The following is a 55,144-nucleotide window of genomic DNA, read 5'->3' as shown; positions in this document are numbered from 1 at the left end:
CATAATTCTCTTGATGTGCAGTCAATGTATCAAAATTACTTCTATAATTTAAATACCTATCAGTCATTTCAGTGGTGGCATGCCCCATTCTTGCTTTCACGTACTCTCTAACTTCATGCAAACTTAGTTTTCCTTCTTCCACCAATCGCATCTGTGATTCTGACAAGTTCATACCAAACGTAGCGCGTAAATCATGAAACCTGAAAATATATCTATCATTAGATAGTTTAACCTTCATTGTAGGAATAACTCTCTTAGATATAAATTGTCTTACAGCCTCTCCATTGTGCATTGTTCTTTCATTAGACTTAGTATTTGAAGATTTTAACGATTCTTTGCTAATATAATATGGAGCTCCTCTATTACTTAAAAACAAGTAATCATTAAACACATCATTTTTTATTTTATTTACTCTATTAAGATAGCGCTCACTTAAAATATAAATCCTGATTTTATTATATAGTAATTTCGGGAAGATAAGTATCAAGTTCTTATCCTTCTTGGTATCGATATTGGTACCATGACCGGTTGCTAATGTGAAACTACTATCATTAATATCTATTGATTTAGAAAAATGTGACTTTCTTAAAGTCAACACAGTTTGTATCCTTGCACCTGTAAGTAATGCAATTAGATGGATTAATAACATTTCAGTGTTTCCAGTGTTATTTATTGTATCAATTAATGCTAATTGCTCTTGTTTAGGTAAAGGTCTTAGTCTGCCTTCATCGATTATCTCGTTAGAAAAAGGATCATCATTAGGGATGTTTTTTATTTTTAAATCAGTGGAGATTTTTTTTAGATGGAATACAGAACCCTTGGAATCATGGGTTTTTATATATAAGTCACTTTCATTCCAGAGCGGGTATGATGGCTTAAAGTGATTTTCCTCAGTTAGGTAGCGATAAAATTTAATCATTGAAGATACTCTTCTTTTTGCTGTGTGAGAACTAAGTTCATCATTTTGAACAAGAAGGAGTAAATAATTCCTGTACCGATATGTCGGCCGTAATAATTTCATTTTAGGAAAGCTAAACATATCTATATTATTATCATCAATATAATTTTTGAAGTGAGTTAAATCTGACATGATGCTGTGATAAGTTGATATTTTATAGTTAAAATCGCTATTTGCTTTTGAAATTATGTATAAAACACCCTCTCGCCATGGCGAACCATCTTTGTTTAAGATTATTGGGAAGTAGTTATAGTTATAACTTTTGATTATCTTCCCATTTACTTTAATGGGCGGCTCAGCCTTTTTTGAGTATGAGTTCTTTGAATCAAGCTCAACGAGCTCCCCCTCGGGGTCGTTTACATGTGTGACCCTTGTCATGGTAACTTGTCTTAAGGTTTTCTTCCGGTTTAGACTCATTGCAACTCCTACTGATTGATTGTCATTTTTTTTAAATCTACAAAGTATGGTGCTTATGCTTGAATCTACAAGTAATAAAGACGGCGCGGAAATTCTGATCGACAGAGGCTGGAACAAGGCGCTGGGCGAGCAGAATTTTGACGACCCTGAAAATCAGCGCCATCGCCCGCGCCGCCTAACCCCGCGCGAGTGCGCGCGGCTGATGGGGTTTGAATCGCTACAGGGTTACAGCTTCCGCATTCCGGTGTCGGACACCCAGGCCTACCGCCAGTTTGGTAACTCGGTGGTGGTGCCAGCGTTTGCGGCGGTGGCGAAACTGCTGTCCTCGCGCATCAGGCAGGCCGTGGCGCTGCGCGAAAGTGAGGCCGTCGATGGCGGACGTACACGATAAGGCCACCCGCAGTAAAAACATGCGGGCGATTGGCACGCGTGACACCGCCATAGAAAAGCGCCTGGCAGGGCTGCTCGGCCAGGCCGGGTTTGACTTTCGGGTGCAGGATGCCGCGCTTGCCGGGCGTCCTGATTTCGTTATCGATCAGTATCAGTGCATTCTCTTTACCCACGGCTGCTTCTGGCATCATCACGACTGCTACCTTTTTAAAGTCCCGGCGACCCGCACCGAGTTCTGGCTGGAGAAAATCGGCAAAAACGTAGAGCGGGATAAGCGGGACATTGACGCGCTGCTTTCGCAGGGCTGGCGGGTGATGGTGGTCTGGGAATGCGCCCTGCGCGGCAGGCTGAAGCTGAGTGACGTCGAGTTGACCGAGCGGCTGGAGGAGTGGATCTGCGGCGGCGGTCAGACCGCGCAGATCGATACGCAGGGGATTACGGTTTCTCTGCCCCACAGGGCGCCACCACAGGCTTAGCGGGCAGCAAATACTTGCCAAGCGTCACCAGCACCACCGCCAGAATAATCACCCCGAGCGCCAGCCATTCCACCGACGAGAGCGTTTCGCCCGCAAATCCGGTTCCCAGTAGGACGGCAACCACCGGGTTAACGTAGGCATAGCTGGTTGCCACCGCAGGCGAAACGTTGCGGATCAGGAACATATAGGCGTTGATGGCGATAACAGAGCCGAAAATTGCCAGATACCCCACCGCCAGGAAGCCCGATACGTCCGGCATCGCCGTCAGGGTTTCACCCGTCAGCGCCGAGCCGATCAGCAGCACAATACCTGCCGCGAGCATCTCGATCGCGCCCGCCATCATGCCCGTTGGCAGTTCAATGCGTGACCCGAGCACGGAACCGAACGCCCAGCTCATCGAGCCGATCATGATGATCAGCGCACCCCACGGGTTGCCGCTCAGGTTGCCGCCGCTGTTGAGCAGGATAATGCCCGCCAGCCCGATGCCGATCCCCATCCACTCAAGCTTGCGGGTGCGGATGCCGAACAGACGGCTAAAGCAGAGGGTAAACAGCGGCACGGTAGCCACCACCACCGCGGCAATGCCGGAGGGAACGTTCTGGTGCTCGGCGATGGTGACCGCGCCGTTACCCACCGCCAGCAGCAGCAGGCCAATCAGGGCCGCGTTCAGCATCGGGCGCAGCGGAGGCAGCTTATGGCCGCGCAGCAGTAAAAACGCGGTAAGCAGAACGCCCGCAGAAAGAAAACGGATCCCCGCCATCATCAGCGGCGGCCAGCTCTCCACGCCGATACGGATAACGAAATAGGTTGAACCCCAGATGATATACAGCGCAAAAAGCGCTCCAGTGAGCGGTAATAATTGCCGGAAACGCATAGTCCCTCGCGACGGAATAAAAAGTTCGCTCATAGTAAACGTGAAAACTATCCCGCTGGCGAGTGCTTTAATTGTGTGGGGGATGTGAATTTTTTGTTGACTTGATGTGCCTGTTTCCGGGTTTCACCTTTTGTTCCATACTATTCACTTAATTACCAAAAAAAGAAGGATAGAGATTTTGGCAGGAAGTAGCTTATTAACATTGCTTGATGATATTGCCACCTTACTGGATGACATTTCAGTCATGGGAAAACTGGCGGCGAAAAAGACCGCCGGGGTGCTGGGGGATGATTTATCGCTCAATGCTCAGCAGGTGACCGGAGTGCGGGCAAACCGCGAACTGCCGGTCGTCTGGGGCGTGGCAAAGGGATCGTTTCTTAACAAGGTCATACTGGTTCCGCTGGCGCTGCTGATCAGCGCCTTTATCCCCTGGGCGATTACGCCGCTGCTGATGGTCGGCGGGGCATTCCTCTGTTTCGAAGGGGTGGAGAAGGTGCTGGATACCTTTGCCGCCCGCAAGGAGAAGGAAACGCCGCAGGCGCGCCAGCAGCGTCTTGAGGCGGTTGCCGCGCAAGATCCTAAAGCGTTTGAGCGCGATAAAATCAAAGGCGCGATTCGCACCGACTTTATCCTGTCGGCGGAAATCGTCGCCATCACCCTGGGGATCGTATCGGAATCACCGCTGCTCAATCAGGTGCTGATCCTCTCCGGCATCGCCATTCTGGTGACCGTTGGGGTGTATGGCCTGGTGGGGATCATCGTGAAGCTGGACGATATGGGGTACTGGCTGGCGGATAAATCCAGCGCCATCGCGCAGGCGGTGGGCAAGGCGTTACTGGTGCTTGCTCCCTGGCTGATGAAGATTTTGTCCGTGGTCGGCACGCTGGCAATGTTCCTCGTCGGCGGCGGTATCGTGGTGCATGGGATCGCGCCGCTGCATCACGCGATTGAACATTTCGCCACGGCTCAGGGCGCGGTGGTAGCGGCCATTCTGCCTGTGCTGGTTAATCTTGTCATCGGTTTTATCATTGGCGCAATTGTCGTCGCGGTTGTGAAAGGCATTGAAAAAGTGCGCGGAAAGTCGCATTAATTGTCTGGGATTTCATGATGCAAAAAGGCCATTCCTCGACTAAATTGAAACAGTTTCACCCTGATAGAGGAAGCAGGTATGGTCTTTTTGGTCAGTGATGAAGTTAAGCCCAAGAATGGCGGTCCACGCATGATCGTCACCGGGTACTCCAGCGGTATGGTGGAGTGTCGGTGGCACGATGGTTTTGGCATCAAGCGGGAGGCTTTTCGTGAGGACGAGCTGTTGCCAGGAGAAGGGCGGCAACAGCGCGACAAGGCTTAATCACGTAACGCCCGGCCTGTCCGGGCGTTTTTACTGGTGAATCGGTTTATCGTACTGCATGTTTTCGCGCACGGAAGAGGGCGCGAGGGATGTGGGGTAGCCATCAGGGAGTGTGTGTGCAGCGCGATACCTATGTTGTGAAACGAACTTTTCTGCAATGGCTGCAAAAGCGCAGCAATCCCGGCCTGATTGTTAACCTCTGTTTTCTGGTGGTGCTTATCTTCTCCACGCTGCTGACCTGGCGCGAAGTGGTGGTGCTGGAAGGGGCGTATATCGCCAGCCAGCGTAACCATCTCGAAACCGTCGCCAGCTCCCTCGACAGGCAGCTCCAGTTCAGCGTCGATAAGCTGCTGTTTTTCCGCCACGGTATGAACGATGCGCTGCACATGCCGCTCTCCTTCAACGTGCTGCACGATGCGGTGTCACATTTTCAGAAATTGCGCACTATCCCTGCCTGGCAGCTGGCGGTCGACAAAGATCGCACCTTGCCGATAAACGGTGTCTCCGACGAGTTTGTCGAAAAAACCACGCTGCTTAACCGCGACGATACGCTCACCAATAACGAGCTGTCTGCCGCGCTGGAGCTGGGCTATTTACTGCGTCTGGGCTCCAATACCCGGCGGGAGGAGCGGATCGTGTACGTGTCACGCGCCGGGTTTTATGTCGCCACCGATACCGCTTCCGAGGCGAACGACATCGTGCCTCGCTACTATCAGCTGGTTACCCAGCAGTGGTTCACCCAGCAGTCTGAGCGTGAAAACCGCTCCCGCGCCGTGCGCTGGTTTATCTCGCCTCCGTCCACCTGGACCGGCAACGAGCAGGCGATCACCGCCAGCGTGCCTATCTACTACGACCATCACTGGTATGGCGTGGTGGCGATGGATTTCTCCCTCAGGACCATGCAGCGTCTGCTGCGCGATGCCACCTCTGACCGCTCGGAGGGTGAGTATCAGCTGTACGACACCCGGCTGAACCTGATTGCCTCATCGGCGAACGGCGCGACCGAACTCAACCGTTTCGATCAGCCCGAACTGGCGCAGATAGCCAGCGCCATTGCAGGCGACACCCACGGCAGCCTGCGTCTGGGCAGCCGCTTCGTGAGCTGGGAGCGGCTCGACCATTTCGATGGCGTGATGCTGCGCGTTCATACGCTGCACGACGGCGTGCGCGGTGATTTTGGCAGCATCAGTATCGTCCTCGCGCTGCTGTGGGCGCTGTTTAGCGCCATGCTGCTGATCTCCTGGCTGGTGATCCGCCGTATGGTCAGCAACATGTACGCGCTTCAGAGCACGCTGCAATGGCAGGCGTGGCACGATCCGCTGACCCGGCTCAACAATCGCGGGGCGCTGTTTGAGCGCGCGAAAATCCTGGCGAAGAAGTGCGAGCAGCAGCTACTGCCCTATTCGGTCATCCAGATAGACCTCGACCATTTTAAGAGCATCAACGACCGCTTCGGTCATCAGGCGGGGGATAAGGTGCTGTCGCACGCGGCGGGGCTGATTGCCAGCGGGCTGCGCGGTAACGACGTGGCCGGGCGCGTGGGGGGCGAAGAGTTTTGCGTGGTGCTGCCCGGCATCGCGCTGCCGCAGGCGACGGAAATTGCCGAGCGGATCCGCCAGCACATTAACAGCAAAGAGATCCTGGTGAAAAAGAGCACCACCCTCCGCGTGAGCGCCTCGCTCGGGGTAAGCTGCGCGCATGAGAAAGGCAACTACGATTTCGAGCAGCTCCAGTCGATCGCCGACGCAAGGCTTTATCAGGCCAAACGGCGCGGACGCAATCAGGTGGTGCGCGACGATGAGGTCAGGAAGTGATCCAGCCCTTCATGCCAGCCTGCCGGGCCGGGAAGGGCGGTGTGGTACACCCGATGCGGGTTATCATCTTTTAGCGGCACGCCGTGCCGGTTTATGCCTTTTACGACTACAGCGAAATCTACGCTATCCAGAAGCGGCGCATCGTTAGGCCCATCCCCCAGCCCCAGCGTGGTGGGCGTTAACCCCTCCAGCGTGCGGTACTGCTCGATTAACCACTTAACCGCACGGTCTTTACCCTGGCCGGCGTCGAGGACGTGCCAGAAGCGGGCGCCCTGAACCATTTTCAGGCCGTGTCGGGCTAATGTCTCTTCAAAGCGCGCCATCTGCTCGTCGCTGTCGCGCCAGATGAGAGTCACCGACGCTTCATGCCTGCGCGCCAGCAGGGCGCGGGTGCGGTTCAGTCCGGTCCACTCCTCAATGACGCGCTCGTCAACGTCATCAAAGGTGGTGAATTTGTAGCCTGCCTCCAGCCGCGCCGGGTCAATTATTGCCCGAATGTCATCGTGAGATTTTCCGGCAATGATGCGGGGCGATGAGGGATGGGTGTTCCAGCGCGAGTCCAGCTGAATCACCGCGCCGTTTTCGGCAATAAAGGGCAAGCCGGTCAGGCCCAGGTCCTCCTGGATGGCCATTATTTCCGCCGCCGTTTTGCTGCTACAGAGAATGACCGGGATTTGACCGTTCTGAAGTCTCTCCAGCCACGGCCGCGCTTCCTGCCAGTCATAGGTGTGGATATCCAGCAGCGTACCGTCAAGGTCGGTAAAAATCAGCAGAGGGTCCTGTAGTGAAAGCATAACGACTCCGGTTAAGATAAAACGCACAACCTAAGAATATTCCTAAAAGAAATGCCGGGAAAAACGGCCATACTGCGGTAACGATCCCGCACAACCCGCTAACGGCCTGCGATGATTCTCATTTCAAATACGAATATCTACAAAAGATGATATGCATATCAAGAATATATCCTTGTTTTGCAAAATTGATGGCGATAATGTGGAACGCACATCAGATTTCCTGGTGTAACGAATTTTCAAGTGCTTCTTGCATAAGCAAGCTTGATCCCGGTCATCCCCATGACCGGGATTTTTTTCGCCTAGCGGTTGGCTTCAGACACGCTGAAGTCATGGATGTCCAGCTCGAAGGCTTCGGCCAGCTCGCGGTAGGTGTGGTAGTCCCTGCCGTTGACCATGACTTTATCGGAACCATCCTCGGCGCGGCGCACCTCGGACTCGCTAACCTCATTGATAGCGGCAAGCAGGGCATCGACGTCCACCTCAACGTCCCGTTTAATGGTGTCGCTGTACTCTTTGTCGGTCTTCATTACGGATACCTCATTCTTTCGTGTCCATTGATAAGTATAGACCGCACAGAAAAACGCCATTCGCGCCGGGCGGCGATGTGAGTTGTTGCGAATTGTTCTACACTGGCTCAAAACCACAGGAGGAAGCTATGAAGGTCAACGATCGGGTAACCGTCAAAACGGACGGTGGGCCGCGCCGCCCTGGCGTGGTGCTGGCAATTGAAGAGTTTAGTGAGGGCGTAATGTACCTGGTATCGCTGGAGGACTACCCGCTTGGGATCTGGTTCTTCAACGAGGTGGGGCATCCGGATGGGATCTTTGTGGAATCCGCAGAATAACGACGTGTCGGGCGGCGATTCGCGTGCCCGGCATCTGCGTTTTTAGGCAAAATTCAATGCAAAAATCTCTGGCGAGGCCAGAGATCAAAGGTAGAGTACGAAGGTAAGAATCTGATTAGCGCATATTGACGAAAATGCCGTTGGTGACATTATCGGTCAGACGAACCACATGATAGATCACTTGCTTATTATGCGTTTTAATTTTCCGCTTAATATTTCCTTTATGCGACGACACGGTTTTCGCTTTAATATTCATCTGGTCAGAAATCTGAATTGTCCCTTGTCCAGCCATCCACATCCGTAACATACTCGATTCAGTTCTGCTTAATGATAGCGTGGGCAAGTTAACCACCCCTACATTCTTAACTTCTTTATTCAAATAATCACCCAAAATGTCATCCAGCGACTCGGGCTTAATTGACTTAGAACTGATCAATAAATTTTTACGGACCAACAAATATTCGTCGAAATGGATATTTGCGATCGCCATAAAAACAATAAACAGGGTATCAGGATGCTGATTAATGATTTGCTTAATGTGCTGACTGTTGGCTGGATCGTGAATAAAACAGTCCTCATTAATAAACACCACGCCTGGCTTAAGTGCTTCACAAGCGGTTGCAAGTTCATCAACGGTGTGGATATCGTTGATGTCTCTTTTTCGTACCCCTCTGCTTGCCAGGTACCCGGTTAACCCTAGCCGGGTGTAGCTGCATAAATCCATAATGATCGTTGACATGGCATACCCTCACTCAATGCGTAACGATAATTCACCATCTGCCTGAGAGCTCATAAACAGCCATACGGGATGGAAAAACGTAATAAACCTGTGAGCATGACAAAGTCTTTCAGGCGGACTCACTATCCCGTAAAGTTACGTATAATTTGCCAGGAATCATCTTAAAGTAAAGTAAATATTAAGTATTGTGAGGTGCTTAGAAACAATTAAACCGCGTCAGATATATCCTGGTAGATGTTTTTAAGGTTTTATTTTAAGAATATCCTTAGGAAAACAATAAAAAGAGTACGGGTTATTATTTACGAGGTAATTCGCTGACAATATCCGCTAACAGGTTGAATATCTCGCTGAATAAATGTTCACAGAACGGGGCGATAAGGGGCATCAGTAATGACATTAATAACAGACCGACCGTCAGCGTTACCGGAAAACCGATCACAAATACCGACAGCTGCGGGGCCATTCTGTTCAATAATCCTAAAGCGAGGTTGACCGTAAGCAGCAGCGTAATGATGGGGAGCGCCAGCATCAGGCCGTTGAGGAAAATCAGCCCGGCGGCACGCACCAGCGCCAGGAAGGCGTTGCTGTTCACCGGGGACTCGCCAATCGGCAGGGTGTGGAAGGTATCCACCAGCATGGAAATCAGCCACAGGTGGCCGTTGAACGTTAAAAACAGCAGCATCGCCAGCAGATCGATAATACGCGCCAGCACCGGCATGTTCAGGTGGCTGCCCGGATCGACGAAGGTGGCGAAGGATAAGCCCATTTGCAGGCCGATAAGCTCCCCGGCGGTACGCACGGCGGCAAACGCCAGCTGCATGGTAAAGCCCACGGCCACGCCAATCATCACCTGCTGCATCGCCACCCAGATGGCGTTTGCCGAGACAATCGGAATATCCACCGGAGGCAGCGACGGGGCGACGATTATAGTGATGACGATGCCCAGCCCGACCTTGACCCGCTTCGGAATCGACTTTTCGCTCAGCAGCGGGGCGGTTGAGATCAGCGCCATAATGCGCAGCAGCGGCCAGAAGTAAACCCCCACCCACTGAACCCACTGGTCGCTGGTAATGTGCAGCATCGTCGTATCAGCCGATGATGTACGGCAGATTGGTGAACAGGTTACGCATGTAGTCGAGCAGCAAATTGAGCATCCACGGCCCGGCCACGATAATCGCCACGAACACGGCGATGATTTTCGGGATAAACGACAGCGTCATTTCGTTAATCTGCGTGGCGGCCTGCAAAATGCTGATCACCAGACCGGTGACCAGCGCAACCAGCAGCAGCGGGGCGGCAACGGCAATCGCGACCTTCATCGCCTCCGTGCCCATCATCATGACCGATTCAGGCGTCATTGCGCGCTCCTCAACTGTAGAAACTCTGCGCCAGCGAGCTGACCAGCAGCTGCCAGCCGTCCACCAGCACAAAGAGCATGATCTTAAAGGGCAGGGCGATAGTGGCCGGTGGCACCATCATCATCCCGAGCGCCATCAGCACGCTGGCGATCACCAGGTCGATGATCAGGAACGGAATAAAAATGGTAAAGCCAATCTGGAACGCGGTTTTTAGCTCGCTGGTGACGTAAGCCGGAAGCAGAATTCGCATCGGCACCGCTTCCGGCCCCTGAAGCTCCCCGGTATTCGCCAGACGGGCGAACAGGGCTAAGTCGGCCTCGCGGGTCTGGCGCAGCATAAACTCGCGCAGCGGCTGCGCGCCTTTCTCCAGCGCCACCTGCATGGAGATTTTGTCTTCACTGAAGGGCTGATAGGCGTCGGTATAAATTTTATCGATAACCGGCGACATAATAAAAAAGGTCAAAAACAGCGCCAGGCCGAGCAGCACCTGGTTAGGCGGCGCGGACGGCGTGCCGAGCGCGTTTCGCAGCAGGCCGAAGACGATGATGATGCGCGTAAAGCTGGTCATCATCAGCAAAATGGCCGGAATAAAGGTCAGCGAGGTGATAAAGACCAGCGTTTGCACCGGGAGCGACCAGCTCTGGCCGCCGCCCGCCGTTGGGGTGGATATCAGACCCGGCAACTGGGCGTAGACGGCGGGAGCAAACAGGAACAGGCCGGTAAGCGAGAGGGATAACAGGCGGCGCATCAGGATCTCCCGGAACGCTTAAGCAAACTCTTCATGACGGACTGAAAATCCGCAGGGGCTTGTGCAGCCTCGTCGACCGTGACCGGCGCGGGGGGCAGCGTGTGTAATACGTTGATGCTGGAGGCGGTCACGCCCAGCACCAGCCGGGCATCGTCCACGTCCACGATGACCACGCGCTCGCGCGGCCCAAGCGAGGTGCTGGCGCTGACCTTAAGGCCGCGCGCGGCGGCGGTTTTCCCCGCCAGCCCGAAGCGCTTTGCCAGCCACGCGGCAATCAAAATGAAGGCAATGATTCCGAACAGCGCGCCGCTCACCTGGAGCAGGGGCGAACCGGGAACGTCAGAGGGCTGTGATACGGTTGCCTCGGTTTTCATGCTTAACGGCTCAGGCGACGCATACGTTCGGACGGGGTGATGATGTCCGTGATACGCACGCCGTATTTATCGGCAACAACGACCACTTCACCCTGAGCAATCAGATAGCCGTTGATCAGGATATCCAGCGGCTCACCGGCCAGACCGTCCAGCGCCACCACGGAACCCTGCGTCAGGCGCAGCAGCTCTTTGATGGTCATGCGGGTACGGCCCAGCTCCACGGTCAGCTTGACCGGGATGTCCATGATCAGGTCGATATCCTGCAAGGTGCCGCTGACGTCACCGCCGCCCAACTGCTGGAAGACCGCATCCGCCGCGCTTTTGCTCGGGGTGGATTGTTGCTCGTTTAACGCGTCAGCCCACAGATCGTCCAGTGCTCCGCTGTTTTCATCGGACGGATTGTTCATGTCACTCATTTGGGCTGTTCCTCATTCAGCGAATTCAATATCGGGTTGATCAAGTGCTCAACGCGTAACGCATACTGGCCGTTGATGGTGCCGTACTGGCTTGTCAGCACGGGTACGCCATCGACGTGGGCGATTATGCGGTCGGGTTTTTCTATCGGCAGAACGTCGCCGGGCTGTAATTTCAGGATCTGGGATAACCGCAGCGGGATATCGGCGAAGCTCGCCACCAGCTCAAGCTGGGAGTGCTGCACCTGGCGCACCAGGTTTTCACGCCAGTTCTGGTCTTCGTTGCGGGAGTTCTCCAGCGGCGGGTTCACCAGCAGCTCGCGCAGCGGCTCGATCATGCTGAACGGCAGGCAGATATTAAACTCACCGGTCAGGTTGCCGATCTCCACGTGGAACGGCGTGTTCACCACGATGTCGTTCGGCGAGGTGGTGATGTTGGTGAACTTCACCTGCATTTCGGAACGGACGTACTCCACGTCGAGCGGGTTAATCGCTTTCCAGGCGTCGCTGTAGGACTCCAGCGCCAGCTTCAGCATGCGGTTGATGACGCGCTGTTCGGTGTGGGTAAACTCGCGGCCTTCCACTTTTGTCGGGAAACGACCGTCGCCGCCGAACAGGTTATCCACCGCGATGAAGACCAGGCTTGGGGAGAACACCACCAGCCCGGTGCCGCGCAGCGGTTTCAGATGGATCAGGTTAAGGTTGGTTGGCACCGGCAGGTTGCGGGCAAACTCGTGATACGGCTGAATGCGGATCGCCCCAACGGTGATATCCGGGCTACGGCGCAGCAGGTTGAACAGCCCCATACGGAACTGTCGCGCAAAACGTTCGTTGATGATCTCCAGCGCCTGAAGACGCTCGCGCACCACGCGACGCTGGGTGTTCGGGTCATAGGGACGAATATTGTCATCGCCCGTCACACCCGGCTTGGGATCGTCGTTTTTATCGCTGTCGCCGTTGAGCAGCGCATCGATTTCTGCCTGAGAAAGAATACTGTCGCCCATGTCGTTACCGCAGAATGAAGGCTGTATACAGAACGTCAGTGACTTCCTGCTTAGGTTGGCCGTTTACCAGCGGCGTGGCCAGCGTCTGCTTAATGGCCTCGACCAGCTTTTGCTTGCCGTCGTCGGTGGCAAGGGTAGAAGCATCCTGACGAGAGAACAGCAGCAGCAGACGGCTGCGCACTTCAGGAAGGTAATCGTTCAGACGAGAACGGGTCGCTTCGTCTTTCAGGCGCAGCGTGATGCCGACGTAAAGCACACGATCCGCATCGCCCAGGTTTACGGTAAAGGTATCCAGCGGGAAGAAGACCGGGATCGGCGGCGGTGTCGGTTCAGCTTTGGCAGCGGCGGTGTTCGGTTCCTGCTGCATACGCCAGTAACTATAGCCAGCGGTGGCGCAGGCGGCGAGCGTGATCAACACCAGCAGCGGGATCCAGATGGAGCGCTTGCTTTTTTTGGTGATTGCGGAGTCAGTCATCTGATACGAGCTTCCTGTTTGGGTACTGCTTAATAGAGTGATTATCCCGTGTCCGCCTTATCTCAAAGCGTGGAAAAGACGGGGATAATCACGCTACCTCTGGCGTTTAGGCAAAGATATCTACGGCCCCGTTACCCCGCGCGGCGGATTGCAGGGAGGCCGGGACGGCCAGCAGTTCATCGCTTTCGTCGTTAAACCCCTGCTGGCCGGAGCGTGAAGACTGGTGCTGCTGCTGGGAAGCAGACTGCTGCTGGCCGGAGAAACTCTCGCTGCTGACGCTGCTTTGCGACAGCTGAATACCGCTTTCCGCCAGCGACGTGCGCAGCATCGGTATCGCCGCTTCCAGCGCCGCGCGCACGTGGCTGTGCGGTGACACCATCTGGAGCTGGGCCTGGTTGTCATCAAGCTTGAGGGAAATCTGCACCTGACCCAGATCTTCCGGATGCAGGCGAAGCTCCGCCGTCTGCTGGCCCTGACGGGTGAACAGGGTGATGTGCTGGCTCAGATTTTGCTGCCACTCGGGCGTCCCCAGCGGCTGGCTCAGCACCGGGGCCGTTGCCACGGTCGCGGCAGGCTGAGAGGCGGGCTGTGCGCCCACGACAGGGGCCAGCGTGGCCGTTGGGCTGGTGGCGGTAGACTGCGCGGTGAGATCGGTTTTTTCCACCGCAGCGGCGACCGCCGGGGTCAGCGGCGCGTTATTCGCATCAGCTGCCACAGGCTGGAATTGCGCCAGGGTCTTTTCATGGCCCGCGTTGGTGGCGTTGTTCAGCAGGGGCTGTTGTCCACTGCCGCTCTGGGTCATAGCCGAGGCGGTCAATGCCTGAGTAGCGACACCTTCTGCTTTTGGCGCTGTGGTTACGGGCATAGCGGCCTGCTGGTGCGGCAGCATCGCCATCAGCGCGCTTAAGCCCGCCAGCTCTTCGTCATTCAGGTCGGTTTTCGCGTCCTCTTTTGCCGCCGTCTGGGTCAGGCTTTTCAGCGCATCGCCGTGGGTGGCAGGCACCAGCCCGGAGACCAGGCTTTGCAGGGAGGTCGCCTGCGCCGTGTCATCGGCGGCAAGCGGTGCCTGGCGCGCCAGCAGATCGGCGATTTTCGCCGCCAGAGGGCTGTCGGCATTTTTATCCTGCGCCACCTTTGCGAGCTTGCTTCCGGCGGCTTTCAGATCGGCTAACGTGAGCGGCGCATCCTTGCCCTGGCCGGTGGACTCGGTCAGCGCGCCCGCCAGCAGAGAGAGAAAGTCTTGCGCACCCTCGGTGCCTTTCCCGGTCTGCGTGCCGCCAGACGGGTCGCTGTCGGTCATCAGCAGTTGTTGCAGTGTGATCATTCAGGTTTCCTCATTGATGCGCGCTGGGCAAACTCATCCATTTTTTTCTGATCGAGGCGGTTTTCCGCCAGGGTCGTTGCCGCTACCTGCCGGTCCTGCAAGGTTTGCCAGGCCTGTAGCCGCTGCTTTTTCTCGCGCCAGAAGTTGAGCGCGGTATCGACTTTTTGCGTCCACTGGTTCAGTTGCAGGCGATGCTGTTCAATCGCCTTTTCGAGCGTCTGGATAAACTGCTGATAGTTGATCCAGCGCTGGCTGCCAATGCCCTGCGTCATGTCGGTATTGAGGTTGGTGCGATACTCATGCTGATAGTCGATTAACATCTTCAACTGCTCTTCAGCCTGCTGGCACCCACGGCGCATTGCGCCAAGCTGCAATGCGGCATCGTCCACCTCTTTTTCAGCCAGATCTTTTAGCGTTGATAACGCGCTGTTTTGCGCCATGACCTTCGCCCTCCACCTGTGTTACACCTGCGGGAAAATCAGCTCCAGAGCCTGGATCGAATCTTCCCAGTCGGCACGTTCGAAAATACCCTGTTGCAGAAACGCCTCCAGCTGCGGCCAGAGCGTAATCGCCTTGTCGAGCATCGGGTCGCTGCCTTTGGCATACGCGCCCACGCTTACCAGATCGCGGTTACGCTGGAAGCTGGAAAGCAGCTGTTTGAAGTTACGCACGCGGGCGTAATGCGGCTCGCTAATCAGCGCCGTCATCGCACGGCTGATCGAGGCTTCAATATCGATGGCCGGATAGTGCCCGGCTTCCGCCAGCCGCCGCGACAGCACGATGTGACCGTCGAGGATCGCACGCGCGGAGTCGGCAATCGGATCCTGCTGGTCATCGCCTTCGGTCAGTACCGTATAAAACGCGGTGACCGAGCCGCCGCCGCTGATGCCGTTCCCCGCACGCTCAACCAGCGCGGGCAGCTTGGCAAACACCGACGGTGGATAGCCTTTGGTTGCGGGCGGTTCGCCGATCGCCAGAGCGATTTCACGCTGCGCCATCGCGTAGCGGGTGAGCGAGTCCATGATCAGCAGGACGTGCTGCCCACGGTCGCGAAAATCTTCGGCAATACGGGTGGCGTAGGCGGCACCCTGCATTCGCAGCAGCGGGGACACGTCCGCAGGGGCGGCAATCACCACCGAGCGGGCGCGACCTTCGGCACCGAGAATGTTTTCGATAAAGTCTTTTACTTCACGACCACGCTCGCCGATCAGCCCCACGACGATCACGTCCGCCTGGGTGTAGCGCGCCATCATGCCGAGCAGCACCGATTTACCGACGCCGGAACCGGCAAACAGCCCCATACGCTGCCCGCGACCGACGGTCAGCAGGGCGTTGATCGGGCGCACGCCGGTATCCAGCACGTGTTCGATAGGGGTTCGTTGCAGCGGGTTGAACGGCTGGGTGATCAGCGCCCCGGTTTCGGTGGTGTCGGGGGAGGGGAGCCCATCGAGCGGCTTGCCGCTGCCGTCGAGCACGCGGCCCAGCAGCGCCGGGCCGAGCGGCAGCTGTTTGCCGCTTTGCAGACCGTCGCCCGCGATGTTTTTCGCATACACGCGCGCGCCGGGCAGAATGCCCTCGACCTCTTCAAGCGGCATCAGAAACAGGCGCTGGCCGTTAAAGCCCACCACTTCGCTTTCTACTTCGCGGGTTTCGCTCCCGTCCTGGCGTTCAATGACGCAGGTCGCGCCGAGGGGCAGTTGCAGGCCGGTGGCTTCCAGCACCAGACCCGTTGCACGGGTCAACCGCCCGTAACGACGCACGGACGGCAGCTGAGCCATCTTCGTTTCGAAGTTATCGAGCGTGGTGAGCCAGCGCGTGAGGCGTGCGGTCATCAGACGACTCCCGGTGCCGCCAGGCGGCACAGTTCCTGCCAGCGGGTGGCGACGCTGGCGTCCAGATCGCCCTCGTCGGCAGAGACTTTGCATCCGCCGTGGTGTAACGACGGATCCCCGCGCAGGCGCCAGCCGTGCAGGCTGAGGGTCGCGCCGAGGCTTTCTTCAACGCGCTGCAAATCGTCCGGATGAACGCGCAGCTGGGGTTTACCGCTAAACAGCGGCTCCTGCTGGAGCAGGCCCTGAATCTGTTTGATTAACGCCGAGTTATCGACCGTCGGGGTCTGACCGATCACCTGACGCGCGGCCTCCAGCGCCATCTGCATCAGGCGCGAGGCGATCACGCTGTCCAGCGCGTCCAGGGTATTCTGGAACTCGCTGACCAGCTGCTGCATCCGGGCGTGAAGTGGTGCCTGCTGCTGGCGCGCCTGCTCGATCCCTTGCTCAAGACCCTGGGCCAGCCCTTCCTGATAACCCTGCTGGTGGCCCTGCTGCCGTCCTTCGTTCATTCCCGCGTTGAACCCCTGCTCGTGCGCCTGCATTTGCATCTGTGCAAGCATCTGCGCGCGCTGCTCTTCTTCGCTGAGCACGGGGGGCTCCTCGCCGACTTCGCCCTCGTCGGGCGAGGTCATGGCAGGGACGAACTCGGTGAGAGGAGGGGCCAGATCGTCAGGCGTCCAGCGCTTCCACGGCAGCTCATTAGACATAGGTATCGTCCCCGCTGCCGATCACCATCTCGCCGGTTTCTGCCAGACGACGAACGATAAGCAGGATCGCTTTCTGTTCGTTTTCCACCTGGGACAGACGCACCGGGCCGCGGTTGGCCAGGTCGTCGCGCAGGATATCGGCGGCACGCTGGGACATGTTGCGCAGGAACTTCTCGCGCAGCGGCTGTTCGGCACCCTTGAGGGCGATAAGCAGCGATTCGGAGTCCACTTCCTGAAGCAGGCGCTGGATGCTGCGATCGTCCACTTCGACCAGGTTTTCGAACAGGAACATCTCGTCGATAATTTTCTGTGCCAGCTCGCCGTCGAACTCGCGAACCGCGGTAATGACCGCCTCTTCCTGCTGGGTTTTCATCAGGTTGATGATCTCCGCCGCCGTTCTCACGCCGCCCATTTTGCTGCGCTTGAGGTTCTGGCCGTCGAGCAGGTTGTTCAGCACTTCGGTCAGCTCCGCCAGCGCCGCTGGCTGGACACCGCCGAAGGTGGCGATACGCAGCATCACGTCGTGACGCAGGCGCTCTTCGAACAGCGCCAGAATATCCGCCGCCTGGCCGCGCTTGAGGTGAACCAGGATAGTCGCGATGATCTGCGGATGCTCGTCGCGAATAAGGTCGGCGGCGCTCTGCGGCTCCATAAAGTTGAGCGTTTCGATGCCGCTGGCGGTATCGCGGGTTTCCAGAATATCTTCCAGCAGGCTGGCCGCACGCTCTTCGCCGAGCGCCTTGACCAGCACCGAGCGCAGGTATTCGTTGGCGTTGACGTTGAGCGCCGCAAACTGTTCGGCTTCCTGCTCAAACTCGGCCAGCACCTCGGTCAGCTGTTTATTGGAAATCTGACGCACGTTAGCCATCGCCGCGCTGAGGATCTGGACCTCCCGCTGGGAGAGGTGTTTGAACACCTCTGCCGCGCGGTCTTCGCCAATGGTCATCAGCAGGATGACGCTTTTATCGGTGCCCGTAAGCGTATTACTCATGTTCGTTACCCATCCACCCGCGGATGACCAGCGCCACAACGCGCGGATCGTTATCTGACATTTCGCGAATACGTTGACTCATCACTTCAGCCCCCATACGCTGGTTAGCGCGGCGCTGCTGCATTTGTTCGTCTGTGCTCAGGCGAACCTCAACGGCTTCTTCCACTTCCTGACGCGTATTCATCTGCTCAAGCGCGGCTTTCTCTGCGGCAGCACGACGCTGAAGCTGAGGACGCACACCCTTGCGCCACAGCAGCCATGCCACAATCAGCACCAGCAGCCAGCGACCGGCAGACATCAGCTGATCGATAAACGCCTGCTGTTGCCAGAACGGCAGTTCCCCACCGGTTTCATCAACCGAGTTGAACGGTGAGTTCACCACGTTGAGGGTGTCGCCACGTTTTTCCGAGTAGCCCATCGCCTCGCGGGTCAGGTCTTCGATCTGTTTCATCTGCTCGGCGGTCAGCGGCAGAGGCTTACCGTCCGGCAGGGTTTTGTAGTTCACCACTACCGCAACGGACAGGCGCTGGATGTCGCCCACGTTCAGCTTGGTGTGACGAATCGTACGGTCGACTTCGTAGTTTGTGGTCTCGTTACGGCTGGTGGTACGCGGACCCGCGCTGTTCGCCGTTGAGGTGGTCTGCTGGGTATTCTGCTGACCATTTTGTTGACCGTTCTGCTGATTCGCCGGCGGCGTAGAGATTGGCGCCGCGTTCGCCGGGGCAGGCTGGTTAGAGAGCGCACCCGGCACGCCGCCAGGATACTGACCGCCAATCTGCTCGTTAGAATTGATCTGGCGCGAGCGCATCACCGCCTGCGAGGCGTCGCCGTTCGGGCTGTACTGCTCTTCGGTCTGCTCTTTATTGGCGAAGTCGATCTGTGCGGTCACCTGCGCGTGAACGTTGCTGTTCCCGACCACCGGGCCAAGAATCGCTTCGATACGGCGCTGCAAACGGCCTTCAACGTCGGCGGCGTATTTAAGCTGCGCGTCGTTCAGGTCACGACCTGCCGAGTTGTTTTGCGTCAGCAGATGGCCGCTCTGATCGACCAGGGTCACGTTGCCCGGCGGTAGACCGGCGACGGCGCTGGAGACAAGGTGAGTGACCGCGCTGATTTGCCCTTCGTCCAGCGCACGGCCAGGTTCAAGGTTGACGGTAACGGACGCAGACGGAGACTTTTGTTCACGGACAAACAGGGAGGGTTTCGGCATCGCCAGATGCACGCGGGCGCTTTTGACCGGGCCTAAGGTTTCAATGGTGCGGGCAAGCTCGCCTTCCAGCGCGCGCTGGTAGTTAACCTGCTCGCTGAACTGGCTGATACCGAATTTTTCCTGATCCAGCAGTTCAAAACCGACTGCGCCGCCTTTTGGCAGCCCCTGCTGGGCCAGACGCAGACGTAATTCATGGACCTTATCCGCCGGAACCTCAAGCGCACCGCCGTTATCGGCAAAGCGATACGGGATGTTCATCTGGGTCAGCTGGGTAACGATGGCACCGCCATCCTGGTCGGAAAGGTTGCTGTAAAGCGTGCGGTAGTCAGGGCTTTTTGCCCACAGGACCATCGCGACAATAATCGCAATTGCGGCAGCGCCTGCCACGATCAACGGGATTTTAGGGTTCGCGCGAAGGCGGTTCATCCACTCAAGTGATTTATTCTGCGGTGCTGTCGATGCTGTCGCACTCATTGCACACCTCTTAAATCCTGGTGGTTTACGTTATTCGTGTAGAGAAACAAAACTGACTCCCGGGTCGGCAAACACGACAAAAGTTCCATACTTATGGCCCTGCCATTATTTGACGATTCGGGATTTTCTATGCGTCAAATAACCTGGTTTTTTCACGCTATTTACCGCCTTTATCTTATTGACAAGCTGTTAGTCTTGACCGCGTAAAAAACCATCCAGGGGAGAGTCATGGCTATACAGGGCATTGAAGGGGTCATTAGTCAGTTGCAGGCAACGGCGATGACGGCCCGTAATCAGAACGTGGCGCAAGAGCAGCCAACCATCAGCTTTGCCGGACAACTGCACGCTGCGCTTGACCGTATCAGCGATACGCAGACGGCGGCACGCACCCAGGCGGAAAAATTCACCCTCGGCGAGCCGGGCGTGGCCCTTAACGATGTGATGACCGATTTGCAAAAAGCGTCGGTGTCGTTGCAGATGGGTATCCAGGTAAGGAATAAGCTAGTGTCGGCTTATCAGGAAATGATGGGCATGCAGGTTTAGGTTGTCTAACTAAATGATAATTCTAGTTAATACCCCTCCTATCCCACAGCGTGGGGCATGGATGGGGCAAACTCACTGAATTTCTGGTTAAGGATGAGTACCTGGTCCTGATTATTTTTGGCTATAAAGGGTCTGTACACCGGATGCAAAATTCGAATTTGTTGGCACCGGTATCTAAAACCAGTAAGAGTGCATTGATAGGCACGGCGAAAGCGAAAACTTCATTTTGCATAGCAGTTTCACATGTATGGTAGACAGTGCTAATAGCGTAAAACCTCACCTTGAAAATATGCACTTTGGACCGTGAACTGTGAGGGAGTATTTATAAAATGGTGTGGTTATAATGATTATTATTGTACATGATTAATAAAACCCGCCTCTCGGCGGGTTTTATATTTAAGCAGTAACGGTTTTTAACAAACGCGATTTATTTAGATGGTTCTCTAGCATCTTACCAAAACGAATGCATGGCTTCTCAATATAAAAATGCAACAGCGTGCCTGCAATCATAGTTATTGATAACATCATAAGGAATCGCCCCATTCCAGAAGAGTGCATATAAAAATCCGGATTATAGAAATTCATTAGATTAATGAAAAAATAATGGGAAATATAGATTGAGAATGAAACGTCACCTAAAAATGAAAGTGTTCTGTTTTCATTGAAGCCGATTGTCTTTTCGTAAAATAGAAAACCAAACAGCAATACTGCAGATATAATACCAGCACGATCTAAGCCAAAACCATTCAAACTACCAACAAAATAATAGGTTATAAAAAATCCAATTGTGGAATAAAGTATGAATAATGAGGTTCCATTACTTACAGAAAATTTCACTCGATGATAAACTTCATAGTATAACATCCCAACAATAAACTCTAATAGGAGAGGTGATGAGATAAAACGTAAAAATCCAAAAGCAGGATTATCAATAGGCACATTCGCAGCTGAAGGGCCACTCAATGATATTTCACCGTTATAATATATCTGTAATAAAAAAACTGTTACTACTAAAAAGCAAGATGTTAATGTTGTTCTGTATTTATGACTAATTGCCATAGCTAAAGCAAAAACTGCATAGAAGTATATCTCGTAGGTCAAAGTCCATGCAGGTCCTAAAACATTATACCCGAATCCAGGTGAGTCCTGTGCATAATCCCTATGCATAAAAAGGAATGCTCTTACTAAATTTTCTGATGGATTATACTGATAAACAGTAATTACACCAATTGTAAAAACAACAAAAAAAGCTGGATATATTCTAAAGAATCGACGCAGAGCAAACACTAAATTAGAAGTTCGGTTTCGGGTTGAAAGAGCTATTATGAAACCGCTTATCATAAAAAATAAGTCAACGCCAAATGCAGCAGAGCCGAATAACATTTGGCCGAAATCTTGCTGCACATAAACACCATTCAGATAAGATCTGAAATGGAAAAAAACTACAAATATACCTGCAATTCCTCGCAGGTTATGAATTGATAGAATTTTATTGTTCATAATGTTTACTTTTATCTGATTATGATGTTCTTTGATAATTTAAATAAGGATACATATTGTAACAGTTAATGGAACAACTATCGACTATATAGCCATTTTTTTTATGTGCGTATTCATGTGTATACATACAGTAAAAAACTTAAAGTAGATCATGAGATATACCACATGACAAAATAATGAGTAGAATGCCGTCTATTTACTATCGTTTTGAAAAAAAACGGGCCCCAGGGTTGGGGTTCTAGTGTAATGTTTGCTCCTTATGCTGAGGCTGGCTTCAGAAAATGCAAGGTAAGGTGTTTCAATGGTATGACGCATTTTGCTAACCGATGAGTAAAGACCCAACTGCGTATATCGGCAAAATTATCAAATGAGAAGATTAACGATAATATCGTCGGTATGATGGCCCAAATCATCTTTCTAATGTTAAGATTTTTTAATTTAGATATTAATGTACAGCGACCCTAAATAAGCAAAAGAATAAACGTGATATACTAATTTTTATGGTTCCCAGCCCCTTTGAAGGGGCTGAGATTATTATTTGCTTTTTAAATTTAACTTTTTGTTGATATTTTCGTCAGGGATTATTTTTATTTCAAAATAATTTTTTATTAAACCGTTAGATCTAAGCGTGTCTCCAATTGCCCTACCACGCGTTAAAGGGAAAGGCCAGTTATCACCTTGGCCAATCTTAGGAACCCTTACTTCCACAGAAGTCTGATTGTTAATATCTGCATCTATCACTGTTTGGATAATATTGTTAGAGATAGTATAAGCTTCACTAAATTTCATATTCATATCATGCGGCTCTCGTAAAGATGTCTTTTTAGTAACAACCACATTTAATAAGAATAAAACTAACATAGGAAGTATATAATGTATAATTTTATTTTGCTTTGATATTTCAGCAATTGATGAAAAACAGGCAATCATCATAAATAGGAATATACCATACATTGCAACGGGGCGCGAGGCATAACCTGCGCCAGCTTTTGAGCATATTAAAATAAGTGATATTGTACTAATAAACAAAGAAAGTAATGAAACCCAAAAAATCGTTGTAAAGGAATTATACATTCGCGATTTAATGTAAAAAATTGAATAGATACAACCTATTAAAGTCATCACCACGATAAGTGTAGCGAACAAATAATTCATCGTGGCTAACAATGAAAACAATGAGCTCAGACTTTCAGGTATTCTAAGGTGATCTTTTCCAATTCGCCCTGCACGCCCGCCGTTCATTTCAAATATAGCTGAGATGATGAAAAGTAATATTGCAAAGATATGGATAGGGTGCTGAAGAAAACTCATATTTCTATATTTAAGCGAATTAATCAATGGAGGGATTAGTGAAACGCCACAATATACAGCTAAAAATACACTCGAGAAAATGTTAGAAAAGATGCAAAGATAAATAGCCAAAACAATCCCACCGACCTTCGTTGGATGCAGCAAAGAAAGATTAGCGTAAGTAAGATCATTCCGCATTAAGTAAAGGACCATCGAACCATTAATTAAAGCGGGTGTGAGGTAATGGAAATAGCAAGTAAGTCCCGCTTCCCATAACAAGTAAGGACTTCTATTATCGTTAAGAGTTTTAAATGCACCAAATAAAAAAAGGAAACATATGAATGTTATTATTAAAGATACAGTATTGTCTGCACCAATTTTATTTTTCATTAACAAAAAAAACTGAATGAGAAATATGCATGTGAGTAAGGATATAAAAATGGCTGTCGTAATTGAAATGGCCGTCAGAAAATCATAACCAAAAGGCATTATTACAAAAGCTGAAATTTGTCCTATTAAAGGAAGGGTTAACTCAGGCACAACTTTACTTGGATTAAAACCGGCCCATTCAGGAATAGCTTCACGATAGAAAGGAAGATTTATCCAATCATCACCTGAAGCAGCTGTAACTGGATGAATATATCTGAAAAAAAAGAAAATCATAATGCAAATGAAAAAGAAAAAAATCGTATTGGTTATGGATTCTTTAGCATTTTTTTTTGCTAACATAACGTCCCTATTTCCTTTTATTAGTATTGATGAAAGATGAAATTTTATCTGATCGAATTCCATTGTGTTGGTTAGATTCGGACTTATTTTAACCCACCGGTGGAATATTAAAAAATATTAGCACTACAGACAAAATTAGCTAAATATTGCGAATTCAACCAAAATCGTATTGTAACTATAACACATTACTATCACACAATCATTATCCTCTTCTTGAAGTCTACATCTTTCATAACATAATTGATATATTTACTTTCTTAATGAAATCAATTTGATTCACCTTCGGTTTAATTTAATCATTGTTTCATTAAAAATGGTCAAACCATACCCGGTGTACTTTTATAAGTTCAATACAATAAAATCCTAGATTTTATTTTGTAGATATAATAACTGCAATTTTAGATATAATCGTAATTTGACATTTGTATTTGAAATTCCTTCAGCTAGTTTTGGGGCGGTTAGCCCCATTTATTGTAAGTAACCTATAGGCAGTTTTTACTTCCTAAATATACAAGTAATGTCAGGTTATCACTGTAAACAGTATACTGTGGTGTAATGTATACCTTATTCATTTTATTGCTACATGCTTTTTTTGCTAGGTCGGAGGCGATTACTCTTCCTTTAGACGAAAATTTAACGTTTTTTACTCCATTATTAGTTAATGCCTGACTTAATGTCATATCATAAAAGTTATTTTTTGCGTGGCGTATAATTGGAAAGGCTTTCATGGTTGTTCCGCTAGACCAAGAGTTGTCGGTATAACCGAAAATGTATATATTTTTATTTTCTGATGAGGTTGATAGATATTGACCCAAAGAAAAGAGTACATATGAGTCATACTGTCTCTGTTGATACAATGCTGATGACATTGCATAAATCGTTGTAAAAGAAACAATCAATAAACAAGCCGCTGAAATTGCTGAAATATTTTTTAGTAAGGCATTACTGTACGATGCAAGTGTAAGCATTAGAAAAATTATGAAAGCAATAGGGAATAGCACCCTTAAAGGATAGTACCCATTACTCAGTATTAAGTTTACACCAACTGCACAAAGCAAAATCGCCAAAGGCGAGAACAATAATAATAGTACCTTCAAGTATTTATTAGTCTTATCTTTACCTAAAATATTTACTATTAAAACCTTAAGATAACAACAAATGAAAATGATGAAGATACCAATTAAAATTGAAAAACCTATTCTTCCGTATGAGTCCCAAACGATCTCTGAAATAAAATTAAGTCCAGAAACCATATTTTTTATAAGTGTTTCACCTAGCCCGTTGATTTCCCCTCTGCTCTCGGTTTTTTTAATAGTCAACTTAACTACGAAAGCAAAATAAAAAATGCATGAGATAACAATCATCAGCAGTGATTTAAAAACATAACTCGGCTTAAACTCTTCCGTAGAACTGTTTTTAATGAATGAAGATATTACCAACAATGGAAAAATTGCAATGGCTGGTTGATAAAAACATAGACTGCAGATAAGTAAAATAAATACTTGGAATAATTTAGCGTGATTGAATTTCTCCCACGCAAGGACAGAAAACATTATTGAAAATGCCATCGACAAAGAATCAAATCGATATAGCATATTACCTAATACGAGCGGGTTGATTACTGTAGTTGCAGATATCAAAAGTGCACCTAACGTGACTTTACTAAATGCATTTCTGATCAATATCAAAATTGAGAAAGAAAAGATAAAAATACTCAAAAGCTGTGGTAGCGGTGTAACATCAGCTAGGACACTAGAATTTAGAGTTAAAAACATAGCCAGCCACTCGGTAAGTGGTCTGCCTAATTCTGTCCATCCAAAATAACCCTTGATTGAACGAGTGATATCATCAACAAAATAAATGCGTTCGCTTATTAAGGGGTAATAAGCAAACAGAATCAAACAAAAGGAAATCAATCCTGCTTTATAAAGTGATAATTCTTTATTTATTAACTTAAACATCTTTCTTCCTGCTCAGGATATAACGAGGACGATTTTTTACCTCGACATAGATTCTTCCAATGTATTCTCCGAGAACACCGATACCAATTAATTGAATACCTCCCAGGAATAATATTGAAACAAGCATGGAAGGGTACCCTCGAACCGGGTTTCCAAAAGCGAGAGTGTCAACAATCATCCATGCACCATACAGGAATGCAATGCCCGCAACAAACAGGCCAATATATGTCCACATACGCAATGGAAAAGTTGAAAAGCTAGTGATACCTTCAAGGGCCAAATTCCATAATTTCCAGCCATTAAATTTTGTGCTGCCTGCGACTCGTTCCGCGCGGGCATATTCAACAACTTCAGTTGTGCCGCCTACCCAGCTTAAAACGCCTTTCATGAACAAATTCCGCTCGGGCATTTTTTTTATATTATCAACAACCTCCCGGGACATAAGACGGAAGTCGCCGACATTTTCTTCAATTTTAGGGTTACTTATTTTATTATGAAGTTTATAGAACCATTCAGCGGTTTTACGTTTCAATCTTCCATCGGTGGAGCGGTCGGTACGTTTTGCAAGGACAATATCAGCACCCGATTGCCATTTCTCAATTAAATGAGGTATCACTTCAATCGGATCTTGTAAATCAACATCAATTGGTATTATGGCGTCACCAGTTGCATGGTCTAATCCTGCAAAAAGTGCAGGCTCTTTACCAAAATTACGCGTAAATGTCAGAGGTATGACTTGAGGATCAGCGGCTGCCAAAGCCCTAATAATAGATTCCGTGGTGTCTTTACTACCATCATTAATAAAGATGATTTCGATACTGTACTGCTTTAAAGGTTCAAATTCACGTACGGTTTGGTAGAAGATAGGAATTGCTTCTTCTTCATTATAGACCGGAACAACAAGAGAAATTTTCATTTTGCATCCCTAAAAACAATGAATTTTGAATAAATAAAGCCGCAGATGAGACTGATAGCGGAAAACTCAATCAGAGTAATGAGTGGATTAATGTTGTAGTGATCTGAAATCTTGCCTGAAACGAAGCTAAGTAGCCCCATAAAACTGACAAAAAGGATGTAGCCTTTTCCTGTTGCTTTTGTCCTAAACGTATATCTGGCATTAGCGAAGAAGGAGAAGGTAACAGCAATAATGAAAGCAACTACGTTGCTGATTGCCTGATCATACCGAAATAGGGTGACAAGCAGACCAAAGATTAACCAATGAATCCCTGTGTTGATTACACCCACTGAAATGTAGCGTGAAAAAAGTTTAATCATTATCGTAATCAGTAAATTTTTAAAGTTTGTAAGTCTACCACTTAGTATTTTTCTGATCGAGTGTTAGAGCTAGCAGTTTCTCAGTTTATGAATTTGTGGGTGTGTGACGCACAGTCCTATCTTCCACTGGCACCCCTCTCGCTTTAATGCCACAATCTTTTCTTTCTTCGCACGCAGGAAAGATGATGAAAAAGATAGCAATTGCTGGCGCGCTGCTGGCGCTGACCGGGTGTGTTCAGGTGGATAACTACCAGGAAGTGATCAAGCATCCTGTGCCTGCAAATCTGGCGGGATACTGGCAGTCGAAAGGGCCGCAAAGCAAAATGGTCAGCCCGGAGGCGATTGCCACGCTGGTAGTGACGGAAGAGGGGGATACGCTGGACTGTCGTCAGTGGCAGCGCGTGCTGGCGGTGCCGGGCAAAATCATGCTGCGCTCTGACAGCTACTACAACGTGACCCGCAAGCTGGATATCTATCCGCTGGAACGCGACGGGGCGACGCTGGAATATGACGGGATGGAGCTGCAAAAGGTGGATCGCCCGACGGTGGAGTGTGCCGATTACCTGAGCAAAAACCCGCTGGAAAGCAAGCTGCCGTAAGTATTGTTGCCGGGTGAGGCATAGCCGCCACCCGGCAGTGTTTTACAGCACGTCCTCTAATACCCAGACGCTAACGCTTCCCCCGTTGCAGAAGAACGTCGCTTCACCCTCCGCTCCGGTGGTCACGGTTTCTTCGCGGTTGCCGAGGAAATCTTTCCAGGTTTTGTTGCCGTAGTTCTCGCCAAGGCAAATTGTTTTCTCTCCGTCATCACCATTTGACATCACCACCACGCAGCCCGGCGCGTCGTCGGTGCCGCTGCGGCTGAACGCAATGCAGTTTGGATGATCGAAGAACAGCGTCTGCACACCGTGAGCAAACCGCTGGCGGGCCAGGATCAGCTCGTGCAGCTGTTCGATAACCGGCATATCGATGTGATACGTTTCGCCATCGCCACCCGTATCGTCGTAGCTCGCGCCAAACAGATCCGGGTAGAACACGCTCGGTACGCCGTTTTCACGCAGCAGGATCAGCGCGTAGGCCAGCGGTTTAAACCAGGATTCAACCGGCGCTTCCAGCGCCTGTAACGGCTGGGTGTCGTGGTTGGCAACCAGCGTCACCGCGTGGAAAGGATCCGCCTCGACCAGCGTGCCGGTGAAAATCTGGCTCATATCGTAGTCGCGGCCCTGACGGGAGGCCTCGTGGAAATTCATTTGCAGAGGGGCGTCAAACAGCATCGTTTTGCCCTCTACCTGATGAATATAGGTCTGCAACTTATCCACTTCATGCGACCAGTATTCCGCGACGATGAACAGCGGCTGCTCCGCCACTTCCTGAACGTGTTCAATCCACTCCTTATAGAACCACGCCGGAATGTGCTTCACCGCGTCCAGGCGGAAACCGTCACACTGCGTCTGCTCCATCACCCAGCGCGCCCAGTATTTAATCTCCTCGGTCACCGCGTGGTTGCGGAAGTCGATATTCTCGCCCATCAGGTAATCGAAGTTACCCATCTCGTCATCAACCTGATCGTTCCAGCCTTCGCCGGTATAGTCGTTGACGATTTTATAGATGCCGTCCTCGGTCGGGTTCTCGATATGATCGATGCCGCTAAAGCATTTGTAATCCCAGACGAACTCCGAATATTGGCCAGCGCGGACGGGGAAGGTGTAGCGCGTCCACGCTTCGCATTCGATGATTTCGTCGTCGATCTGCGTGCGGTCCTGCTCGTTTACCCGCTGTACGCGTACCGGCTCTTTCTCATCGGCGCCCATCTTGTGGTTCACCACCACGTCCAGCAGCACGGCGATATTATTGCTTTTAAGCGCCTGAATAGCCTCAAGCAGCTGTCCCTTATCGCCATATTTGGTGGCAACCGAGCCTTTTTGATCGAACTCGCCCAGGTCGAAAAGATCGTAAGAGTCATAGCCGACGGAATAGCCGCCCGATGCGCCTTTATAGGCCGGGGGGAGCCAGATCATATTAATGCCGATTTCGTTTAGGTTGGGGGCTAAGGCTGCTACTTCCGGCCACAGTTCACCGCCAGTGGGGTAATACCAGTGAAAACATTGCAATAAGGTTGGGTTGCGCATGCACCATCTCCATGAGGTCGCGAAATTCAAGTATGGAGTAGCTTTTGCAGAAATGCCTGGCGAACGAAGCGGATAAGATTCGCTCGCCAGCTAAGTGGCTAATTTGAATCGAGATTACTTTGTGGAATAAGAACGTGTCCGCCCTGATTGCTGTAGGTGGACATCACTGATTTCTGTATCGAGTTTTGCCCAACCAGCTTCGCCAGTTCGTCCATTCTCTTTTGCAGCAGCGTTTTCACCTGGCCTTCATTATCCAGAATCACGCGGAGCGTGGGCCGAAGCTGTTCCTGCAACTGCGAGGAAGGTTGGATCTCTTCCGTAAGCCGAGCCAGCGAGTGCACCGCGTTGACATAGTCGGTTTCACAGCTGATAAGGTCATCCCACAATCCCTGGCGAGCCAGCCGCAGCATCAGCTGGCTCTGCTCAAGGAGCTGTTGATAAAGAGAATAAAGTTGCGGTGCATTACTCATTAGACGGCGTCCTGAATCAGTTGTGGCGAACCGGCAACCTCCTTCCACCCGTCAGCGATATTGCGCAGCAAGGTTTCCACCTCTTCGATGGCGCTGGCGTCGTTATTCACGTTGGCGTGCAGAAGGCGTCTTACCATATAGGCATAAAGGGCAATCAGGTTTTGCGTCAGCTCATCGCCATTATTTTCCACCAGGCCCAGCTTGAGCCCGTTTTCGATAATGTTGATGGCTTTTGACAGCGCCAGCCCTTTTGCCGGGATATTGCCGTCTACCAGGAACAGACGCGCGCGTACCAGCGCGCTGAGGGCTCCATCAAATAGCATGATAACCAGCTGATGCTGGCTGGCGCTCATCACCGCGCTTTCAACCTCTATTTTTGCGTAGGCTTGCGTGCCTTTTGCGCCGTACATGTTATCCCCCTCGGGTATGATTAGCGTTTACTACTTGCTGCTGGACGACGTGCTTTCGAACTGCTGCGTCAGGTAGCTGCTGGTGTTGTTCAGTGACGTCATCAGTACGTCCAGTTGGGTAAACTGGGCTTTGTACTGTGCCACTCGTGCGTCAATACGGGTGCTTACGGCGTTGTACTGCTCGGTCAGGTTGTTCAGCGTTTTGCTGACGCCGTCTTTAGCTGCCTGAATAATGCCTTTGCTGGAGAGCCAGTCGGTCAGGTTGGTCGCCATGTTGGTGGTGATGCCGGTAGTTTTACCGTCGCCCACAATCAGGTCTTTTACCGCCAGCGGGTTGTCCTTCAGCGTTTTTTCAAGCTTAGTGCTGTCCAGCGTCAGCTTACCGGTGCTCGGATCGGAGGTAATGCCGAGCTGAGACAGCGATTTATACGCCGTACCGCCCGCTGAGTTAGTGAGCAGCGCCTTCAGCTGAGTCTGAATCGTGCGCAGCGTGGTGTCGCCAAGCAGGGCGCCGTTGCTGGAATCCTGAGCGTCCGTTCCCGCATCCACTGCCGTATATTTGGTCAGGGAGGCGAAGCTGTCCTGCAACGTGTTGTAGGCATCCACCCAGGCCTTCAGCGCACTTTCTGCCTTCGACGTATCTTTTGTGATATTCAGCGTCTGGTTGCCGGTGGTGACGTCGTTCAGGGTCAGGGTGATATCTTCCAGCGCGTCGCTGATGGTGTTGCTGCTGTTTTCGATATCAACGTTGTTCACCTTCAGCTTCGCGTTCTGCGCGGTCACGCTTTCGGTCATACCGTTGCTGCCGTCGGTGCTGGTGCCGTTGTAGCCCATAAAGGATTGCAGGGCGCTGTCGCCGCTTACGGCAATGCTTACCGCGTTGTCTGCACCGGTTTCGGTCGAGGTAATTGACAGACGATACTGCCCGTTCCCGACGTTAATAATACTGGCGGTCACGCCGGCATCGGCCTTGTTAATCGCATCACGAATGCCGGTCAGCGAGGAATTAGCCGCGCTGATATCCACCGTTACCGGATCTTTTCCGTTCCCGGCGGTAAAGGTGATTTTGCTGTCCGATGAGGCGATCGCCGTTTTGTTGTCAGCCTGCGTGTTTTTGGTCGTCAGCGTCTGCGCCTGGGCCAGCTGCGACACGCTGATGGTGTATTTACCCGCAATCGCGCTGCCGGTCGTGGTGGCGCTAAACGCTGTTGTGCTGCTCGACGTGCTGGTGGCGGTAAACAGGTCGGCTTTATTCAATGCGGTATTGGCAGTCTGAAACGCTTCCAGCGAGCTTTTTAACGTGCCGTAAGCGCTAAGCTTGGCGGTATAAGATGTCTGCTGTTTGGAGATAGGGGTCAGCTGCGTTTTCTCAGCGGCGGTCAGGCTGTCTAAAATATCACTTAATTGCAGACCCGAACCCACTCCCAGCGTTGAAATACTTGCCATATTTAATCCTTAATCTGTTGACACGTAGAACGAATACTGGGGTTATCGGCCTCATTGCGGGAAAGTTTACGGCGAATTTCTTTTTTTTAATGGCGGGAATAACGCTAATAGAGAAGAGTAATTCTGTGGCTAAAAAAATTATCGCGATCCTGAAAAAAAATCTAAAGGTTGGTTTGGACCAGACGATAACACCTTTGACGGCGATGAAGCCGAAGGGTGGAAACCCAAATCTCATCCACAGATTTGATGAACAACAGGAAACGTAATCATGGCACAGTACATTAATACCAACAGCCTCTCGCTGATCACTCAGAACAACATCAACAAGAACCAGTCCGCTCTGTCTTCTTCTATCGAGCGTCTGTCTTCTGGTCTGCGTATCAACAGCGCGAAAGACGATGCTGCTGGTCAGGCGATCGCTAACCGCTTCACCTCTAACATCAAAGGTCTGACTCAGGCTGCACGTAACGCGAACGACGGTATCTCTCTGGCACAGACCACAGAAGGCGCACTGTCTGAAATCAACAACAACTTGCAGCGCGTTCGTGAGCTGACCGTTCAGGCTTCTACCGGTACCAACTCTGAATCTGATCTGTCTTCAATTCAGGACGAAATTAAATCCCGCTTGTCTGAAATTGATCGCGTATCTGGCCAGACTCAGTTCAACGGCGTGAACGTACTAGCCAAAGATGGCAAAATGAACATTCAGGTTGGCGCAAACGATGGTCAAACCATCACTATCGATCTGAAAAAAATTGACTCATCAACTTTAAGTCTTTCTTCTTTCGATGTTACCAATTTGGGTGCCAGCGTCGAAAATGGTAGTACTATCAACAAGCAAGTTACCATCGCTGATGCAAACTTCACTGACACTAACGGTGGTGGAGCAACAGGTCTGCAACTGGTAAGCGAAAATGGTAAAAACTATGTAAAAGATGGTACTGATTACTATGACGCTACCATCAATTCTAAAACTGGTACTATCACGTTTAATTCCACAGCAGTCTCTGGTGATACAGTTACAGCAGCAGCTACAGCAGTTACCACGATTGGTAAAGATGTTACCCTGAATACTGCTGCACTTGCTGCCAATCAATCACTTATTCAGTATAAAGATAGCAATGGTGATGCTGCATACCTGGTACAAACCAAGGATGCTACGACAAATGCGTTAAGTTATAACACTGCTACAATTGCAGATACTGGAGTTCTTACTGTTGGTGCAGCGACTACTGCTCCTGCGAACTTAACTGCAGATCCTCTGAAAGCTCTTGATGATGCGATTGCTCAGGTTGATAATTTCCGTTCTTCCCTGGGTGCTGTGCAGAACCGTCTGAGCTCTGCCGTAACCAACCTGAACAACACCACCACCAACCTGTCTGAAGCGCAGTCCCGTATTCAGGACGCCGACTATGCGACCGAAGTGTCCAACATGTCTAAAGCGCAGATCATCCAGCAGGCCGGTAACTCCGTGCTGTCTAAAGCTAACCAGGTTCCTCAGCAGGTTCTGTCTCTGCTGCAAGGCTAATCGCCTGAATAAGCTTAAACCCCGCTTCGGCGGGGTTTTTTACTTGCCGCTTTTATTCGTAACCCCCAAATAACCCCCCATTTCACCCACTATTCATCCAATTAAAACCCCTCCAGAATCGGATAATCATGCCGATAACTCAATTAACGCAGGGCTGTTTATCGTGAATTCACTCTATACCGCTGAAGGTGTAATGGATAAACACTCGCTGTGGCAGCGTTATGTCCCGCTGGTGCGTCACGAAGCATTGCGCCTCCAGGTGCGGTTGCCGGCGAGCGTGGAACTGGACGATCTGCTACAGGCGGGCGGTATCGGGTTATTGAATGCAGTTGACCGATACGACGCTCTGCAAGGAACGGCATTTACGACTTACGCAGTACAGCGTATTCGTGGAGCGATGCTGGACGAATTGCGCAGCCGCGACTGGGTGCCGCGCAGCGTTCGCCGCAACGCCCGCGAAGTGGCACATGCGATGGGGCAGCTGGAACAGGAGCTGGGACGAAACGCGACGGAAACGGAAGTGGCGGAACGTCTTGGTATCGCTGTTGAAGAGTATCGTCAGATGTTGCTCGATACCAATAATAGCCAGCTCTTCTCTTATGACGAGTGGCGCGAAGAGCATGGCGATAGCATCGAGCTGGTGACCGATGAACACCAGCAGGAAAACCCGTTACACCACTTAATGGAAGGGAATTTACGCCACCGCGTGATGGAAGCGATTGAAGCTTTACCCGAGCGCGAACAGCTGGTGTTAACCCTCTATTATCAGGAAGAGCTGAATCTGAAAGAGATTGGTGCTGTTCTTGAAGTGGGCGAGTCGCGGGTCAGCCAGCTGCACAGCCAGGCCATTAAACGCTTACGTACCAAGCTGGGTAAGTTATAGGTGATTGATTCGCCTGAAAAATGCCGCACAACGTATTGACAACCAGGAGTTATCATGACGGTGCAGCAACCTAAAAGACGGCCACTAAGCCGCTACCTGAAAGACTTTAAACACAGCCAGACGCATTGCGCCCACTGTAATAAATTACTCGACCGCATCACGCTGGTTCGTCGCGGTGAGATCGTCAATAAAATTGCGATCTCGCGCCTTGATACCCTAATGGATGAATCCGCGTGGCTCGAAGAGCAAAAAGAGTGGGTGGCGCTTTGCCGTTTCTGTGGCGATCTCCATTGCAAAGAGCAAAGCGACTTCTTCGATATTATCGGCTTCAAGCAGTTCCTGTTTGAACAAACGGAGATGAGCCACGGCACCGTGCGCGAATACGTGGTTCGCCTGCGTCGCCTGGGGCAGCATCTGACCGTACAAAACATCTCCCGCGACCTGCTGAAAACCGGCTATCTGGATGAAAATCTGGAGCCGTGGCTGCCTGCAACCAGCACCAATAATTACCGGATCGCGCTGCGTAAGTACGCGCAATATAAGGTACAAATGCCGGGTGCGATAAAGCAGAAAGTCCACGCCGGGGCAACTTCTGATATATATTAAAATTGCATAAGATGTAGCGCAGCCGCCTTTGACGTCACAGGCGATTTCACTACACTACACAAAAAAACCACTATATCGGGGTATCTATGAAATTTGCACTTCTGGGCCGTCAGGCGCTGATGGGCGTTATGGCCGTCGCGCTGGTGGCGGGCATGAGCGTAAAAACCTTCGCAGCCGACAATCTGCTGAATAAAGTTAAAGAGCGCGGCACGCTGCTGGTGGGGCTGGAAGGAACCTATCCTCCGTTCAGCTTCCAGGGCGATGACGGCAAGCTGACCGGGTTTGAAGTGGAGTTTGCCGAAGAGCTGGCGAAACACCTCGGCGTGAAGGCGTCCCTGAAACCGACCAAATGGGACGGTATGCTGGCGTCGCTGGACTCCAAACGTATCGACGTGGTCATCAACCAGGTGACCATCTCCGACGAGCGTAAGAAGAAGTATGACTTCTCCACGCCGTACACCGTGTCCGGGATCCAGGCGCTGGTGAAGAAAGGTAACGAAGGCTCTATCAAGTCCGCTGCCGATCTGAAAGGCAAAAAAGTCGGTGTCGGTCTGGGAACAAACTACGAAGAGTGGCTGCGCCAGAACGTGCAGGGCGTGGACATCCGTACCTATGATGATGACCCGACCAAATACCAGGATCTGCGCGTAGGCCGTATCGACGCCATCCTCGTTGACCGTCTGGCCGCGCTGGATCTGGTGAAGAAAACCAACAATACTCTGGCCGTTGCGGGCGATGCGTTCTCCCGTCAGGAGTCCGGCGTGGCGGTACGCAAAGGCAATGAAGATCTGGTGAAAGCCATCGACGCCGCCATTGCGGATATGCAGAAAGACGGCAGCCTGAAGGCGCTCTCTGAGAAGTGGTTCGGCGCTGACGTGACCAAATAAGTCTTTGACCGATAAAAAAAGGCGCTTTTAAAAGCGCCTTTTTTATTTCTGACGCGTCTGCGTGCATAATGAAAAATATCAGATGAATTTGCGTCACCGGAGGAACCATGTCACTGCAAAATTTAACGCGCTTTCCGCGCCTTGAGTTCATTGGCGCACCCACGCCGCTGGAGTATTTACCGCGATTTTCGGACTATTTAGGGCGCGATATTTTTATTAAGCGTGACGACGTGACGCCAATGGCGATGGGCGGCAACAAGCTGCGCAAGCTGGAATTTCTCGCGGCTGATGCCCTGCGCGAGGGGGCCGATACGCTGGTCACCGCCGGTGCTATTCAGTCTAACCACGTTCGCCAGACGGCGGCGGTGGCGGCAAAGCTGGGGCTGCACTGCGTGGCGCTGCTGGAAAACCCTATCGGCACGCGGGCGGAAAACTACCTGACCAACGGTAACCGCCTGCTGCTGGATCTGTTCAATACCCAGGTCGAGATGTGCGACGCCCTGACCGATCCGACCGCCCAGCTCGACGAGCTGGCGACGCGCCTTGAAGCACAGGGCTTTCGTCCGTACGTGATCCCGGTTGGCGGCTCGAACGCGCTGGGGGCGCTGGGCTATGTGGAAAGCGCGCTGGAAATCGCCCAGCAGTGTGAAGGCGCGGTCAGCCTCTCTTCGGTGGTGGTTGCCTCCGGTAGCGCCGGCACCCACGCCGGGCTGGCGGTCGGGCTGGAGCAGCTGATGCCCGACGCCGAGCTGATTGGCGTGACGGTGTCCCGCTGCGTTGCCGATCAAAAACCGAAGGTGGTCACCCTGCAACAGGCGGTTGCAGAGCAGCTGGAGCTGAAGGCGAAAGCGGACATCATTCTCTGGGATGACTATTTTGCGCCGGGCTACGGCACGCCGAATGACGAGGGCATGGAGGCGGTGAAGCTGCTCGCCCGCCTGGAGGGAATTTTGCTGGATCCGGTCTATACCGGCAAGGCGATGGCGGGGCTGATCGACGGCATCGCGCAAAAACGCTTTAAGGATGAAGGCCCCATTTTATTTGTTCATACCGGCGGTGCGCCTGCGCTGTTTGCCTATCATCCTCACGTCTAAACATCAGGTCGAAAAATAATAATGCAAGAAAGTATTCAACTGGTTATTGATTCGCTGCCGTATCTGCTGAAGGGCGCGGTGTTCACCTTGCAGCTCAGTATCGGCGGGATGTTCTTCGGTCTGGTGCTCGGGTTTGTGCTGGCGCTGATGCGTATGTCGCCGATCCTGCCGGTACGCTGGCTGGCGCGTTTTTACATCTCCGTGTTTCGCGGTACGCCGCTTATCGCCCAGCTCTTTATGATCTACTACGGCCTGCCGCAGTTCGGTATCGAGCTGGATCCGATCCCGGCGGCGATGATTGGCCTGTCGCTGAACACTGCGGCCTATACCTCCGAAACCCTGCGTGCGGCGATTTCGTCCATCGATAAAGGGCAGTGGGAGGCCGCAGCCAGTATCGGGATGACCCCATGGCAGACGCTGCGTCGGGCGATCCTGCCGCAGGCGGCTCGCGTGGCGCTGCCGCCGCTCAGCAACAGCTTTATCAGCCTGGTGAAAGACACCTCGCTGGCGGCCACCATTCAGGTGCCTGAGCTGTTCCGCCAGGCGCAGCTGATTACCTCCCGCACGCTGGAGGTGTTCACCATGTATCTGGCCGCATCCCTCATCTACTGGGTGATGGCAACGGTGCTGTCCGCGCTGCAAAACTACTTTGAAAATCAGCTGAACCGCCAGGAGCGTGATCCGAAATGAGTGCTATCGACGTCAAAAACCTGGTAAAAAAATTCCATGGCCAGACGGTGCTTCACGGCATCGATCTTGAGGTGGAGCAGGGGGAAGTGGTGGCGATTATCGGGCCGAGCGGCTCGGGCAAAACCACCCTGCTGCGCAGTATTAATCTGCTGGAACAGCCCGAGGGCGGAACCATTCGCGTGGGTGATATCACTATTGATACCGCCAAATCCATCAGCCAGCAGAAAGGACTGATCCGCAGGCTGCGCCAGCATGTCGGGTTTGTTTTCCAGAGCTTCAACCTCTTCCCGCACCGCACCGTGCTGGAGAACATTATTGAAGGGCCGGTCATCGTAAAAGGTGAACCTAAGGACGAAGCGATCGCCCGCGCCCGCGAGCTGCTGGCGAAGGTGGGGCTGGCGGGCAAAGAGACCAGCTATCCGCGCCGTCTGTCGGGCGGGCAGCAGCAGCGCGTTGCCATCGCGCGTGCGCTGGCGATGCGCCCGGACGTGATCTTGTTCGATGAACCGACCTCAGCGCTGGATCCGGAACTGGTGGGCGAGGTGCTCAACACCATCCGCCAGCTGGCGCAGGAGAAACGCACGATGGTGATTGTGACCCATGAGATGAGCTTCGCCAGAGATGTGGCGGACAGGGCAATCTTCATGGATCAGGGGCGCATTGTGGAGCAGGGGCCAGCGAAAGAGCTCTTCACCCGTCCGCAGCAGCCGCGCACCCGCCAGTTCCTTGAAAAGTTCCTTATGCAGTAGTATTTTTGCCCTTATTTGCTCCAGTTATTCTGGCTGGAGCAAATATTACGCCACTAACGGCTCTCTGGTGCTCTCATTATTCCGCTTAGCTCGGAAAAACCGTATTAAATCTAAAGATAATCATCATAAAACCGATATTTTGTGGTTCTAAATAAGTTTTCTGTGTTAGTTTATATTCACCATAATAATGATTATCTTTTCAGAGGCTTCATTTAGTCAGTATGAAGGAAAGCGACTTTTTCACATGGCGTCGGGAATGCTTTCTGCGGTTTCAGGAAATGACAACCGCCAGTGACGTATATCTTGAGCTACAGCAACAAACTCAGGCACTTGAGTTTGATTATTTCTCACTCTGCGTTCGACATCCTGTGCCATTCACCCGTCCTAAAATTTCAGTGCATTCAACCTATCCCGGGCAGTGGATGGCGCAATATCAGTCAGAGAATTATTTCGCTATCGATCCGGTATTGAAACCTGAGAATTTCATGCACGGCCATTTACCCTGGACGGATGAATTATTCGCAGAATCTCAGCAATTATGGGACGGCGCGCGCGACCACGGTATTCGAAAGGGAATAACGCAATGCCTGATGTTACCCAATCATGCGCTCGGGTTCCTGTCCGTATCGCGCGCCAGCGTGGCGGATAATTCGCTCATTGGCGAAGAGATGGAGCTGCGCTTACAGATGCTGGTGCAAATGGCCTTAACGTCTTTACTTCGATTAGAGCATGAGACCGTCATGCCGCCTGAAATGAAATTCAGCAAGCGCGAGAAGGAAATTCTGAAGTGGACGGCAGAAGGGAAGACCTCAGCGGAAATAGCGATTATTCTCTCTATCTCGGAAAATACCGTTAACTTCCATCAGAAGAATATGCAGAAGAAGTTTAATGCGCCGAACAAAACGCAGATTGCCTGCTACGCAGCGGCTACGGGGCTTATCTGAAACCACCTAACGTTCTGCGTGTCAGGCGAGACAACGGCTGAATGCTTGCGCATCCAGCCGTTTTTTTTACTGGCGGTAAGCTTGTTTAATCTGCTTAACCGTATTGGCAAATACCGCAGACTCAGCCTGGTCTTCCATTTGCGCGATTTGCTTTTCCATCTTAATGATTACACGGCCTGCGTCAGCCTGGCCCATTGCCTGCAACATCAGCGTCAGTAAAGACTTCAGGCAGTTAACTTCCTGTGCCAGCTCCTGGCTATTTTCCGCAGTGGCGAATTCAGGTGAGCTCATTTATTTTCCTCATTATAAAACTGCGCTTGAGCGCGACGATGAAAGTGAAGGCGGCGGAGTATACCACAAGCCGCATCAAAAAAAGCATTGGTTGTTTTTTATACTTTTCCTCTTTTTGTTTATTCGCATAAACAACGAACGAGGGTAATCTGCACGACAGATTATCTGCTAATAAATGTTTATCAGCGGTGTGCCTGCCGTTAATTATTGTTACAAATATGAGAATTCTGTTTTTTGCCAGAACGTTTTGGGACTGTATCGTAACTTTTTGAATACAGTTGCTCAAAAATAGTCTTAAAAGCGCGGAATCCCAGGTTTCCTTTCCACCTGCTGTACAGGCTCATTTCCAAAAACGAGAGCAAAATCCAATAGCGCGTTTTTTAGCGTTTTAATCTTGTGAGGAAAACCGTTAATATAACTCGATTAGCAGTCAGTAGCGTTATCCCTATTCTGGAGACATTTCCTTTGATCAACGTTCTTCTTGTTGATGACCACGAACTGGTGCGCGCAGGGATACGACGCATTCTTGAAGACATAAAGGGTATCAAAGTTGCCGGCGAAGTCTGCTGTGGCGAAGACGCGGTAAAATGGTGTCGCGCTAACTCGGCTGACGTGGTGCTTATGGATATGAACATGCCGGGTATCGGTGGGCTTGAAGCCACCCGCAAAATTGCCCGTACCTTTATTGACACAAAAGTCATCATGCTGACCGTACACACCGAAAACCCGCTGCCCGCCAAAGTCATGCAGGCTGGCGCTGCCGGGTATCTCAGTAAAGGTGCCGCACCGCAGGAAGTGGTCAATGCTATCCGTTCAGTGTATGCCGGTCAGCGTTACATCGCGTCGGACATCGCTCAACAAATGGCGTTGAGTCAGATTGAGCCTGAAAAAACGGAATCGCCGTTCGCCAGTTTGTCTGAGCGCGAATTGCAGATTATGCTGATGATTACCAAAGGTCAGAAAGTTAACGAAATTTCTGAGCAACTTAATCTCAGCCCGAAAACGGTGAACAGCTACCGCTACCGTATGTTCAGTAAATTGAACATTCACGGCGATGTCGAACTGACTCACCTGGCCATTCGCCACGGTCTGTGCAATGCGGAAACCATAATAAGCCAGTGAGTGATGTGTTCGATTCAAAAGCATTCCTGAAAACCGTTACCAGCCAGCCCGGCGTCTACAGGATGTACGATGCTGGCGGTACGGTTATTTACGTCGGAAAGGCCAAAGATCTCAAGAAGCGCCTTTCCAGCTATTTTCGTAGCAATCTCGCCTCGCGCAAGACCGAAGCCCTGGTCGCACTCATTCAGAATATCGACGTCACCGTAACGCACACGGAGACCGAAGCGCTGCTGCTTGAACATAACTACATCAAGCTGTATCAGCCGCGCTACAACGTGCTGCTGCGTGATGATAAGTCCTATCCCTTTATTTTCCTGAGCGGCGACACGCATCCTCGTCTGGCGATGCACCGTGGCGCTAAACATGCGAAGGGTGAATACTTCGGCCCGTTCCCGAACGGCTACGCGGTGCGTGAAACCCTGGCGCTGCTGCAAAAAATCTTCCCGATCCGCCAGTGTGAGAACAGCGTCTATCGCAACCGTTCGCGCCCCTGTCTGCAATATCAGATTGGCCGCTGCCTGGGGCCGTGCGTGTCCGGGCTGGTGAGCGAAGAGGAGTACGCCCAGCAGGTTGAGTACGTGCGTCTGTTTCTGGCCGGTAAGGACGATCAGGTGCTGACGCAGCTGATTGCACGCATGGAGAAGGCCAGCCAGGCGCTGGCGTTTGAAGAGGCGGGGCGTATTCGCGACCAGATCCAGGCCGTGCGTCGGGTCACAGAGAAACAGTTCGTTTCTAATAACGGCGACGATCTGGACGTCATCGGCGTGGCCTTTGACGCCGGGCTGGCGTGCGTACACGTGCTGTTTATCCGCCAGGGCAAAGTGCTGGGCAGCCGCAGCTATTTCCCGAAAGTGCCGGGCGGTACCGAGCTGGGTGAAGTCGTTGAAACCTTTGTCGGCCAGTTCTATCTGCAAGGCAGCCAGATGCGTACGCTGCCGTCTGAGATCCTGCTTGATTTCAATCTCGACGATAAAACCCTGCTCGCAGATTCTCTTTCCGAGCTGGCAGGGCGCCGGGTGAATGTCCAGACCAAACCGCGCGGCGATCGTGCACGTTATCTGAAGCTTGCCAGAACCAACGCCGCCACGGCGTTAACGACTAAACTGTCACAGCAGTCCACCGTCAGCCAGCGGTTAACCGCGCTGGCAACGCTCCTGAAACTGCCGGAAGTGAAGCGGATGGAGTGTTTCGATATCAGCCATACGATGGGCGAGCAGACCGTAGCCTCCTGCGTGGTGTTTGATGCCAACGGACCGCTGCGTGCGGAATACCGCCGCTACAATATCACCGGCATCACCCCGGGCGATGACTATGCCGCGATGAACCAGGTACTGCGCCGCCGCTACGGTAAGGCCATTGAAGAGAGCAAGATCCCGGACGTGATCCTGATTGATGGCGGGAAAGGGCAGCTCGGCCAGGCGAAGGCGGTATTTGAGTCGCTGGACGTGGAGTGGGACAAAAACCATCCGCTGCTGTTGGGGGTGGCGAAAGGGGCCGATCGTAAAGCCGGTCTGGAAACGCTCTTTTTTGAACCGGAAGGCGAGGGCTTTAGCCTGCCGCCGGATTCCCCCGCGCTGCATGTGATTCAGCACATTCGCGATGAGTCGCACGATCACGCGATCAGCGGACACCGTAAAAAACGGGCGAAAGTCAAAAACACCAGTACGCTTGAAACCATTGACGGCGTGGGGCCAAAACGTCGTCAGATGCTGCTGAAGTACATGGGTGGATTGCAAGGTTTACTCAACGCCAGCATCGAGGAAATTGCAAAAGTGCCGGGTATTTCGCAAGGGCTGGCAGAAAAGATCTACTACTCGTTGAAACATTGATGGCTCTGTAGCAACATAGAGCTAAATTTTACTTACAACAGATAGTTACCGTCATTATGCGATTTAATATCCCTACGTTGCTTACGCTTTTTCGCGTCGTGCTTATCCCGTTCTTTGTACTGGCATTTTACCTGCCGGTACCGTGGGCTCCTTTCGCATGTGCTTTAATCTTCCTCGTTGCCGCCGTTACCGACTGGTTTGACGGCTATCTGGCGCGCCGCTGGAACCAGAGCACCCGCTTCGGCGCGTTCCTGGATCCGGTTGCCGACAAAGTGATGGTGGCTATCGCGATGGTGCTGGTGGCCGAGCATTATCATACATGGTGGGTGACCCTGCCTGCGGCGACCATGATCGGTCGTGAGATCATTATCTCCGCCCTGCGCGAGTGGATGGCCGAGCTCGGCAAGCGCAGCAGCGTGGCAGTATCCTGGATCGGTAAAGTGAAAACCACCGCCCAAATGGCGGCGCTGGTCTGGATGCTGTGGCGTCCAAACGCGTGGGTAGAGTGGGCGGGTATTGGTCTGCTGTGGGTCGCTGCGGTGCTGACGCTGTGGTCAATGCTGCAATATTTGAACGCTGCACGCGGTGATTTGCTTGAACAGTGATCGTTTCGCCGTAAATTTCAGCAAACGATCCAGGAAGTAAAAAATATCGTTGACTCAAAACGTCATATAAGTAGAATGCAACGCATCGAACGGCGGCACAGTTAGCCGGACGATAATGAAATCAAGTGATTAGACGTTAACTTGATGACATGCGGGAATAGCTCAGTTGGTAGAGCACGACCTTGCCAAGGTCGGGGTCGCGAGTTCGAGTCTCGTTTCCCGCTCCAAATTAAGCGCATCGGCAATCGCGGATGTGAGTCGCAAGACGAAAGATTTAAGGCGCGTTAGCAAAGCGGTTATGTAGCGGATTGCAAATCCGTCTAGTCCGGTTCGACTCCGGAACGCGCCTCCACTTTCTTCCCTGGCCGGATGGTGGAATCGGTAGACACAAGGGATTTAAAATCCCTCGGCGTTCGCGCTGTGTGGGTTCAAGTCCCACTCCGGCTACCATGGGAAACAAAGAATAATCAAAGCAATAAGCAGTGTCGTGAAACCACCGAAAGGTGGTTTTTTTGTGCCTGAAATTCTCGAATATCGACGCGCCTACACCCCACCCAGATACGCCTTGCGCACCTCCGGATCCCTCAGCAATTCCTCGCCGCTGCCGCTCAGGCGGATCTGTCCGTTGACCATCACGTACCCGCGATCCGACAGCTTCAGCGCGTGGTGCGCGTTTTGCTCCACCAGGAAAATGGTCATGCCGTTGCGGGCCAGCTCGCGCAGGGTCTGGAAAATCTGTTTCACCACAATCGGTGCCAGCCCGAGGCTGGGCTCGTCGAGGAGCAGCAGCTTCGGGCGGCTCATCAGGGCGCGGGCGATCGCCAGCATCTGCTGTTCGCCGCCGGACATGGTCATGGCCCGCTGTTTACGCCGCTCCTTCAGGCGCGGGAAGAGATCGAACATGCTCTGCATATCCTGCGCGGCATACTGGTTGCCGATGGGGATGGTGCCCATCAGCAGGTTCTCTTCGACCGTCATATCCGGGAAGATGCGACGTCCCTCCGGGGCCTGCGCAATGCCGCCGGAGGCGATAAAATGGGTCGACCTGTGGCTGATATCCTCCCCGCAGAAGAGAATTGCCCCTCTGCGAATGCGCGGCTGCCCGAAGATGGACATTAATAGCGTGGATTTTCCCGCGCCGTTAGCGCCGATCAGCGCCACGGTTTCCCCCGGATTGACCTGCAATGAGACCTGCTTCAGCGCCTGGATGACACCGTAAAATACATCCACTTCACGAAACTCCAGCATCGGCTCGCTCACAGGCTCACCTCGCTCTCATCGGCACCCAGGTAGGCGGCAATTACCTTTTCATCGTGCTGGATCTCTCCCGGTGTGCCGTGGGCAATGACGTCCCCATGGTCAAGCACGAAAATATCGTCTGAAATCTCCATCACCATTCCCATATCGTGTTCAATCAGCAGCACCGTGATCTCATGATGATCCCGCAGGAAGCGAACGATCCTGCTGAGGGTGCGCGTTTCCACCGGGTTCAGCCCGGCGGCGGGCTCGTCGAGGCAAATCATCTCCGGCCCGGTACACATGGCGCGGGCAATTTCGAGGCGTCGCTGCTGCCCGTAAGAGATCTCACCCGCCAGCCGGTTGGCGCAATCCACCAGCTCAACCACCTCCAGCCAGTAGAATGCGCGATCCAGCGCGTCGCTTTCGGCACGTCGATAGGCCGGAGTGTTAAGAATACCTGCGAGAAGGTTGCGGTTGACCCGCATGTGCTGCGCCACCAGCAGGTTCTCCACCACCGACATCTCCCGGAACAGGCGGATATTTTGAAAGGTGCGCGCCAGCCCGGCGCGGTTCACCAGATGCGTACCGCCGAACATCTTGTAAAAAATACGCTGGCCGAGCTGCGCCGGGTTTACCCAGTCGCCGGGCTGGAATTTTTGCCCGAGCACCTGGACAACGTTCGTCGTTTTGCTGCGGGTGTTGAACAAAATAGTGCCGCCGGAGGCTTTATAAAACCCGGTCAGGCAGTTAAACACCGTGGTTTTGCCCGCGCCGTTTGGCCCAATCAGCGCGGTTATCGACCCGCGCTGCACCTTAAGGTTGACGTCGTTGAGCGCCTTAATGCCGCCAAAATGCATCATCAGATGCTCAACGCTCAGTATCGTCCCGTTCATGGCGCGACTCCTTTACGCACGGCGTAGCCGCTGCGGTTAATGCGGATCAGGCCGCGCGGTCGCCAGATCATCATCACCACCATCAGCATGCCGAACAGCAGGACGCGGTACTCGGCAAAGCTGCGCAGCAGCTCCGGGGTGACGGTCAGCACAAAGGCCGCCAGCACGACGCCTACGGTCGAGCCCATCCCGCCCAGCACGACGATGGCGAGGATCAGCGCTGACTCAAAAAAGGTGAACGAGGTCGGGTTGACGAAGCCCTGATAGGTGGCGAAGAAGACCCCGGCAATCCCGGCGGTAGAGGCACCGAGCGTAAAGGCCGAGAGCTTAACCAGCACGTGATTCAACCCCATCGAGCGGCAGGCGATCTCGTCTTCGCGCAGGGCTTCCCACGCGCGGCCAATCGGCATTCGCGTCAGGCGATGCTTGATGTACAGCACCAGCAGCACCACCAGGAACAGCACCGCGTAGATGAAGATAAACTTCATGTTCGGGTTATAGGTGAGGTGGAAAAATTCATGGAAGGGGACGCCGCCTTCTTTTGCCCGCCGTCCAAACTCCAGGCCGAAGAAGGTGGGCGGCGGGGCGGAAACGCCGTTGGGCCCGCCGGTGAAGGTCAGCCAGTTGTTGAGGATAAGGCGGATAATCTCCCCGAAGCCCAGGGTGACAATCGCCAGATAGTCGCCGTGCATGCGCAGCACCGGGAAGCCAAGCAGCGCCCCGGCGGCGGCGGCCATCACGGCGGCGAGCGGCAGCATGGTCCAGAAGCCCAGCCCCAGATACTGATACCCCAGCGCCAGACCGTACGCGCCTATCGCGTAAAAGGCCACGTATCCCAAATCCAGCAGACCCGCCAGCCCGACCACGATGTTCAGCCCGAGGCCGAGCAGGACGTAAATCAGCCCCAGAATGGCCACCGTCAGAACATACTTGGTCGCCACGAACGGGAAGCATACCGCAAGGGCAACCACCAGCGGGATTATCCAGCGCATCCGGCTTTTGTAGCCCGGAGCACGAACGTATACTCCCGCGCTATCTGCGTCGAAACGCGATAGCAGGCGCGTGCCCGCACGGGTGCCGAGAAAAGCGCTCAGCGCAAAACGCCCGACCATCACGATGCCGACGATCCATGCCAGCCGCTGGCCGTCAAAGTTAAAGCTGTAGCCGTCCAGCACCACCCCGGCGATGGGGCCGAAGATAATCAGCGCCACCATGCCGGAGAAAACGGTGTCCAGAATGCAGCGCTTAAGCGAGAAGCCCTCAGATGATGTCATGTCATCCCCCTCACACTTTCGCCACGACGGGGCGGCCCAGCAGCCCCTGAGGACGGAAAATCAGGATCACCACCAGCAGCCCGAACGAGAACACGTCTTTATAGTCGGAGTTCACCATGCCCGAGAACTGCGCTTCGGCGACGCCGAGGATCAGCCCGCCGAGCATGGCGCCCGGCAGCGAGCCGATGCCGCCCAGCACCGCGGCGGTAAAGGCTTTAATCCCGATAACGAACCCGGCGTAAAAATCAAAAGTGCCGTAGTTCATGGTGATCAGCACCCCGGCCAGCCCGGCCATCGCCGCGCCGATCACAAACACCAGCGAGATAATTCTGTCGGTGTTGATCCCGAGGATAGAGGCCATTTTTCGGTCCTGCTGCACCGCCCGGCACATGCGCCCTAAGCGGGTGCTGCTGATAATCCAGGTCAGCAGCAGCATGCCGAGGAACGACGCCACGAGGATAAAGACCTTGGTATAGGTGATTTGCACAAAGCCGTCGCCGAGATGAAAACGCAGCACGCCGTCCAGCATGGTCGGCACCCCCTGCTGGCGCGGCCCCTGGCTGATTTGCGCGTAGTTTTGCAGGATGAGCGACATGCCGATGGCGGAGATCAGCGGCGCCAGGCGGGTCGAGTTGCGTAGCGGCTTGTAGGCGATGCGCTCTATCGTCCAGCCGTATACCCCCGTCACCACGATGGTGAAGACCAGCGTGCCGAGGATCAGTAAAGGGAAGGAGTGCAAACCGAAGAACGACAGCAGCGCCAGGCCGATGGCGCAGAGGTAGGCGGAAATCATATACACTTCGCCGTGGGCGAAGTTAATCATGCCGATGATGCCGTACACCATCGTATAGCCGATGGCGATTAATCCGTAGACGGAACCCAGCGTTAACCCGTTAATCAGCTGTTGCAGGAAGAATGTACTCATCTTAGCGCGCTCTTCTTATCGGCTGCGCGCATTGCGCAGCCTGGGATATTGTGTGTCGACAGGCGAACCTGCCGACGTTGAGCGTGTTACTGCACTTCCTTATATTTGCCTTTGTCGTCCCACTGATACACCACGTAGTCCGACACCTTCAGGTCGCCTTTGCTGTCCCAGGCTTTTTTGCCCATCACCGTGTCGACCGGGTTCGCCTTCAGCCACTCGCTGGCCTTAGCGGAATCGGTCCCTTTAGTGGCTTTGAAGGCGGCGGCAATCGTCTGCACGGAGGCATAGGAGTAGAGGGTGTAGCCTTCCGGTTCGAATTTCCCGGCGCGGAATTTATCGATAACGGCCTTCCCGTCCGGGATCAGGCGCGGATCTTTGCCGAAGGTCATATAGATGCCGTTGGTGTATTGCGGCCCCCCGGCGGCGGTGACCATCTCTTCGTTAACAATGCAGTCGCCGGAGAAGAATTTAGCCTGCAACCCCTGTTCCCGCATCTGGCGCACCAGCGGGCCCGCTTCCGGGTGGCAGCCGCCGAAGAACACCACGTCCGGCTTTTGCGCGCCGATTTTGGTCACCAGGGCGTTAAAATCTTTCTCCCCGCGCGACAGCCCTTCGTACATCACGTCCTGAACGCCGCGTTTCGCCAGCGCGATTTTGGTGGCGTCTGCCAGCCCCTGACCGTAGGTATCTTTATCGTGAATAATGACCACCCGCTTGGCTTTGAGCTTGTCGACAATAAAATCGCTGGCGACCTGACCCTGCTGGTCGTCGCGCCCGCACATGCGGAACATATCGCTCATGCCGCGTTCGGTGATCAGCGGGTTGGTGGAGCCTGGGGTGATGGCGAGGATCCCCGCATCGCTGTAAACCTCAGACGCGGGCATGGTGGAGGAGGAGCAGAAGTGGCCCACCACCGCTTTGACTTTATCCTGATCGACCAGCCGGTTAGCCACGGCAACGGCCTGTTTTGGCTCGCAGGCATCGTCGCCCTGAACCAGTTTAATCTTCTCACCGTTGATCCCGCCTGCGGCGTTAATGTCTTCTGCTGCCTGCGTAGCGCCGTGCCAGTACTGATCGCCGTAGGTGGCGTTTGGCCCGGTAAACGGCCCGGCAACGCCAATCACAATATCGGCGCGGGAGGAAAACGCCGTCACCAGACAACCTGCCAGCACGAGAGAAAGGGGACTTCTGATAAATTTCAGCGACATTATTATGTTCCTTAGCAAAGAGGTTTTTGCACCACGGTATAAACCGAACGCCTGAAGGCGTGGTCAATCCAAAAACAAGAGCGAGAACAAAATGCACGAGATCTGTCAGCATCCTGCTTATTACGGCGAGGGTTCCTTGCGCTTTATTCGCGCGCAAAACAATAAGCAATATTGTTGCCAGAATGGTTAAACCATTGACCGGGTTGCGACACGTTTGAGTATAGAGTGCCGCTGTACGCCGCCCTGCGGGACGCAGTGAAATTACAGCGGAGATCACATCTCGTTAACACTAAAGCCCATAAGTTGTGCAACGGTCACGAATTGCTCTTTTTTGCACCAATATGGACCTAAACTTAGCCATAGGCAGGCAGGGCTATCTATGCCATGATCTTTTCTTTTTTTTATCAGGAGTATCAGCAATGACTGAAGGCCCGTTAAATGAAAGCGAAATGGAGTGGCTGGAAGAGACATTAATGTCCTACGGTCATGACGATGCCTCCGTGCTTGACGTGTCCGAACTGGATGGAATGCTTACCGCCGTGCTGTCTGGCCCACGGGTGGTTGAACCCGATGCCTGGCTGGTGGCGGTGTGGGGGGGTGAAAAATACATCCCGCGCTGGAAGAACGATCGCGAGATGAACCGCTTTATCGATCTCTGCTTTAAGCATATGAACGATATCGCCGAGCGCCTGAGCGAGTACCCGGATCAGTTCGAACCGATGTTTGGCTATAACGACGTCGACGGCAAGAGCTACACCGTGGTGGAAGAGTGGTGTTACGGCTATATGCGCGGCGTGGCGCTGACCGACTGGTCTTCGCTGCCGGACGAGCTAAAGGCGGATTTGGATCTTATCGCGCTGCACGGTTCTGAAGAGCTGAACGACAGGCTGGACGGGCTGAGCGAAGAGGAGTACGAGGCGAGCATCGAAGGTATTCAGCCTGCGGCGCTGCGTTTGTATAACTACTGGGTGGAGAACCCGCAGCAGCCCGATGCGCAAAAACCGATTGTGAACGGGGTGAAGGTGGGGCGCAACGATCCGTGTCCGTGCGGGAGCGGGAAGAAGTTTAAGAGCTGTTGTTTGCACTGATGCTGGTTGATGTGGCCCGGTGGAATTGTTTCGTTCACCTTAATTCCAGGAGACACTAATACGTTCTTCACCTGTGAACGAGATAAGGGGGCCACCGCGGCCCCCTTATCAATCCCCGCGGCCCCGTAAAAAATCGGTGCTTTGCACTGCGCTCACCTCCCGACCTGCTGCCTGCGGTCGGCTCAACTCGACATCCTGTCTCGATTCGCCTCTGTCCGCCATCCCTGGCGTCCAGCCCTTGTCATCCGGTCTTCGGTTCGCCGATTTTGGCGGGGACTCAACACCCACACCTCGGCAACATCATCGCCAATAAAAAAGCCGGGTGGCGCTTGCGCTTACCCGGCCTACGAAGGCACGAACACGTAGGCCGGGTAAGGCAAGGCCGCCACCCGGCATAAGACCGCAGAGAATTACCCCACTTCCGGCAGCGCACCCATCGCGATCAGCACCTGCACCAGAATCACGACCACGCCGCAGGCGAACACCACGCACAGCATCGGTTTTCCTCCCGCCACGCGGTAGCCCTGACCGGAGTGCTGCTGGCGGCTTTTCCACGCCAGCAATGACGGCAGCAGCAGCGCCAGAACCGACAGCGCCACGCCCGCGTAGCCCAGCGCCATCACGAATCCGCGCGGGTAAAACAGCGCAAAGGCCAGCGGCGGCAGGAAGGTAATCAGCCCGGTCTGCAAACGCCCGACGGCGGTATTGCGACGCTGGAACAGGTCGGCCAGATAATCAAACAGCCCCAGCGCCACGCCGAGGAACGAGGTTGCCAGCGCCAGATCGGCAAACAGATGCACCGCCAGCTCAACGTGGGAAGAGGTCACCACGTCACGCAGCGCCACCAGGAATCCGTTCAGACCAGAATGCTCTGCCATCAGGCCGACAAAGGTCGACGAATCGATACTGCCGAGCGTCACCATTTGCCAGAAAATATAGGCAATCAGCGGGATCGCGCTGCCAATCATAAACACCCGGCGCAGCTTGCGGATATCGCCATTCATATAGCTGACGATGCTCGGCACGCTGCCGTGGAAACCAAACGAGGTAAAAATAACCGGAATAGCGGAAAGCGCCAGCCCCTTCTCCAGCGGCAGGCTCAGGAGGTTAACCTTATGGACGTGCGGCGCCAGCAGAACCAGCATCACCACCAGGAACAGAATTTTGGCGCTGAACAGGAAACGGTTAAACAGATCCACCAGCGATGTCCCCACGCACACCACGCCGCCGCCGATAAGCGCAAAGCCGATAGCCCCCGTGGCCGGTGAAATGGACGAGCCAAACCAGTCGTTAACGCTGGAAGCGATAAGCTCCCCGGCGCCGCTGATGTAGGCCGCCGTCAGGGCGTACATCAGGAACATCATGCTAAAGCCGGTGATCCACTGGCCGTAACGCCCCAGATAGCGTGCCGCAAGCGAGCCAAGACCCGTATCGGCAGGAACGTGCTGGTAAACCTCCAGCAGCAGCAGGGCGGTATAGCACATCAGCGCCCACAGGCCGATCAGTAACAGGAGCGTTACGCTGAATCCGACACCGGCCGCCGCCAGCGGCATCGCCAGCATTCCTGCGCCAATCGTGGTGCCCGCAACGATAAAAATACTTCCCAGGGTTCTGTTCTTCACGCTTTCCTCTACAACCATTCCACTTCGCGACAAAATCTGCGGCGCAGAGTAAGGGAAAAGCGCGAATTCGTCAAATCACCGTTACAACGACTGTAATGAATACTTTACGTGTTTTGCGGGGTGAAATAAAAGCGAAAGGGATTCAGAAAAAGCTGAATGGGAATATTTATTAAGAGTGAATGTTTGAAAAAGGAAGAGGGATATAAAAAGCGGCGCGGCGCTGACTATTCAGCGCCGCATATTCATTAATTTTGCGCGTCGAGCGTGGCAAGTTCTTTATCGATAAAGTACAGGCCTTCACCGGATTTCCCGGCCAGGGATAATTTATCCAGCACCGATTTAAACAGCTTCTCTTCTTCATGCTGTTCGGCAACATACCATTGCAGGAAATTAAAGGTTGGATAGTCCTGACTGGTCATGGCGGCATGAACCAGTTCGTTAATTTTCTGGGTGATCAGCTGCTCGTGCCCGTAGGTGGAGCGGAACAGATCGTCCAGAGAGGCGTACTCCGCCACCGGTGATGCAACCGGGTCGATGCGCGGCAGGCTGCCGGTATCGGTAAGATAATCAAACAGACGCTGCATGTGCGTCATCTCTTCCTGCGCGTGACGGCGCAGAAATGCCGCTGCACCTTCAAAGCTGTGATAGCTGCACCAGGCGCTCATCTGCTGATAGAGCAGAGAGGAATAGAGCTCAAGGTTCATTTGCGCATTAAGCTTGTCGATCATTTCAGTTTTAAGCATGGTGCCGCTCCGGTTTATTATTTTCGGGTTCACAATGGGCGACACTATAATTTGTTATTTAATTATTTGCAAAACGTAAAATAAATATCTTATTTATTAAAAATACGAATGGGAATAACACGCATTTAGTCTGCTTTATTTATTAATGCGAATTATTTTTCTTCTTAATTAAATACACTGCCAGCCAGACTGGCAGTGGGGATTAATACCAGGGATTAGTGGTATTGGGATTGACGGCGTAACCCATGCACTTGTACTGGATGGTGACGCTTTCGTTCAGGCACAGCGAGCCGCTGACGACGGTACAGGTTTTAATGGGCTGTCCGTAGGCCGAGGCGGTGGCATAGCCCATGCCCTGACAGGCGCGGGTGGCGGTGCCGCTGGTAACGTAGTCATCGTATCGGGCATTCTGAAGCAGGGCCTGGCCGTAGTCGAGCCGGACAACGCCGTTGGGCGCGTCGAGGTGGCTTACCTGCGCCTGGCGGGTGACGGTACAGCCCGCCAGTAACAGCATCGCGGCGGCAATGAAGACTTTTTTCATGGTTCGCTCTGAATAAAGGGAGACAGGTTATCCTACCCGCAGACGCCCGGCGCAATGGCCTGAATAGCCGAACTTTCTGGTCTTTCTCTTTGCAACGGCCGAAGCGGCCCGGTTTTGTGAGCGTGATTCTGTTTTTTAAAACAAGTTTTCACTTAATTTGAAAGCATGTTTGTTTGATAGTAAGGTTAAGAGGATCAGATATCCACGGCGAGCTTCGCCGCAACCCATTCAGGAGAGTAACGATGAAAATTGCACTGATGATGGAAAACAGCCAGGCAGGAAAAAATGCCATCATCCTCAATGAGTTGAAAGCGGTGGCCGATGAAAAAGGCTTCCCGGTCTATAACGTCGGGATGAGCGACGAGAACGATCATCATCTGACCTACATTCATCTGGGTATTATGGCGAGCATTCTGCTCAATTCGAAAGCGGTTGATTTCGTGGTGACCGGCTGCGGCACCGGGCAGGGCGCGCTGATGTCCCTGAACATTCACCCGGGCGTAAACTGCGGCTACTGCATCGATCCGGCAGACGCGTTCCTGTTTGCCCAGATCAACAACGGCAACGCGCTGGCGCTGCCGTTTGCGAAAGGCTTCGGCTGGGGCGCAGAGCTGAACGTGCGCTTTATCTTCGAGAAAGCCTTCACCGGCCGCAAAGGGGAAGGCTATCCGCCTGAGCGTAAAGAGCCGCAGGTGCGCAACGCCGGGATCCTCAACCAGGTGAAAGCCGCCGTCGTGAAAGACAACTATCTCGATACCCTGCGCGCTATCGATCCGGAGCTGGTGAAAACCGCCGTGACCGGTCAGCGTTTCCAGCAGTGCTTCTTTGAAAACTGCCAGGACAAAGAGATCGAAGCCTATGTTCGCAGCATTGTAGGCTAATCCGCGACGAGCCGGGCGGCGCTGTCTGCCCGGCTATCGCTTCACCGACACCGCGCTGCCTGCATCTTTCGTCAGGCGCAGCGTATCAAACATCCCCACCAGACAAATCACGGCAATCACCGCAAACGCCAGCCGGAAGCTGATGCCCGGAATGGCGCTGAGCCCTGCGGCGGTGCTGATTTTCTCCCCGATACGAATGCCAATCGCGCCGAGCGTGATCCCAAGCCCCACCGCGAGCTGCGTGGCGGTGGAAAAGAGCGTGTTGGCATAGCTCATCTGCGCGGAAGGGACATCGGCAAAGGCCAGCGTGCTTACGGCGGTAAACTGAATCGAGCGGAATACCCCGCCAAGATAGAGGATCAGCATAATCAGCCAGACCGGGGTCTGCGGCGTGAGAAAAGCGCAGGCCAGCAGCGCCAGCACGTTAAGCGCGCCGTTGATCAGCAGCAGCTTTTTAAAGCCTAAACGGCGGATCAGCGGCGTGGTGGCGGGCTTGATGGTCAGGTTGCCGACAAACACCGCCAGCACCAGCAGGCCAGAGTGAAACGCATCCATGCCAAACCCGACCTGGAACATCAGCGGCAGCAGAAATGGCACCGCGCTGATGGAGGCGCGAAACAGCGAGCCGCCGTACATCGTGACGCGAAAGGTCGGCACCTGCATTGCGTCGAGGCGGATCATCGGCCATTGGGCGCGTTTGAAATGGCGAAGGGCATAGGCCATCGCTCCCGCGCCAACGGCTATCAGCAGCAGCGTCAGCCCCTCGTTCACGTGCTGTCCGCCCAGCGACTCCATCGCGTAGACCAGGCTTACCATCGCGACGGTGGTGGTGACAAAGCCCGGGAGATCGAAGGGCCGGCGGGTATCCTCATGCAGATCGGGGATCACGCGCAGCGCCAGAATAATCGCGACGATACCGAGCGGCACGTTAATAAAGAAGATCCATCGCCAGTCCGCGTAGCTGGTAATAAACCCGCCCAGCGGCGGGCCGATAATGGGCGCCACCAGCGCGGGCCAGGTCAGGGTGGCGATGGCGGTAATCAGCTGGTGCTTCGGCGTGGTGCGTAGCACGGCCAGGCGACCGACGGGCACCATCAGCGCGCCGCCCATTCCCTGAAGCACGCGCATGGCGACGAACTGATCGACGGTCGTCGACAGGCCGCAAAATACCGAGGCGAGGGTGAAGATCGCCAGCGCGAGCGCGAAGACGTTGCGCGCGCCGAAGCGGTCGGCAATCCAGCCGCTGGCGGGGATCAGCACGGCGAGGGTAATCAGGTAGGCGCTGATGCCGATATTCAAATCGACCGCCTGCACGCCGAAGCTTTTCGCCATGTCCGGCAGGGCGGTGGCGATGACCGTCCCATCGAGAAACTCCATAAAGAAGGCACCGGCAACTAATAGCGCCGCGGGCGACAAGCCCCGGCTCTCTTTGCCGGAGAGGTTTTCACTCATTTTCTTCCTGCCGTATCAAAAAATTTTATAAAAATTTACTGGAACTTATAAGTGCGTAAGGTACGGATTTATCGTAATTTTTTTAATAAATCATTAACACTATCGTTTTTTCAACCGTGACGTTGCTCACAAAAGCGTTGATTTTTGTGATGTGGGTCATAAAATAAGCGCATTGACACTAACACCTGCATAACAAAATAAACGACCGGAGCATTCCAGATGAAACTGCGCAAAATCCTGAAAAGCATGTGGGCTAACTACTGCAACACATTCAAAGACGTCCCACCGGGTGCGATGTTCTGATGAAAAAACCTGCTTCGGCAGGTTTTTTTATGCCTGTAGACGACGAGAGGGAAGATGAAAGGGCTGACGTTTTGCTACTATGGCCGCCTTTAAATAAGGAGAAACCTATGTCTCAAAACCTGAGCGCCGATCAGGAACTGGTATCTGACGTCGTGGCCTGCCAGCTGGTCATTAAACAAATCCTTGATGTGCTTGACGTTATCGCGCCCGTTGAAGTGCGCGAGAAGATGTCCAGCCAGCTGAAAAACATCGATTTCACCAGCCATCCTGCTGCGGCTGACCCGGTTACGCTCCGTGCGATCCAGAAGGCGATCGCGCTGATTGAGCTGAGATTTACGCCGCAGGGTGAATCTCACTAAAATAAACCGATGTTTTGAATTTAGAAACCGTTTTCTGAAAAAACGTCGAAGGGCGACAGCGCAGTAGC

60 protein-coding genes, 3 tRNA genes and 2 pseudogenes (1 of these 65 cut by a window edge) are annotated in these 55,144 nt (G+C 52.9%); 27 read left to right on the top strand and 38 right to left on the bottom strand.

Annotation, left to right across the window (positions count from 1 at the left end; translation table 11 throughout):
• A protein-coding gene (locus tag ACSVHP_RS19380; RefSeq protein WP_447552749.1) for a tyrosine-type recombinase/integrase crosses the window boundary here: on the bottom strand, positions 1-1,375 show its 5' portion. It extends 50 nt beyond the left edge of the window; 1,375 of the gene's 1,425 nt are visible here — the first part of the coding sequence; its start codon is at positions 1,373-1,375; its stop codon lies beyond the left edge, outside the window.
• Between the two features lie 73 nt (positions 1,376-1,448).
• Between ACSVHP_RS19380 and ACSVHP_RS19375 the strand changes: the two are divergent.
• Together ACSVHP_RS19375 and ACSVHP_RS19370 are read left to right on the top strand one after the other, a co-directional pair.
• A pseudogene (locus ACSVHP_RS19375) lies at positions 1,449-1,766 on the top strand (DNA cytosine methyltransferase); the annotation flags it as partial.
• Positions 1,747-2,241, top strand: coding sequence for a very short patch repair endonuclease (locus ACSVHP_RS19370; protein WP_447552748.1), 495 nt, complete (start codon positions 1,747-1,749; stop codon positions 2,239-2,241). The pseudogene ACSVHP_RS19375 and the gene ACSVHP_RS19370, both read left to right, overlap by 20 nt.
• On the opposite strand, the gene yedA is transcribed toward ACSVHP_RS19370, so the two are convergent.
• The gene (gene yedA, locus ACSVHP_RS19365; protein WP_447552747.1) at positions 2,201-3,115 is read right to left on the bottom strand and encodes a drug/metabolite exporter YedA; all 915 of its coding nucleotides are present in this window, start codon (positions 3,113-3,115) and stop codon (positions 2,201-2,203) included. The genes ACSVHP_RS19370 and yedA overlap by 41 nt on opposite strands.
• A gap of 178 nt (positions 3,116-3,293) precedes the next feature.
• Between yedA and ACSVHP_RS19360 the strand changes: the two genes are divergently transcribed.
• From ACSVHP_RS19360 to dgcQ, 3 genes are all read left to right on the top strand, one after another.
• On the top strand, positions 3,294-4,205 hold the full coding sequence (locus tag ACSVHP_RS19360; protein ID WP_447552746.1) for a DUF808 domain-containing protein: 912 nt from the start codon (positions 3,294-3,296) through the stop codon (positions 4,203-4,205).
• 78 nt (positions 4,206-4,283) lie between these two features.
• The gene (locus ACSVHP_RS19355; RefSeq protein ID WP_234674356.1) at positions 4,284-4,466 is read left to right on the top strand and encodes a YodC family protein; all 183 of its coding nucleotides are present in this window, start codon (positions 4,284-4,286) and stop codon (positions 4,464-4,466) included.
• A 116-nt stretch (positions 4,467-4,582) separates the two neighbouring features.
• Positions 4,583-6,280 (top strand): cellulose biosynthesis regulator diguanylate cyclase DgcQ, encoded by a 1,698-nt coding sequence (dgcQ, locus tag ACSVHP_RS19350; protein WP_447552745.1) that lies wholly within the window; start codon positions 4,583-4,585, stop codon positions 6,278-6,280.
• On the opposite strand, the gene ACSVHP_RS19345 is transcribed toward dgcQ, so the two are convergent.
• Together ACSVHP_RS19345 and yodD are read right to left on the bottom strand one after the other, a co-directional pair.
• Positions 6,247-7,074 carry a mannosyl-3-phosphoglycerate phosphatase-related protein gene (locus ACSVHP_RS19345; RefSeq protein ID WP_447552744.1) on the bottom strand — a complete coding sequence of 276 codons (828 nt, stop codon included), beginning with the start codon at positions 7,072-7,074 and terminating at the stop codon, positions 6,247-6,249. The two genes, dgcQ and ACSVHP_RS19345, sit on opposite strands and share 34 nt — an antisense overlap.
• 299 nt (positions 7,075-7,373) lie before the next feature.
• Complete coding sequence (yodD, locus tag ACSVHP_RS19340) at positions 7,374-7,601, bottom strand: YodD family peroxide/acid resistance protein (protein WP_417313199.1); 228 nt, start codon at positions 7,599-7,601, stop codon at positions 7,374-7,376.
• A gap of 128 nt (positions 7,602-7,729) precedes the next feature.
• Here yodD and dsrB point away from each other — a divergent pair, with 128 nt between their 5' ends.
• On the top strand, positions 7,730-7,918 hold the full coding sequence (gene dsrB, locus ACSVHP_RS19335; protein ID WP_234674360.1) for a protein DsrB: 189 nt from the start codon (positions 7,730-7,732) through the stop codon (positions 7,916-7,918).
• Between the two features lie 115 nt (positions 7,919-8,033).
• Here the strand turns inward: dsrB and rcsA are convergent, their stop codons facing one another.
• From rcsA to fliF, 14 genes and pseudogenes are all read right to left on the bottom strand, one after another.
• Positions 8,034-8,657: a transcriptional regulator RcsA gene (rcsA, locus tag ACSVHP_RS19330; RefSeq protein WP_234674361.1), complete on the bottom strand. Its 624-nt coding sequence runs from the start codon at positions 8,655-8,657 to the stop codon at positions 8,034-8,036.
• A 240-nt stretch (positions 8,658-8,897) separates the two neighbouring features.
• Positions 8,898-9,738: pseudogene (fliR, locus tag ACSVHP_RS19325) on the bottom strand (flagellar biosynthetic protein FliR).
• 7 nt (positions 9,739-9,745) lie between these two features.
• The gene (gene fliQ / locus ACSVHP_RS19320) at positions 9,746-10,015 is read right to left on the bottom strand and encodes a flagellar biosynthesis protein FliQ (protein ID WP_234674363.1); all 270 of its coding nucleotides are present in this window, start codon (positions 10,013-10,015) and stop codon (positions 9,746-9,748) included.
• Positions 10,016-10,025: 10 nt separating this feature from the next.
• Entirely contained in the window at positions 10,026-10,763 is a 738-nt protein-coding gene (fliP, locus tag ACSVHP_RS19315) for a flagellar type III secretion system pore protein FliP (protein WP_447552743.1), read from the bottom strand.
• On the bottom strand, positions 10,763-11,137 hold the full coding sequence (gene fliO, locus ACSVHP_RS19310) for a flagellar biosynthetic protein FliO (RefSeq protein WP_447552742.1): 375 nt from the start codon (positions 11,135-11,137) through the stop codon (positions 10,763-10,765). Before fliO ends, fliP begins: the two co-directional genes overlap by 1 nt.
• Positions 11,138-11,139: 2 nt before the next feature.
• On the bottom strand, positions 11,140-11,553 hold the full coding sequence (gene fliN, locus ACSVHP_RS19305) for a flagellar motor switch protein FliN (protein WP_028019594.1): 414 nt from the start codon (positions 11,551-11,553) through the stop codon (positions 11,140-11,142).
• The gene (gene fliM, locus ACSVHP_RS19300) at positions 11,550-12,554 is read right to left on the bottom strand and encodes a flagellar motor switch protein FliM (RefSeq protein ID WP_234674367.1); all 1,005 of its coding nucleotides are present in this window, start codon (positions 12,552-12,554) and stop codon (positions 11,550-11,552) included. Before fliM ends, fliN begins: the two co-directional genes overlap by 4 nt.
• 4 nt (positions 12,555-12,558) lie before the next feature.
• A complete protein-coding gene (gene fliL, locus ACSVHP_RS19295) occupies positions 12,559-13,029 on the bottom strand; it encodes a flagellar basal body-associated protein FliL (RefSeq protein WP_234674368.1) in 471 nt (156 codons plus the stop codon).
• Positions 13,030-13,135: 106 nt separating this feature from the next.
• Positions 13,136-14,353, bottom strand: a complete 1,218-nt coding sequence (gene fliK / locus ACSVHP_RS19290; RefSeq protein ID WP_447552741.1) for a flagellar hook length control protein FliK — start codon at positions 14,351-14,353, stop codon at positions 13,136-13,138.
• A complete protein-coding gene (gene fliJ / locus ACSVHP_RS19285; RefSeq protein ID WP_181619954.1) occupies positions 14,350-14,793 on the bottom strand; it encodes a flagellar export protein FliJ in 444 nt (147 codons plus the stop codon). The genes fliK and fliJ overlap by 4 nt, the downstream gene beginning before the upstream one ends.
• A 21-nt stretch (positions 14,794-14,814) precedes the next feature.
• Positions 14,815-16,185 (bottom strand): flagellar protein export ATPase FliI, encoded by a 1,371-nt coding sequence (fliI, locus tag ACSVHP_RS19280; protein WP_447552740.1) that lies wholly within the window; start codon positions 16,183-16,185, stop codon positions 14,815-14,817.
• On the bottom strand, positions 16,185-16,892 hold the full coding sequence (fliH, locus tag ACSVHP_RS19275) for a flagellar assembly protein FliH (RefSeq protein ID WP_447552739.1): 708 nt from the start codon (positions 16,890-16,892) through the stop codon (positions 16,185-16,187). Before fliH ends, fliI begins: the two co-directional genes overlap by 1 nt.
• Positions 16,885-17,883: a flagellar motor switch protein FliG gene (gene fliG, locus ACSVHP_RS19270; RefSeq protein WP_089599455.1), complete on the bottom strand. Its 999-nt coding sequence runs from the start codon at positions 17,881-17,883 to the stop codon at positions 16,885-16,887. The genes fliH and fliG overlap by 8 nt, the downstream gene beginning before the upstream one ends.
• A complete protein-coding gene (fliF, locus tag ACSVHP_RS19265; RefSeq protein ID WP_447552738.1) occupies positions 17,876-19,567 on the bottom strand; it encodes a flagellar basal-body MS-ring/collar protein FliF in 1,692 nt (563 codons plus the stop codon). The genes fliG and fliF overlap by 8 nt, the downstream gene beginning before the upstream one ends.
• Before the next feature lie 228 nt (positions 19,568-19,795).
• On the opposite strand from fliF, the gene fliE reads away from it, so the two are divergent.
• Positions 19,796-20,110 carry a flagellar hook-basal body complex protein FliE gene (gene fliE / locus ACSVHP_RS19260; protein ID WP_234674374.1) on the top strand — a complete coding sequence of 105 codons (315 nt, stop codon included), beginning with the start codon at positions 19,796-19,798 and terminating at the stop codon, positions 20,108-20,110.
• A 396-nt stretch (positions 20,111-20,506) separates the two neighbouring features.
• Here the strand turns inward: fliE and ACSVHP_RS19255 are convergent, their stop codons facing one another.
• The 5 genes from ACSVHP_RS19255 to ACSVHP_RS19235 form a co-directional block, all read right to left on the bottom strand.
• A complete protein-coding gene (locus ACSVHP_RS19255) occupies positions 20,507-21,610 on the bottom strand; it encodes an acyltransferase family protein (RefSeq protein WP_447552737.1) in 1,104 nt (367 codons plus the stop codon).
• Positions 21,611-22,144: 534 nt separating this feature from the next.
• Positions 22,145-23,629, bottom strand: a complete 1,485-nt coding sequence (locus ACSVHP_RS19250; protein ID WP_447552736.1) for a hypothetical protein — start codon at positions 23,627-23,629, stop codon at positions 22,145-22,147.
• 482 nt (positions 23,630-24,111) lie between these two features.
• On the bottom strand, positions 24,112-25,590 hold the full coding sequence (locus ACSVHP_RS19245; protein WP_447552735.1) for a glucosyltransferase domain-containing protein: 1,479 nt from the start codon (positions 25,588-25,590) through the stop codon (positions 24,112-24,114).
• On the bottom strand, positions 25,583-26,506 hold the full coding sequence (locus ACSVHP_RS19240; protein WP_447552734.1) for a glycosyltransferase family 2 protein: 924 nt from the start codon (positions 26,504-26,506) through the stop codon (positions 25,583-25,585). The genes ACSVHP_RS19245 and ACSVHP_RS19240 overlap by 8 nt, the downstream gene beginning before the upstream one ends.
• Positions 26,503-26,865 carry a GtrA family protein gene (locus ACSVHP_RS19235; RefSeq protein WP_447552733.1) on the bottom strand — a complete coding sequence of 121 codons (363 nt, stop codon included), beginning with the start codon at positions 26,863-26,865 and terminating at the stop codon, positions 26,503-26,505. Before ACSVHP_RS19235 ends, ACSVHP_RS19240 begins: the two co-directional genes overlap by 4 nt.
• Before the next feature lie 185 nt (positions 26,866-27,050).
• On the opposite strand from ACSVHP_RS19235, the gene yedD reads away from it, so the two are divergent.
• On the top strand, positions 27,051-27,464 hold the full coding sequence (gene yedD / locus ACSVHP_RS19230; protein WP_447552732.1) for a lipoprotein YedD: 414 nt from the start codon (positions 27,051-27,053) through the stop codon (positions 27,462-27,464).
• Between the two features lie 42 nt (positions 27,465-27,506).
• Here yedD and amyA read toward each other — a convergent pair whose 3' ends face one another.
• The 4 genes from amyA to fliD all read right to left on the bottom strand — a co-directional run bounded on the left by amyA (position 27,507) and on the right by fliD (position 31,320).
• The gene (gene amyA / locus ACSVHP_RS19225; protein WP_447552731.1) at positions 27,507-28,994 is read right to left on the bottom strand and encodes an alpha-amylase; all 1,488 of its coding nucleotides are present in this window, start codon (positions 28,992-28,994) and stop codon (positions 27,507-27,509) included.
• Between the two features lie 98 nt (positions 28,995-29,092).
• Positions 29,093-29,464, bottom strand: a complete 372-nt coding sequence (gene fliT, locus ACSVHP_RS19220) for a flagella biosynthesis regulatory protein FliT (RefSeq protein WP_447552730.1) — start codon at positions 29,462-29,464, stop codon at positions 29,093-29,095.
• A complete protein-coding gene (fliS, locus tag ACSVHP_RS19215) occupies positions 29,464-29,874 on the bottom strand; it encodes a flagellar export chaperone FliS (protein WP_234674378.1) in 411 nt (136 codons plus the stop codon). The genes fliT and fliS overlap by 1 nt, the downstream gene beginning before the upstream one ends.
• A 30-nt stretch (positions 29,875-29,904) precedes the next feature.
• On the bottom strand, positions 29,905-31,320 hold the full coding sequence (gene fliD, locus ACSVHP_RS19210; RefSeq protein ID WP_447552729.1) for a flagellar filament capping protein FliD: 1,416 nt from the start codon (positions 31,318-31,320) through the stop codon (positions 29,905-29,907).
• Positions 31,321-31,445: 125 nt separating this feature from the next.
• Between fliD and ACSVHP_RS19205 the strand changes: the two genes are divergently transcribed.
• The 9 genes from ACSVHP_RS19205 (at position 31,446) to sdiA (ending at position 38,701) form a co-directional block, all read left to right on the top strand.
• Positions 31,446-31,586, top strand: coding sequence for a hypothetical protein (locus ACSVHP_RS19205; RefSeq protein WP_234674380.1), 141 nt, complete (start codon positions 31,446-31,448; stop codon positions 31,584-31,586).
• Positions 31,587-31,588: 2 nt separating this feature from the next.
• Positions 31,589-32,848, top strand: a complete 1,260-nt coding sequence (locus ACSVHP_RS19200) for a FliC/FljB family flagellin (protein WP_447552728.1) — start codon at positions 31,589-31,591, stop codon at positions 32,846-32,848.
• A 163-nt stretch (positions 32,849-33,011) separates the two neighbouring features.
• Positions 33,012-33,731 (top strand): RNA polymerase sigma factor FliA, encoded by a 720-nt coding sequence (locus ACSVHP_RS19195; protein ID WP_059310219.1) that lies wholly within the window; start codon positions 33,012-33,014, stop codon positions 33,729-33,731.
• A gap of 54 nt (positions 33,732-33,785) precedes the next feature.
• Positions 33,786-34,337: a flagella biosynthesis regulatory protein FliZ gene (fliZ, locus tag ACSVHP_RS19190; protein WP_234674382.1), complete on the top strand. Its 552-nt coding sequence runs from the start codon at positions 33,786-33,788 to the stop codon at positions 34,335-34,337.
• An 86-nt stretch (positions 34,338-34,423) separates the two neighbouring features.
• A complete protein-coding gene (gene tcyJ / locus ACSVHP_RS19185) occupies positions 34,424-35,224 on the top strand; it encodes a cystine ABC transporter substrate-binding protein (protein ID WP_447552727.1) in 801 nt (266 codons plus the stop codon).
• 107 nt (positions 35,225-35,331) lie between these two features.
• Positions 35,332-36,318 carry a D-cysteine desulfhydrase gene (gene dcyD, locus ACSVHP_RS19180; RefSeq protein WP_447552726.1) on the top strand — a complete coding sequence of 329 codons (987 nt, stop codon included), beginning with the start codon at positions 35,332-35,334 and terminating at the stop codon, positions 36,316-36,318.
• Between the two features lie 21 nt (positions 36,319-36,339).
• Positions 36,340-37,008, top strand: a complete 669-nt coding sequence (gene tcyL / locus ACSVHP_RS19175; protein ID WP_014884380.1) for a cystine ABC transporter permease — start codon at positions 36,340-36,342, stop codon at positions 37,006-37,008.
• Positions 37,005-37,757, top strand: a complete 753-nt coding sequence (gene tcyN, locus ACSVHP_RS19170; RefSeq protein ID WP_447552725.1) for an L-cystine ABC transporter ATP-binding protein TcyN — start codon at positions 37,005-37,007, stop codon at positions 37,755-37,757. The genes tcyL and tcyN overlap by 4 nt, the downstream gene beginning before the upstream one ends.
• Positions 37,758-37,978: 221 nt before the next feature.
• Complete coding sequence (gene sdiA / locus ACSVHP_RS19165) at positions 37,979-38,701, top strand: transcriptional regulator SdiA (protein WP_447552724.1); 723 nt, start codon at positions 37,979-37,981, stop codon at positions 38,699-38,701.
• A 66-nt stretch (positions 38,702-38,767) separates the two neighbouring features.
• Here sdiA and ACSVHP_RS19160 read toward each other — a convergent pair whose 3' ends face one another.
• Positions 38,768-38,992: a DUF2594 family protein gene (locus tag ACSVHP_RS19160; protein WP_234674386.1), complete on the bottom strand. Its 225-nt coding sequence runs from the start codon at positions 38,990-38,992 to the stop codon at positions 38,768-38,770.
• Positions 38,979-39,068 (bottom strand): hypothetical protein, encoded by a 90-nt coding sequence (locus ACSVHP_RS19155; RefSeq protein ID WP_447552759.1) that lies wholly within the window; start codon positions 39,066-39,068, stop codon positions 38,979-38,981. Before ACSVHP_RS19155 ends, ACSVHP_RS19160 begins: the two co-directional genes overlap by 14 nt.
• A gap of 389 nt (positions 39,069-39,457) precedes the next feature.
• On the opposite strand from ACSVHP_RS19155, the gene uvrY reads away from it, so the two are divergent.
• The 6 genes from uvrY to ACSVHP_RS19125 all read left to right on the top strand — a co-directional run bounded on the left by uvrY (position 39,458) and on the right by ACSVHP_RS19125 (position 42,998).
• The gene (uvrY, locus tag ACSVHP_RS19150; protein WP_234674387.1) at positions 39,458-40,114 is read left to right on the top strand and encodes a UvrY/SirA/GacA family response regulator transcription factor; all 657 of its coding nucleotides are present in this window, start codon (positions 39,458-39,460) and stop codon (positions 40,112-40,114) included.
• Complete coding sequence (gene uvrC, locus ACSVHP_RS19145; protein ID WP_447552723.1) at positions 40,111-41,943, top strand: excinuclease ABC subunit UvrC; 1,833 nt, start codon at positions 40,111-40,113, stop codon at positions 41,941-41,943. The genes uvrY and uvrC overlap by 4 nt, the downstream gene beginning before the upstream one ends.
• A gap of 56 nt (positions 41,944-41,999) precedes the next feature.
• The gene (pgsA, locus tag ACSVHP_RS19140) at positions 42,000-42,548 is read left to right on the top strand and encodes a CDP-diacylglycerol--glycerol-3-phosphate 3-phosphatidyltransferase (RefSeq protein WP_368542348.1); all 549 of its coding nucleotides are present in this window, start codon (positions 42,000-42,002) and stop codon (positions 42,546-42,548) included.
• 151 nt (positions 42,549-42,699) lie between these two features.
• Positions 42,700-42,775, top strand: a tRNA-Gly gene (locus ACSVHP_RS19135).
• 51 nt (positions 42,776-42,826) lie between these two features.
• Positions 42,827-42,900 (top strand) — tRNA-Cys (locus ACSVHP_RS19130).
• A gap of 11 nt (positions 42,901-42,911) precedes the next feature.
• A tRNA-Leu gene (locus tag ACSVHP_RS19125) sits at positions 42,912-42,998 on the top strand.
• 93 nt (positions 42,999-43,091) lie between these two features.
• On the opposite strand, the gene ACSVHP_RS19120 is transcribed toward ACSVHP_RS19125, so the two are convergent.
• From ACSVHP_RS19120 to ACSVHP_RS19100, 5 genes are all read right to left on the bottom strand, one after another.
• Positions 43,092-43,808 (bottom strand): ABC transporter ATP-binding protein, encoded by a 717-nt coding sequence (locus ACSVHP_RS19120; protein WP_447552722.1) that lies wholly within the window; start codon positions 43,806-43,808, stop codon positions 43,092-43,094.
• Complete coding sequence (locus ACSVHP_RS19115; protein WP_447552721.1) at positions 43,805-44,680, bottom strand: ATP-binding cassette domain-containing protein; 876 nt, start codon at positions 44,678-44,680, stop codon at positions 43,805-43,807. The genes ACSVHP_RS19120 and ACSVHP_RS19115 overlap by 4 nt, the downstream gene beginning before the upstream one ends.
• Positions 44,677-45,954 carry a high-affinity branched-chain amino acid ABC transporter permease LivM gene (livM, locus tag ACSVHP_RS19110; protein ID WP_447552720.1) on the bottom strand — a complete coding sequence of 426 codons (1,278 nt, stop codon included), beginning with the start codon at positions 45,952-45,954 and terminating at the stop codon, positions 44,677-44,679. Before livM ends, ACSVHP_RS19115 begins: the two co-directional genes overlap by 4 nt.
• A 10-nt stretch (positions 45,955-45,964) precedes the next feature.
• Positions 45,965-46,879, bottom strand: a complete 915-nt coding sequence (locus ACSVHP_RS19105; RefSeq protein WP_234674393.1) for an ABC transporter permease subunit — start codon at positions 46,877-46,879, stop codon at positions 45,965-45,967.
• A gap of 86 nt (positions 46,880-46,965) precedes the next feature.
• Entirely contained in the window at positions 46,966-48,087 is a 1,122-nt protein-coding gene (locus tag ACSVHP_RS19100) for a branched-chain amino acid ABC transporter substrate-binding protein (RefSeq protein WP_447552719.1), read from the bottom strand.
• 419 nt (positions 48,088-48,506) lie between these two features.
• Between ACSVHP_RS19100 and ACSVHP_RS19095 the strand changes: the two genes are divergently transcribed.
• Positions 48,507-49,175: a YecA/YgfB family protein gene (locus ACSVHP_RS19095; protein ID WP_234674395.1), complete on the top strand. Its 669-nt coding sequence runs from the start codon at positions 48,507-48,509 to the stop codon at positions 49,173-49,175.
• A 410-nt stretch (positions 49,176-49,585) separates the two neighbouring features.
• On the opposite strand, the gene tyrP is transcribed toward ACSVHP_RS19095, so the two are convergent.
• The 3 genes from tyrP to yecR all read right to left on the bottom strand — a co-directional run bounded on the left by tyrP (position 49,586) and on the right by yecR (position 52,081).
• Positions 49,586-50,797 (bottom strand): tyrosine transporter TyrP, encoded by a 1,212-nt coding sequence (gene tyrP / locus ACSVHP_RS19090; RefSeq protein ID WP_447552718.1) that lies wholly within the window; start codon positions 50,795-50,797, stop codon positions 49,586-49,588.
• Between the two features lie 245 nt (positions 50,798-51,042).
• A complete protein-coding gene (ftnA, locus tag ACSVHP_RS19085; RefSeq protein ID WP_447552717.1) occupies positions 51,043-51,540 on the bottom strand; it encodes a non-heme ferritin in 498 nt (165 codons plus the stop codon).
• A gap of 202 nt (positions 51,541-51,742) precedes the next feature.
• On the bottom strand, positions 51,743-52,081 hold the full coding sequence (gene yecR, locus ACSVHP_RS19080) for a YecR family lipoprotein (protein ID WP_417312747.1): 339 nt from the start codon (positions 52,079-52,081) through the stop codon (positions 51,743-51,745).
• 242 nt (positions 52,082-52,323) lie between these two features.
• Between yecR and ACSVHP_RS19075 the strand changes: the two genes are divergently transcribed.
• Positions 52,324-52,962 carry an RpiB/LacA/LacB family sugar-phosphate isomerase gene (locus ACSVHP_RS19075; RefSeq protein WP_417312745.1) on the top strand — a complete coding sequence of 213 codons (639 nt, stop codon included), beginning with the start codon at positions 52,324-52,326 and terminating at the stop codon, positions 52,960-52,962.
• A 33-nt stretch (positions 52,963-52,995) separates the two neighbouring features.
• Here ACSVHP_RS19075 and ACSVHP_RS19070 read toward each other — a convergent pair whose 3' ends face one another.
• Positions 52,996-54,414: an MFS transporter gene (locus ACSVHP_RS19070; RefSeq protein WP_417312743.1), complete on the bottom strand. Its 1,419-nt coding sequence runs from the start codon at positions 54,412-54,414 to the stop codon at positions 52,996-52,998.
• A gap of 219 nt (positions 54,415-54,633) precedes the next feature.
• Between ACSVHP_RS19070 and azuC the strand changes: the two genes are divergently transcribed.
• Together azuC and ACSVHP_RS19060 are read left to right on the top strand one after the other, a co-directional pair.
• Entirely contained in the window at positions 54,634-54,717 is an 84-nt protein-coding gene (gene azuC / locus ACSVHP_RS19065; RefSeq protein ID WP_014832437.1) for a stress response protein AzuC, read from the top strand.
• Positions 54,718-54,824: 107 nt separating this feature from the next.
• Positions 54,825-55,076 (top strand): DUF2766 family protein, encoded by a 252-nt coding sequence (locus ACSVHP_RS19060; protein WP_234674401.1) that lies wholly within the window; start codon positions 54,825-54,827, stop codon positions 55,074-55,076.
• Positions 55,077-55,144: the final 68 nt, after the last annotated feature.

The sequence above is a fragment of the Enterobacter sp. 186315 genome, assembly GCF_053290175.1.
This window is presented reverse-complemented; position numbering and strand designations above follow the sequence as displayed.

What these genes read in the sequence shown, in the direction of transcription:
- ACSVHP_RS19370 (WP_447552748.1), top strand. Translation starts at nt 1,747, where the DNA reads ATGGCGGACGTACACGATAAGGCCACCCGCAGTAAAAACATGCGGGCG.
- yedA (WP_447552747.1), bottom strand. Translation starts at nt 3,115, where the DNA reads ATGCGTTTCCGGCAATTATTACCGCTCACTGGAGCGCTTTTTGCGCTG.
- ACSVHP_RS19355 (WP_234674356.1), top strand. Translation starts at nt 4,284, where the DNA reads ATGGTCTTTTTGGTCAGTGATGAAGTTAAGCCCAAGAATGGCGGTCCA.
- ACSVHP_RS19345 (WP_447552744.1), bottom strand. Translation starts at nt 7,074, where the DNA reads ATGCTTTCACTACAGGACCCTCTGCTGATTTTTACCGACCTTGACGGT.
- yodD (WP_417313199.1), bottom strand. Translation starts at nt 7,601, where the DNA reads ATGAAGACCGACAAAGAGTACAGCGACACCATTAAACGGGACGTTGAG.
- dsrB (WP_234674360.1), top strand. Translation starts at nt 7,730, where the DNA reads ATGAAGGTCAACGATCGGGTAACCGTCAAAACGGACGGTGGGCCGCGC.
- rcsA (WP_234674361.1), bottom strand. Translation starts at nt 8,657, where the DNA reads ATGTCAACGATCATTATGGATTTATGCAGCTACACCCGGCTAGGGTTA.
- fliQ (WP_234674363.1), bottom strand. Translation starts at nt 10,015, where the DNA reads ATGACGCCTGAATCGGTCATGATGATGGGCACGGAGGCGATGAAGGTC.
- fliP (WP_447552743.1), bottom strand. Translation starts at nt 10,763, where the DNA reads ATGCGCCGCCTGTTATCCCTCTCGCTTACCGGCCTGTTCCTGTTTGCT.
- fliO (WP_447552742.1), bottom strand. Translation starts at nt 11,137, where the DNA reads ATGAAAACCGAGGCAACCGTATCACAGCCCTCTGACGTTCCCGGTTCG.
- fliN (WP_028019594.1), bottom strand. Translation starts at nt 11,553, where the DNA reads ATGAGTGACATGAACAATCCGTCCGATGAAAACAGCGGAGCACTGGAC.
- fliM (WP_234674367.1), bottom strand. Translation starts at nt 12,554, where the DNA reads ATGGGCGACAGTATTCTTTCTCAGGCAGAAATCGATGCGCTGCTCAAC.
- fliL (WP_234674368.1), bottom strand. Translation starts at nt 13,029, where the DNA reads ATGACTGACTCCGCAATCACCAAAAAAAGCAAGCGCTCCATCTGGATC.
- fliK (WP_447552741.1), bottom strand. Translation starts at nt 14,353, where the DNA reads ATGATCACACTGCAACAACTGCTGATGACCGACAGCGACCCGTCTGGC.
- fliJ (WP_181619954.1), bottom strand. Translation starts at nt 14,793, where the DNA reads ATGGCGCAAAACAGCGCGTTATCAACGCTAAAAGATCTGGCTGAAAAA.
- fliI (WP_447552740.1), bottom strand. Translation starts at nt 16,185, where the DNA reads ATGACCGCACGCCTCACGCGCTGGCTCACCACGCTCGATAACTTCGAA.
- fliH (WP_447552739.1), bottom strand. Translation starts at nt 16,892, where the DNA reads ATGTCTAATGAGCTGCCGTGGAAGCGCTGGACGCCTGACGATCTGGCC.
- fliG (WP_089599455.1), bottom strand. Translation starts at nt 17,883, where the DNA reads ATGAGTAATACGCTTACGGGCACCGATAAAAGCGTCATCCTGCTGATG.
- fliF (WP_447552738.1), bottom strand. Translation starts at nt 19,567, where the DNA reads ATGAGTGCGACAGCATCGACAGCACCGCAGAATAAATCACTTGAGTGG.
- fliE (WP_234674374.1), top strand. Translation starts at nt 19,796, where the DNA reads ATGGCTATACAGGGCATTGAAGGGGTCATTAGTCAGTTGCAGGCAACG.
- ACSVHP_RS19255 (WP_447552737.1), bottom strand. Translation starts at nt 21,610, where the DNA reads ATGAACAATAAAATTCTATCAATTCATAACCTGCGAGGAATTGCAGGT.
- ACSVHP_RS19250 (WP_447552736.1), bottom strand. Translation starts at nt 23,629, where the DNA reads ATGTTAGCAAAAAAAAATGCTAAAGAATCCATAACCAATACGATTTTT.
- ACSVHP_RS19245 (WP_447552735.1), bottom strand. Translation starts at nt 25,590, where the DNA reads ATGTTTAAGTTAATAAATAAAGAATTATCACTTTATAAAGCAGGATTG.
- ACSVHP_RS19240 (WP_447552734.1), bottom strand. Translation starts at nt 26,506, where the DNA reads ATGAAAATTTCTCTTGTTGTTCCGGTCTATAATGAAGAAGAAGCAATT.
- ACSVHP_RS19235 (WP_447552733.1), bottom strand. Translation starts at nt 26,865, where the DNA reads ATGATTAAACTTTTTTCACGCTACATTTCAGTGGGTGTAATCAACACA.
- yedD (WP_447552732.1), top strand. Translation starts at nt 27,051, where the DNA reads ATGAAAAAGATAGCAATTGCTGGCGCGCTGCTGGCGCTGACCGGGTGT.
- amyA (WP_447552731.1), bottom strand. Translation starts at nt 28,994, where the DNA reads ATGCGCAACCCAACCTTATTGCAATGTTTTCACTGGTATTACCCCACT.
- fliT (WP_447552730.1), bottom strand. Translation starts at nt 29,464, where the DNA reads ATGAGTAATGCACCGCAACTTTATTCTCTTTATCAACAGCTCCTTGAG.
- fliS (WP_234674378.1), bottom strand. Translation starts at nt 29,874, where the DNA reads ATGTACGGCGCAAAAGGCACGCAAGCCTACGCAAAAATAGAGGTTGAA.
- fliD (WP_447552729.1), bottom strand. Translation starts at nt 31,320, where the DNA reads ATGGCAAGTATTTCAACGCTGGGAGTGGGTTCGGGTCTGCAATTAAGT.
- ACSVHP_RS19200 (WP_447552728.1), top strand. Translation starts at nt 31,589, where the DNA reads ATGGCACAGTACATTAATACCAACAGCCTCTCGCTGATCACTCAGAAC.
- fliZ (WP_234674382.1), top strand. Translation starts at nt 33,786, where the DNA reads ATGACGGTGCAGCAACCTAAAAGACGGCCACTAAGCCGCTACCTGAAA.
- tcyJ (WP_447552727.1), top strand. Translation starts at nt 34,424, where the DNA reads ATGAAATTTGCACTTCTGGGCCGTCAGGCGCTGATGGGCGTTATGGCC.
- dcyD (WP_447552726.1), top strand. Translation starts at nt 35,332, where the DNA reads ATGTCACTGCAAAATTTAACGCGCTTTCCGCGCCTTGAGTTCATTGGC.
- tcyL (WP_014884380.1), top strand. Translation starts at nt 36,340, where the DNA reads ATGCAAGAAAGTATTCAACTGGTTATTGATTCGCTGCCGTATCTGCTG.
- tcyN (WP_447552725.1), top strand. Translation starts at nt 37,005, where the DNA reads ATGAGTGCTATCGACGTCAAAAACCTGGTAAAAAAATTCCATGGCCAG.
- sdiA (WP_447552724.1), top strand. Translation starts at nt 37,979, where the DNA reads ATGAAGGAAAGCGACTTTTTCACATGGCGTCGGGAATGCTTTCTGCGG.
- ACSVHP_RS19160 (WP_234674386.1), bottom strand. Translation starts at nt 38,992, where the DNA reads ATGAGCTCACCTGAATTCGCCACTGCGGAAAATAGCCAGGAGCTGGCA.
- ACSVHP_RS19155 (WP_447552759.1), bottom strand. Translation starts at nt 39,068, where the DNA reads ATGCGGCTTGTGGTATACTCCGCCGCCTTCACTTTCATCGTCGCGCTC.
- pgsA (WP_368542348.1), top strand. Translation starts at nt 42,000, where the DNA reads ATGCGATTTAATATCCCTACGTTGCTTACGCTTTTTCGCGTCGTGCTT.
- ACSVHP_RS19115 (WP_447552721.1), bottom strand. Translation starts at nt 44,680, where the DNA reads ATGAACGGGACGATACTGAGCGTTGAGCATCTGATGATGCATTTTGGC.
- livM (WP_447552720.1), bottom strand. Translation starts at nt 45,954, where the DNA reads ATGACATCATCTGAGGGCTTCTCGCTTAAGCGCTGCATTCTGGACACC.
- ACSVHP_RS19105 (WP_234674393.1), bottom strand. Translation starts at nt 46,879, where the DNA reads ATGAGTACATTCTTCCTGCAACAGCTGATTAACGGGTTAACGCTGGGT.
- ACSVHP_RS19100 (WP_447552719.1), bottom strand. Translation starts at nt 48,087, where the DNA reads ATGTCGCTGAAATTTATCAGAAGTCCCCTTTCTCTCGTGCTGGCAGGT.
- ACSVHP_RS19095 (WP_234674395.1), top strand. Translation starts at nt 48,507, where the DNA reads ATGACTGAAGGCCCGTTAAATGAAAGCGAAATGGAGTGGCTGGAAGAG.
- ftnA (WP_447552717.1), bottom strand. Translation starts at nt 51,540, where the DNA reads ATGCTTAAAACTGAAATGATCGACAAGCTTAATGCGCAAATGAACCTT.
- yecR (WP_417312747.1), bottom strand. Translation starts at nt 52,081, where the DNA reads ATGAAAAAAGTCTTCATTGCCGCCGCGATGCTGTTACTGGCGGGCTGT.
- ACSVHP_RS19075 (WP_417312745.1), top strand. Translation starts at nt 52,324, where the DNA reads ATGAAAATTGCACTGATGATGGAAAACAGCCAGGCAGGAAAAAATGCC.
- ACSVHP_RS19070 (WP_417312743.1), bottom strand. Translation starts at nt 54,414, where the DNA reads ATGAGTGAAAACCTCTCCGGCAAAGAGAGCCGGGGCTTGTCGCCCGCG.
- azuC (WP_014832437.1), top strand. Translation starts at nt 54,634, where the DNA reads ATGAAACTGCGCAAAATCCTGAAAAGCATGTGGGCTAACTACTGCAAC.
- ACSVHP_RS19060 (WP_234674401.1), top strand. Translation starts at nt 54,825, where the DNA reads ATGTCTCAAAACCTGAGCGCCGATCAGGAACTGGTATCTGACGTCGTG.